General features: G+C 65.2%; 50 protein-coding genes and 2 riboswitches (1 of these 52 running past the window's edge). Of the genes, 15 read left to right on the top strand and 35 right to left on the bottom strand.

Features of this window, described 5'->3' with window-relative positions; genetic code table 11:
- The 5 genes in view from RS027_RS06975 to RS027_RS06955 are tightly spaced (at most 11 nt apart) and all read left to right on the top strand, a layout consistent with a single transcriptional unit that may run on beyond the window.
- Window positions 1-23: the end of a formate dehydrogenase subunit gamma gene (locus RS027_RS06975; RefSeq protein ID WP_311955407.1), read on the top strand. 469 nt of this gene lie to the left of the window's left edge; 23 of the gene's 492 nt are visible here — the last part of the coding sequence; its start codon lies off the left edge, out of view; its stop codon occupies window positions 21-23.
- Entirely contained in the window at window positions 23-1,579 is a 1,557-nt protein-coding gene (locus RS027_RS06970; RefSeq protein ID WP_311955404.1) for a formate dehydrogenase beta subunit, read from the top strand. Before RS027_RS06975 ends, RS027_RS06970 begins: the two co-directional genes overlap by 1 nt.
- Complete coding sequence (gene fdhF / locus RS027_RS06965; protein ID WP_311955402.1) at window positions 1,576-4,455, top strand: formate dehydrogenase subunit alpha; 2,880 nt, start codon at window positions 1,576-1,578, stop codon at window positions 4,453-4,455. Before RS027_RS06970 ends, fdhF begins: the two co-directional genes overlap by 4 nt.
- Window positions 4,452-5,291, top strand: a complete 840-nt coding sequence (fdhD, locus tag RS027_RS06960; protein ID WP_376717587.1) for a formate dehydrogenase accessory sulfurtransferase FdhD — start codon at window positions 4,452-4,454, stop codon at window positions 5,289-5,291. Before fdhF ends, fdhD begins: the two co-directional genes overlap by 4 nt.
- A gap of 11 nt (window positions 5,292-5,302) precedes the next feature.
- The gene (locus RS027_RS06955) at window positions 5,303-5,536 is read left to right on the top strand and encodes a formate dehydrogenase subunit delta (protein ID WP_311955400.1); all 234 of its coding nucleotides are present in this window, start codon (window positions 5,303-5,305) and stop codon (window positions 5,534-5,536) included.
- A 20-nt stretch (window positions 5,537-5,556) separates the two neighbouring features.
- On the opposite strand, the gene RS027_RS06950 is transcribed toward RS027_RS06955, so the two are convergent.
- The 9 genes from RS027_RS06950 to fabV all read right to left on the bottom strand — a co-directional run bounded on the left by RS027_RS06950 (window position 5,557) and on the right by fabV (window position 15,208).
- The gene (locus RS027_RS06950) at window positions 5,557-6,264 is read right to left on the bottom strand and encodes a trimeric intracellular cation channel family protein (protein WP_311955398.1); all 708 of its coding nucleotides are present in this window, start codon (window positions 6,262-6,264) and stop codon (window positions 5,557-5,559) included.
- Window positions 6,261-7,622 (bottom strand): N-succinylarginine dihydrolase, encoded by a 1,362-nt coding sequence (gene astB, locus RS027_RS06945; RefSeq protein ID WP_311955396.1) that lies wholly within the window; start codon window positions 7,620-7,622, stop codon window positions 6,261-6,263. The genes RS027_RS06950 and astB overlap by 4 nt, the downstream gene beginning before the upstream one ends.
- Window positions 7,619-9,091 (bottom strand): succinylglutamate-semialdehyde dehydrogenase, encoded by a 1,473-nt coding sequence (astD, locus tag RS027_RS06940; protein WP_311955395.1) that lies wholly within the window; start codon window positions 9,089-9,091, stop codon window positions 7,619-7,621. The genes astB and astD overlap by 4 nt, the downstream gene beginning before the upstream one ends.
- A gap of 52 nt (window positions 9,092-9,143) precedes the next feature.
- Window positions 9,144-10,172 (bottom strand): arginine N-succinyltransferase, encoded by a 1,029-nt coding sequence (gene astA, locus RS027_RS06935; protein ID WP_311955392.1) that lies wholly within the window; start codon window positions 10,170-10,172, stop codon window positions 9,144-9,146.
- Entirely contained in the window at window positions 10,172-11,251 is a 1,080-nt protein-coding gene (gene astA / locus RS027_RS06930; protein ID WP_311955391.1) for an arginine N-succinyltransferase, read from the bottom strand. Before astA (RS027_RS06930) ends, astA (RS027_RS06935) begins: the two co-directional genes overlap by 1 nt.
- Before the next feature lie 36 nt (window positions 11,252-11,287).
- Window positions 11,288-12,502: an aspartate aminotransferase family protein gene (locus RS027_RS06925; RefSeq protein ID WP_311955389.1), complete on the bottom strand. Its 1,215-nt coding sequence runs from the start codon at window positions 12,500-12,502 to the stop codon at window positions 11,288-11,290.
- Window positions 12,503-12,617: 115 nt separating this feature from the next.
- Window positions 12,618-13,595 (bottom strand): GlxA family transcriptional regulator, encoded by a 978-nt coding sequence (locus tag RS027_RS06920; protein ID WP_311955388.1) that lies wholly within the window; start codon window positions 13,593-13,595, stop codon window positions 12,618-12,620.
- A 124-nt stretch (window positions 13,596-13,719) separates the two neighbouring features.
- Window positions 13,720-13,926, bottom strand: a complete 207-nt coding sequence (locus RS027_RS06915; RefSeq protein WP_311955387.1) for a hypothetical protein — start codon at window positions 13,924-13,926, stop codon at window positions 13,720-13,722.
- Window positions 13,927-14,008: 82 nt separating this feature from the next.
- Window positions 14,009-15,208, bottom strand: a complete 1,200-nt coding sequence (fabV, locus tag RS027_RS06910; RefSeq protein ID WP_311955385.1) for an enoyl-ACP reductase FabV — start codon at window positions 15,206-15,208, stop codon at window positions 14,009-14,011.
- 243 nt (window positions 15,209-15,451) lie between these two features.
- On the opposite strand from fabV, the gene RS027_RS06905 reads away from it, so the two are divergent.
- Window positions 15,452-15,838, top strand: a complete 387-nt coding sequence (locus RS027_RS06905) for a DUF7079 family protein (protein ID WP_311955383.1) — start codon at window positions 15,452-15,454, stop codon at window positions 15,836-15,838.
- Between the two features lie 8 nt (window positions 15,839-15,846).
- Here the strand turns inward: RS027_RS06905 and RS027_RS06900 are convergent, their stop codons facing one another.
- The 3 genes from RS027_RS06900 to RS027_RS06890 form a co-directional block, all read right to left on the bottom strand.
- The gene (locus RS027_RS06900) at window positions 15,847-16,464 is read right to left on the bottom strand and encodes a LysE family translocator (RefSeq protein ID WP_311955380.1); all 618 of its coding nucleotides are present in this window, start codon (window positions 16,462-16,464) and stop codon (window positions 15,847-15,849) included.
- A 24-nt stretch (window positions 16,465-16,488) separates the two neighbouring features.
- The gene (locus RS027_RS06895; protein ID WP_311955378.1) at window positions 16,489-17,553 is read right to left on the bottom strand and encodes a tellurite resistance/C4-dicarboxylate transporter family protein; all 1,065 of its coding nucleotides are present in this window, start codon (window positions 17,551-17,553) and stop codon (window positions 16,489-16,491) included.
- 167 nt (window positions 17,554-17,720) lie between these two features.
- The gene (locus RS027_RS06890; RefSeq protein WP_311955376.1) at window positions 17,721-19,181 is read right to left on the bottom strand and encodes a catalase; all 1,461 of its coding nucleotides are present in this window, start codon (window positions 19,179-19,181) and stop codon (window positions 17,721-17,723) included.
- A gap of 185 nt (window positions 19,182-19,366) precedes the next feature.
- Window positions 19,367-19,477: riboswitch (TPP riboswitch) on the top strand.
- A 73-nt stretch (window positions 19,478-19,550) separates the two neighbouring features.
- Here RS027_RS06890 and RS027_RS06885 point away from each other — a divergent pair.
- The gene (locus tag RS027_RS06885) at window positions 19,551-21,002 is read left to right on the top strand and encodes a sodium:solute symporter family protein (protein WP_311955375.1); all 1,452 of its coding nucleotides are present in this window, start codon (window positions 19,551-19,553) and stop codon (window positions 21,000-21,002) included.
- Between the two features lie 161 nt (window positions 21,003-21,163).
- On the opposite strand, the gene RS027_RS06880 is transcribed toward RS027_RS06885, so the two are convergent.
- Both RS027_RS06880 and RS027_RS06875 read right to left on the bottom strand, forming a co-directional pair.
- Window positions 21,164-22,444: an LLM class flavin-dependent oxidoreductase gene (locus RS027_RS06880; protein WP_311955373.1), complete on the bottom strand. Its 1,281-nt coding sequence runs from the start codon at window positions 22,442-22,444 to the stop codon at window positions 21,164-21,166.
- 5 nt (window positions 22,445-22,449) lie between these two features.
- Window positions 22,450-23,256 (bottom strand): 3-oxoacyl-ACP reductase, encoded by an 807-nt coding sequence (locus RS027_RS06875; RefSeq protein WP_311955372.1) that lies wholly within the window; start codon window positions 23,254-23,256, stop codon window positions 22,450-22,452.
- A gap of 54 nt (window positions 23,257-23,310) precedes the next feature.
- Window positions 23,311-23,409, bottom strand: a riboswitch (TPP riboswitch).
- A gap of 144 nt (window positions 23,410-23,553) precedes the next feature.
- On the opposite strand from RS027_RS06875, the gene RS027_RS06870 reads away from it, so the two are divergent.
- Window positions 23,554-24,285 carry a YebC/PmpR family DNA-binding transcriptional regulator gene (locus tag RS027_RS06870; protein ID WP_311955370.1) on the top strand — a complete coding sequence of 244 codons (732 nt, stop codon included), beginning with the start codon at window positions 23,554-23,556 and terminating at the stop codon, window positions 24,283-24,285.
- Here the strand turns inward: RS027_RS06870 and RS027_RS06865 are convergent.
- From RS027_RS06865 to ybaK, 5 genes are all read right to left on the bottom strand, one after another.
- The gene (locus RS027_RS06865; RefSeq protein WP_311955368.1) at window positions 24,282-26,168 is read right to left on the bottom strand and encodes an ABC transporter ATP-binding protein; all 1,887 of its coding nucleotides are present in this window, start codon (window positions 26,166-26,168) and stop codon (window positions 24,282-24,284) included. The two genes, RS027_RS06870 and RS027_RS06865, sit on opposite strands and share 4 nt — an antisense overlap.
- 39 nt (window positions 26,169-26,207) lie before the next feature.
- A complete protein-coding gene (locus RS027_RS06860) occupies window positions 26,208-26,735 on the bottom strand; it encodes a YgjV family protein (protein ID WP_311955366.1) in 528 nt (175 codons plus the stop codon).
- Window positions 26,736-26,759: 24 nt separating this feature from the next.
- Window positions 26,760-27,623 carry a PA4780 family RIO1-like protein kinase gene (locus tag RS027_RS06855; RefSeq protein WP_311955365.1) on the bottom strand — a complete coding sequence of 288 codons (864 nt, stop codon included), beginning with the start codon at window positions 27,621-27,623 and terminating at the stop codon, window positions 26,760-26,762.
- Window positions 27,624-27,648: 25 nt separating this feature from the next.
- Window positions 27,649-29,064, bottom strand: a complete 1,416-nt coding sequence (gene dbpA / locus RS027_RS06850) for an ATP-dependent RNA helicase DbpA (RefSeq protein ID WP_311955362.1) — start codon at window positions 29,062-29,064, stop codon at window positions 27,649-27,651.
- Window positions 29,065-29,153: 89 nt separating this feature from the next.
- Window positions 29,154-29,621 carry a Cys-tRNA(Pro) deacylase gene (gene ybaK, locus RS027_RS06845; RefSeq protein WP_311955360.1) on the bottom strand — a complete coding sequence of 156 codons (468 nt, stop codon included), beginning with the start codon at window positions 29,619-29,621 and terminating at the stop codon, window positions 29,154-29,156.
- A gap of 217 nt (window positions 29,622-29,838) precedes the next feature.
- On the opposite strand from ybaK, the gene RS027_RS06840 reads away from it, so the two are divergent.
- The gene (locus RS027_RS06840) at window positions 29,839-31,257 is read left to right on the top strand and encodes a PhoH family protein (protein ID WP_311955357.1); all 1,419 of its coding nucleotides are present in this window, start codon (window positions 29,839-29,841) and stop codon (window positions 31,255-31,257) included.
- A 60-nt stretch (window positions 31,258-31,317) separates the two neighbouring features.
- Here RS027_RS06840 and RS027_RS06835 read toward each other — a convergent pair whose 3' ends face one another.
- From RS027_RS06835 to RS027_RS06825, 3 genes are all read right to left on the bottom strand, one after another.
- Complete coding sequence (locus RS027_RS06835) at window positions 31,318-32,283, bottom strand: YihY/virulence factor BrkB family protein (protein ID WP_311955351.1); 966 nt, start codon at window positions 32,281-32,283, stop codon at window positions 31,318-31,320.
- A 3-nt stretch (window positions 32,284-32,286) separates the two neighbouring features.
- Window positions 32,287-32,949, bottom strand: coding sequence for an alpha/beta hydrolase (locus RS027_RS06830; protein WP_311955349.1), 663 nt, complete (start codon window positions 32,947-32,949; stop codon window positions 32,287-32,289).
- Window positions 32,950-33,097: 148 nt separating this feature from the next.
- Window positions 33,098-33,304, bottom strand: coding sequence for a cold-shock protein (locus RS027_RS06825; RefSeq protein WP_311950363.1), 207 nt, complete (start codon window positions 33,302-33,304; stop codon window positions 33,098-33,100).
- A gap of 293 nt (window positions 33,305-33,597) precedes the next feature.
- On the opposite strand from RS027_RS06825, the gene msrA reads away from it, so the two are divergent.
- The gene (gene msrA, locus RS027_RS06820) at window positions 33,598-34,239 is read left to right on the top strand and encodes a peptide-methionine (S)-S-oxide reductase MsrA (protein WP_376717586.1); all 642 of its coding nucleotides are present in this window, start codon (window positions 33,598-33,600) and stop codon (window positions 34,237-34,239) included.
- A 9-nt stretch (window positions 34,240-34,248) separates the two neighbouring features.
- Here the strand turns inward: msrA and RS027_RS06815 are convergent, their stop codons facing one another.
- From RS027_RS06815 to RS027_RS06800, 4 genes are all read right to left on the bottom strand, one after another.
- Complete coding sequence (locus RS027_RS06815) at window positions 34,249-34,737, bottom strand: phosphatidylglycerophosphatase A family protein (RefSeq protein ID WP_311955348.1); 489 nt, start codon at window positions 34,735-34,737, stop codon at window positions 34,249-34,251.
- Window positions 34,738-35,475, bottom strand: a complete 738-nt coding sequence (locus tag RS027_RS06810; protein ID WP_311955346.1) for a tellurite resistance TerB family protein — start codon at window positions 35,473-35,475, stop codon at window positions 34,738-34,740.
- Window positions 35,476-35,584: 109 nt separating this feature from the next.
- Window positions 35,585-38,644, bottom strand: a complete 3,060-nt coding sequence (locus tag RS027_RS06805) for an AAA family ATPase (protein ID WP_311955344.1) — start codon at window positions 38,642-38,644, stop codon at window positions 35,585-35,587.
- Window positions 38,641-39,798 (bottom strand): exonuclease SbcCD subunit D, encoded by a 1,158-nt coding sequence (locus RS027_RS06800; protein WP_311955341.1) that lies wholly within the window; start codon window positions 39,796-39,798, stop codon window positions 38,641-38,643. Before RS027_RS06800 ends, RS027_RS06805 begins: the two co-directional genes overlap by 4 nt.
- A gap of 77 nt (window positions 39,799-39,875) precedes the next feature.
- Here RS027_RS06800 and RS027_RS06795 point away from each other — a divergent pair, with 77 nt between their 5' ends.
- Window positions 39,876-40,484: a CDP-alcohol phosphatidyltransferase family protein gene (locus tag RS027_RS06795; RefSeq protein WP_311955339.1), complete on the top strand. Its 609-nt coding sequence runs from the start codon at window positions 39,876-39,878 to the stop codon at window positions 40,482-40,484.
- Here the strand turns inward: RS027_RS06795 and RS027_RS06790 are convergent.
- Window positions 40,473-41,387 (bottom strand): LysR substrate-binding domain-containing protein, encoded by a 915-nt coding sequence (locus RS027_RS06790; protein WP_311955338.1) that lies wholly within the window; start codon window positions 41,385-41,387, stop codon window positions 40,473-40,475. The two genes, RS027_RS06795 and RS027_RS06790, sit on opposite strands and share 12 nt — an antisense overlap.
- A gap of 169 nt (window positions 41,388-41,556) precedes the next feature.
- On the opposite strand from RS027_RS06790, the gene RS027_RS06785 reads away from it, so the two are divergent.
- Window positions 41,557-42,558 carry a YeiH family protein gene (locus RS027_RS06785; RefSeq protein ID WP_311955337.1) on the top strand — a complete coding sequence of 334 codons (1,002 nt, stop codon included), beginning with the start codon at window positions 41,557-41,559 and terminating at the stop codon, window positions 42,556-42,558.
- 152 nt (window positions 42,559-42,710) lie between these two features.
- Window positions 42,711-44,294, top strand: a complete 1,584-nt coding sequence (locus tag RS027_RS06780) for an FMN-binding glutamate synthase family protein (protein WP_311955335.1) — start codon at window positions 42,711-42,713, stop codon at window positions 44,292-44,294.
- 55 nt (window positions 44,295-44,349) lie between these two features.
- Here RS027_RS06780 and RS027_RS06775 read toward each other — a convergent pair whose 3' ends face one another.
- The 4 genes from RS027_RS06775 to RS027_RS06760 form a co-directional block, all read right to left on the bottom strand.
- On the bottom strand, window positions 44,350-45,357 hold the full coding sequence (locus RS027_RS06775; RefSeq protein ID WP_311955333.1) for an ArsA family ATPase: 1,008 nt from the start codon (window positions 45,355-45,357) through the stop codon (window positions 44,350-44,352).
- Between the two features lie 27 nt (window positions 45,358-45,384).
- Entirely contained in the window at window positions 45,385-45,678 is a 294-nt protein-coding gene (locus RS027_RS06770) for a cory-CC-star protein (protein ID WP_311955331.1), read from the bottom strand.
- A 97-nt stretch (window positions 45,679-45,775) separates the two neighbouring features.
- Window positions 45,776-47,452, bottom strand: a complete 1,677-nt coding sequence (locus RS027_RS06765; protein ID WP_311955329.1) for a carbon starvation CstA family protein — start codon at window positions 47,450-47,452, stop codon at window positions 45,776-45,778.
- Between the two features lie 90 nt (window positions 47,453-47,542).
- Complete coding sequence (locus tag RS027_RS06760; protein WP_311955327.1) at window positions 47,543-48,100, bottom strand: YfaZ family outer membrane protein; 558 nt, start codon at window positions 48,098-48,100, stop codon at window positions 47,543-47,545.
- A gap of 344 nt (window positions 48,101-48,444) precedes the next feature.
- On the opposite strand from RS027_RS06760, the gene RS027_RS06755 reads away from it, so the two are divergent.
- A complete protein-coding gene (locus RS027_RS06755) occupies window positions 48,445-49,500 on the top strand; it encodes a cytochrome-c peroxidase (protein ID WP_311955326.1) in 1,056 nt (351 codons plus the stop codon).
- Between the two features lie 170 nt (window positions 49,501-49,670).
- Window positions 49,671-50,366, top strand: a complete 696-nt coding sequence (locus RS027_RS06750) for an MgtC/SapB family protein (RefSeq protein WP_311955324.1) — start codon at window positions 49,671-49,673, stop codon at window positions 50,364-50,366.
- A gap of 47 nt (window positions 50,367-50,413) precedes the next feature.
- Here the strand turns inward: RS027_RS06750 and RS027_RS06745 are convergent, their stop codons facing one another.
- From RS027_RS06745 to RS027_RS06730, 4 genes are all read right to left on the bottom strand, one after another.
- The gene (locus tag RS027_RS06745; protein WP_311955322.1) at window positions 50,414-51,772 is read right to left on the bottom strand and encodes a uracil-xanthine permease family protein; all 1,359 of its coding nucleotides are present in this window, start codon (window positions 51,770-51,772) and stop codon (window positions 50,414-50,416) included.
- A gap of 97 nt (window positions 51,773-51,869) precedes the next feature.
- The gene (locus RS027_RS06740; protein ID WP_311955320.1) at window positions 51,870-53,219 is read right to left on the bottom strand and encodes an 8-oxoguanine deaminase; all 1,350 of its coding nucleotides are present in this window, start codon (window positions 53,217-53,219) and stop codon (window positions 51,870-51,872) included.
- Window positions 53,220-53,477: 258 nt separating this feature from the next.
- A complete protein-coding gene (locus RS027_RS06735; protein ID WP_311955318.1) occupies window positions 53,478-54,668 on the bottom strand; it encodes an RtcB family protein in 1,191 nt (396 codons plus the stop codon).
- Window positions 54,669-54,774: 106 nt separating this feature from the next.
- Window positions 54,775-56,487: an acyl-CoA dehydrogenase family protein gene (locus tag RS027_RS06730; protein WP_311955315.1), complete on the bottom strand. Its 1,713-nt coding sequence runs from the start codon at window positions 56,485-56,487 to the stop codon at window positions 54,775-54,777.
- Between the last annotated feature and the right edge of the window lie 254 nt (window positions 56,488-56,741).

The raw sequence follows: 56,741 nt of genomic DNA, 5'->3' as shown, positions 1-56,741 counted from the left end.
CCCAGCCGCTGGAGGTAATGTAATGAGCGCGCGCATTTTTATTCCCCGCGACACCACGGCGCTATCGCTGGGCGCCGATAGCGTGGCGCAACGGCTCGAGCACGAAGCGGCCAAGCGCGGACTGGAGATCACGCTGACACGCAACGGCTCCCGCGGCATGGCCTGGCTGGAGCCGCTGGTGGAAATAGAAACGTCCCGGGGCCGCATGGCCTACGGCCCGGTTATTCCGGCGGACATCCCATCGCTTCTCGACGCCGGCCTGCTGGAAGGCCGAACAGAACACCCTCTGTCTCAGGGGCTCACCGAGGCCATTCCCTGGCTTGCCCGCCAGCAGCGGCTGACGTTCGCCCGTATCGGCGTGACCGACCCGCTCTCCCTTGATGACTACCGGGCCCACGACGGCTTCCGGGGCCTGGAAAAAGCTCTGGCAGAGACACCGCAGCGCCTGGTCGACGAGGTCAAGGATTCCGGCCTGCGCGGCCGCGGCGGCGCCGCCTTTCCCACCGGCATCAAGTGGCAAACGGTGCTCGACGCGCCGGCCGAGCAGAAGTATATCGTCTGCAACGCCGACGAAGGCGACTCGGGCACCTTTGCCGATCGCCTGGTGATGGAATGCGACCCCTACCTGCTGCTTGAAGGCATGGCTATCGCCGGCCTCGCCGTTGGCGCTACCCAGGGCTATATCTACCTGCGCTCCGAGTACCCCCTCGCCCACCGGATCCTCGAGGCGGCCATCGCCCGCGCCGAGGCAGCCGGCTATCTGGGCGACAATATCGCTGACAGCGGGCACGCCTTTCATCTTGAAGTACGACTCGGCGCCGGCGCCTATATCTGCGGCGAAGAAACCTCACTGCTGGAAAGCCTCGAGGGCAAGCGCGGGCAGGTGCGCTTCAAGCCGCCCCTGCCCGCCATCGAAGGCTTTTTCGGCCAGCCCACCGTGGTCAACAACGTGCTGTCGCTGGCCGCTGTGCCTTACATACTCGCGGCGGGGGCCGAGGCTTACGCCCACTACGGCATGGGCCGCTCTCGGGGCACCCTGGCGCTGCAGCTGGCGGGCAACGTCAAATACGGCGGCCTGGTAGAGCTGGCGTTTGGCACCACCCTGCGCGAGCTGATGGAGAGCTATGGCGGCGGTACCCTAAGCGGCCGGCCGCTACGCGCCGTCCAGGTAGGCGGCCCCCTCGGCGCCTACCTGCCCGAAAGCCAGTGGGATCTGCCGCTGGACTACGAAACCTTTGCCGCTGACGACGCCGTGGTTGGCCACGGGGGCGTGGTGATGTTCGATGACAGCGTCGACATGGCCGAGCAGGCACGCTTCTCGATGGAGTTCTGCCGGGTAGAATCCTGCGGCAAGTGTACGCCCTGCCGTATCGGCTCGGCCCGCGGCGTCGAAGTCATTGACCGCATCCGCCGCAATGACAACCGCGACGGCAATCTGGTGCTGCTTGGCGAGCTCTGCGAAACCATGGAAGACGGCTCGCTGTGTGCCATGGGCGGCATGACGCCCTATCCGGTACAAAGTGCGCTCGCCCACTTCCCCGATGACTTCCTGCGCCAGGCGGAAGGAGAACAGACATGATTCAGCAGTTTGATCCTCAGCAGACTAAGGACTTGGGCACGCCGGCTCAATACGGCCCGCCCGTGGATCTCGAGATCGATGGCGTCGCGATTACGGTACCCGAGGGGACATCGGTGCTGCGCGCCGCAGCGCTGGCCGACATCAACATTCCCAAGCTTTGCGCCAGCGATAGCCTGGAACCTTTCGGCTCTTGCCGGCTGTGCGCCGTTCAGGTCGAGGGCAAGCGCGGCACGCCGGCGGCGTGTACGACCACAGTAGCGGCCGGAATGCGGATTACCACCCAGAACGAGCGGCTCGCCCGGCTGCGCCGCAACGTCATGGAACTCTACATCTCTGATCACCCGCTGGACTGCCTGACCTGCCCGGCCAACGGCGACTGCGAGCTCCAGGACATGGCCGGCGCGGTGGGCCTGCGCGAAGTGCGTTACGGCTTCAACGGCGAAAACCACATCTCCGCCGAGCAGGACCACTCCAATCCCTATTTCAGCTTTGATCCCAGCCGCTGCATTCTCTGCTCGCGCTGCGTGCGCGCCTGCGACGAGGTTCAAGGCACGTTCGCGCTGACCATTGACGGCAGGGGCTTTGATTCGCGCATCACGGCCGGCCAGGACGATGCCTTCATGGACTCCGACTGCGTCTCCTGCGGCGCTTGCGTTCAGGCCTGCCCCACCTCGACGCTGATGGAAAAAAGTGTGATCGAGCAGGGCCAACCCGAACACAGCGTTATCACCACCTGCGCCTACTGCGGCGTGGGCTGCTCCTTCGAAGCGCAGATGAAAGGCGACAAAGTAGTGCGGATGGTGCCCTACAAGGGGGGCGACGCCAACCATGGCCATTCCTGCGTCAAGGGGCGCTTTGCGTTTGGCTACGCGACCCACCCGGACCGCATCACCACGCCGATGATCCGCGATGCTATTGACCAACCCTGGCGCGAAGTCAGCTGGGAGGAAGCCATCGGCTTTGCCGCCGAGCGGCTCAAGGCCACCCAGGCCCAATATGGTCGCGAGAGCATCGGCGGTATTACCTCTTCGCGCTGTACCAACGAGGAAACCTACCTAGTACAGAAGCTGGTGCGCGCTACCTTCGGCAACAATAACACTGACACCTGTGCCCGGGTCTGCCACTCCCCCACCGGTTACGGTCTCAAGACCACCCTGGGCGAATCCGCCGGCACTCAGACCTTTGACTCCGTGATGAAAGCCGACGCCATCATCGTCATCGGCGCCAACCCTACCGATGCGCACCCGGTCTTCGGCTCGCTGATGCGCCGCCGGCTGCGTCAGGGGGCCAGGCTGATCGTCGCCGATCCCCGGCGCATCGATCTGCTCAATACCCCGCATTTGAAAGACGGCCAGCACCTGCCGCTGCGCCCCGGCACCAACGTGGCACTGGTTAACGCCCTGGGTCACGTGGTGGTCGATGAAGGCCTGGAGGATCACGACTTCATCGCCGCACGCTGCGATACCCAGGCCTACCAAGCCTGGCGTCAGTTTATCGCCGACGTCCGCCACTCGCCGGAGCAGACAGAAGCCGTTACCGGCGTGCCGGCCGCCGACGTACGCCATGCCGCGCGCACCTACGCCAACGCTGGCAACGGCGCGATCTACTACGGCCTGGGCGTCACCGAGCACAGCCAGGGATCGACCATGGTGATGGGCATCGCCAACCTAGCCATGGCCACCGGCAACCTCGGTCGTGAAGGCGTGGGCGTCAACCCGCTGCGCGGACAAAACAACGTCCAAGGCTCCTGCGACATGGGCTCTTTCCCCCACGAACTGCCCGGCTACCAGCACGTGGCCGACAAGACAGCGCGCGAACGCTTTGAAGCCGAGTGGGGCACGCCGATCGATGACGAGCCCGGGCTGCGTATTCCCAACATGTTCGATGCCGCCATCGACGGCAGTTTCAAGGCACTCTACGTCCAGGGCGAGGACATTGCCCAATCGGACCCCAACACCCAGCACGTAGAGGCGGCGCTTTCCTCGCTGGACTGCCTGATCGTTCAGGATATTTTCCTCAACGAAACCGCCAAATACGCCCACGTCCTACTGCCCGGCTCCAGCTTTTTGGAAAAGGATGGCACCTTCACCAACGCGGAGCGGCGCATCAACCGGGTGCGCAAAGTCATGGAACCGCTTGGTGGCAAGGCCGACTGGGAGGTCACCCTTGAGCTGTCCCGAGCCATGGGCTATCCCATGGACTACGCCCATCCCTCCGAGATCATGGATGAAGTTGCCCGCCTCACTCCGAGCTTCGCCGGCGTCAGCTACGCCAAGCTGGATGAGCAAGGCAGCCTGCAGTGGCCCTGTAACGCCGAGTACCCGCTGGGCATGCCGACCATGCACGAGATCGATTTTCCCATCGGCCGGGGCCGCTTCGCCATCACCGAGTATATGGCAACCGAAGAGCGCGCCAGCCGTCGCTTCCCTCTGCTGCTGACCACCGGCCGCATTCTTAGTCAATACAACGTCGGCGCCCAGACACGGAGGACGAGCAACCAGATATGGCACGATGAGGACATCCTAGACCTGCACCCTTCCGACGCCGAAGTGCGCGGCGTCAAGGACGGCGACTGGCTGGGCATCACCAGCCGCGCCGGCCATACGGTACTGCGCGCCAGGCTCAGCGAGCGCATGCAGCCAGGCGTGGTCTACACCACCTTCCACCACCCGGACAGCGGGGCTAACGTGATCACCACCGACAGCTCTGACTGGGCAACCAACTGCCCCGAATACAAGGTCACCGCGGTGCAGGTGGAAAAGGTCAGCCGCCCCTCGGCCTGGCAGGAGCGCTTCAAAGACTTCGATCACCAACAGCAAAAGCACCTGGCCACGGCCAAGACGGACCGACCGGCGGCTGGGACGGCCGCACCTTGAAACGCAGGGAGACCGGTTCACCGACCCGGCATCACGGCGTCGATGTCCGCCTCGGCGCATCGGGCTGGAGCGGCACTCGGGTCGCGGATACGCTGGCAACGGAGGTCCCGGTAGCGCTGATCTATAACGGCATCTCCCACGCGGTAATGATGGCAAGCCCGGCTGACCTGGCAGACTTTGCGCTGGGATTCAGTCTTTCGGAAGGGATCCTGGCGCACCCCCACGAATGTTATGACCTGACGGTTCACGAGGAGTCGCTGGGACTTGCCGTGCATCTGGAGATTGCCACCCAGCGGCTGGTTGAACTCAAGCAGCGCCGCCGAAGCCTCGCCGGCCGCACGGGCTGCGGCCTATGCGGCACCGAGTCGCTGGAGCAGGCCATTCAGCCCATTGCCCGGGTGCAGGCGCCGCCGCTAAGCGATAGCGCTATCCAGCGTGCACTGACGAGCCTTGCCGACCACCAGCCCTTGCAGGCGGCCACCGGTGCCAGCCACGGCGCCGCCTGGTGTGATACCAGCGGCCATATCCACCTAGTGCGCGAAGACGTCGGACGCCACAACGCCCTGGACAAACTGATTGGCGCCCTATCCTCGGATAGCCGTAGCGAAGGCGGCTTCGTACTGGTATCAAGCCGGGCCAGCTATGAAATGGTTCACAAAAGTGCCAGCGCCGGCATCGGCGCTCTGGTCGCCGTCTCGGCGGCTACCACGCTGGCCGTCGAGCTTGCTCAAGAGGCTGGCCTAATGCTGGTGGGGTTTGCCCGCCCGGGACGACACGTCATTTATCACCACCCCACCCCCGACGACGAGGGGGCAACGGCCATTGTCACCGGCTAAGGAGTTTCTGGATGGCAAACGAACAGCGTAGCAGCCTGACTTACATGGCGAATCAAATCGCCGATAATCTGCGCCACGGCGCCACCAGCGAAGAGGCCGCCGTCGAGCAGATTCACAACCATATGGAAAAATTCTGGGCACGTCCCATGAAGCGCCGTATCGTCGCCGATCTCGATACGACTGCCGCCGAACTTGACCCTCTTGCCCGGCGCGCCGTGGAGCGTCTGGCAACCAAGCACGCCTGAGCCATCGCCCCGGCGCCCGTTCAACGACGCTTGCGCTGGCGGCGGATCATCCGTACCCGTTTCCGGGCCTTTTGCACCGCGGCTTCGCCGTCCTCCACCGGTTTGGGCGGTATGCTGACCCAGGCAAATACCGGCAGCGCCAGCCCCCAGTGAATCGCCGGCAGCCGCAGGCCGAGCGTGGCCGCCACCGAAGCGCCGATGGTCAGCGCCGTTGGCGCACCCAGGCTATAAAGCGCGACGTACGCCACGCCGCCGGCAAAGGCCGCGGTGGCGTAGATTTCCTCGCGCAGCACCATAGGCATGCGCTGGGCGAGCACGTCGCGGATCATGCCGCCGGCCACCCCGGTCATCATGCCCATCAGCGTGGCGACTTCGCCGGCGTAGCCCAGCTCCAACGCCTTGTGGCTGCCAAGCGCGGTAAAAATCGCCAGGCCGAAGGCGTCGGCCACCGGCATAAACCCGCGCGACAGGCGATGGATATAGTGAAATCCCAGCAGCGCCAGGCCCACCGTTATCACAATCACCCACAGGTAGGTCGGGTCGCTCACCCAGAACACCGGGCGCACGCCCATCACCAGGTCGCGCAGGGTGCCGCCGCCGATGCCGGTCACCGCCGCCAGCACCAGCATGCCCACCGGGTCCATGCGCTTGCGACACGCCAGCACCACGCCGGACAGCGCAAAGACAATCACCCCGGCCATATCCAGCCAGTACACCAGTTGGCTCACGCGTTGGTTTCTCCTTGAGCTTTACGCTGAAACGGGTAAATCGCCCCCAGCTGCAGTATCCCGGTCAGCTCGTCAAGCGCGGCAAGCGACTCCTCCATCAGCTGCGGGTCGGCCAAATCCGCCGGGGCCAGGCGATCGCGGTAGTGGCGCCTGACCCAGTCGGCAAGCGCCGTATGGAGGGCGTCATCCATCAGCACCCGGCCGGAAAGCGCCGCGCGCTGGGCGTCATCCAGCACCACTCGCAGGCGCAGGCAGGCCGGGCCGCCGCCGTTCTGCATGCTCTGCTTGACGTCCTTGACCCGCATCTCGCCGATCGGATTGTGGCCGGCGAGCACCAGGTCCTGCAGCGTGCGCCATACGGCTTCGTGGTGCTCGCATTCGCCGGGCACCACCAGGGTCATGCTGCCGTCGGCGTTGGACAGCAGCTGGGAGTTGAACAGGTAGGTCGCCACGGCGTCGTCGAGGCTCACCGCCTCAGTCGGCACCCGCACGGGAATCAACGGCTCGGACATTTTCTCGCGAAGCGCCTCGAGCGTGCCCGCCTCGTCGGCAAAGGCTCTCTCGTGGTACAGCAGCACCGGGCCGTTGCCCACCGCGATCACGTCGTTGTGAAACACCCCGGCGTCGACGGCGTCCGGATGCTGACGGGCGAATACCGTCTGCGCCGCACTCAGGCCGTGCTGGCGGGCCACCGCTTCGCTCGCCTCTCGGGTTTGTCGCGCAGTAAAGCGCGCGGGCGCGGGCTCAAAACCGAAGGCATCGCGTCCGTAAACGAACAGATGCACGCCGGGCTCGCCGTAGGCAGCGCCGAGGCGGGTATGGTTGGCCGCGCCCTCGTCGGCAAACGCCGGCGTGGCCGGCAGCGGCGGATGATGGGCGAAATGCGCCGGATCGGCAAATATCGCCTGCAGAATGCGCCCGGTGGTCGCCGGCTCCAGGCAGCGATGCAGGCCGGACTGCAGGTTGGCCGGGGTAAACTGCACCCGGCCGTCCGGGGCGTCGGCGCCCGGGGTGACCGTGGCGGCGTTGGCCGTCCACATGCTGGAGGCCGAGCACGCCGCCCGCAGCATGGCCGGCGCCTGCTTTTCCGCCGCGGCCAGCACCTCGGCGTCGCTGCCGGCAAAGCCCAGCCGGCGTAGAAAGTCGAGGTCCGGGCGCTGCTGGGGCGGCAGTACGCCCTGAGGGTAGCCGGCGCGGCTCAGCGCGTGCATCTTCTCCAGTCCCTGAAGCGCCGCCTCCCGGGGATTGGATACCAGCCCGGCGTGGCGCCTGGAGGCGACGTTGCCCGCCGCCAGCCCGGCATAGTTGTGGGTCGGGCCCACCAGGCCGTCGAAGTTGACCTCCACCGCGCTGGTCATAGCGCCACCCCGGGCGGCAGCTGCTCGGGCAGCGCCAGGGTGTCGGTTTCCATGGAGGCCACGGGGTAGGCGCAGTAGTCCGCGGCGTAGTAGGCGCTGGGGCGATGGTTGCCGCTGTCGCCCACGCCGCCGAAGGGCGCATCGCCCGAGGCGCCGGTGGTCTGACGGTTCCAGTTGACGATGCCCGCGCGGATGCGCAGCAGGAAGTCTTCCCAGTCGGCCTGCTCGCCGCCGATGAGCCCGGCGGAAAGCCCGTAGCGGGTATCGTTGGCCAGGCGAATGGCCTCGTCCCAGTCGGCGTAGCGGTGCACGGTCAGCAGCGGGCCAAAGTGCTCTTCGTCGGGCACGTCCAGCCCGGTGACGTCGAGAAGGCCGGGGCTTACCAGGCTGGTGCCGTCGGCCAGGCTATGCATACGCTTGAGCACCGTGGCGCCCTGGGCTTCCAGCGCCTGCTGGGCCTCGAGCAGGCCGTCGGCGGCGGCAGCGCTGACCAGTCCCGCGTAAAACGGCGGATGCTGCTCGTTGAACGGCTCGGCTACCCGCAGCTTGCCGGCGGCGTCCACCAGCGCCTCGATCAGCCGGTCGCCCACCTCGCCCTCGGGCACCAGCAGGCGCCGGGCGCAGGTGCAGCGCTGGCCGCCGGAAGCGAACGCCGACTGCAGAATCGTCAGCACCGCGGCGCGCTGGTCGGGGACGTTTTTCACCACCAGCGGATTGTTGCCGCCAAGCTCCAGCGCCAGAATTTTGCCCGGCTGGCCGGCAAACTGGCGGTGCAGCATGCCGCCTACCCGGGCGCTGCCGGTAAACAGCAGGCCGTCGATGGACGAATCGCTCGCCAGCGCCTGGCCCACCGGCACGCCGCCCTGGACGAGGTTGATCACCCCGGCGGGCAGGCCGGCCTTTTCCCAGCACTGCAGGGTCAGATCGGCGGTGAGCGGCGTCTGTTCGCTGGGCTTGAACACCACGGCGTTGCCCGCCAGCAGCGCCGGCACGATGTGGCCGTTGGGCAGGTGGCCGGGAAAGTTGTAGGGGCCGAAGACGGCCATGACGCCGTGGGGTCGATGGCGCAGCACCGCCCGGGCCTCGCCCACGGATTTTTCGCGCTCGCCGGTGCGCTCGGCGTAGGCCTGTAGCGAAAGCCCGACCTTGCCGATCATCGCGCCGACTTCGGTGCGCGCCTCCCACAGCGGCTTGCCGGTTTCCCCGGCGATAGCCACGGCCAGCGGCTCCCGGCGCTCTTTGAGCACCTCGGCAAAGCGCTCCACCAGCGCCCGGCGCTCGGCAAAGGGCGTTTTCGCCCAGCCGATAAAAGCGTCCCGGGCGGCGCTTACCGCCGCCGCCACCTGGGCCTCGTCGGCGGCGGCGCCCTGCCACAGCAGCGCGCCGGACACGCCGTCGTGCTTGACAATCGCCGGCGCGCGGCCGCCTACCCATTCCCCGTTGATCAGCTGCTGCTGCGTGGCGTGCATATCCGTCTCCCTTGACCGTGGTTGGCCTATACAGGCATCCGAGGTGTAAGCGTCAGGTTTCCAGCAGGCGCAGGGTGCCCCCTGCGCTGACGTTCAGCCGCCGGGCTTCGGCGGGGGTCAGAACGATGCGATCGTCCTTCGGCGCGCGGCCGACCCAGGCGGCGGTAAAGTCCTGCATGGAGGTGGTGCCGGCCAGCCAGCGGCTGACGCTTTCCTCAGCGGCGTTGGCATCCACCTCGACCCGGCAGCGCCGCGACTGCTGCACCGCGCGCACGTCGTCGATGTAGGCTTCCACCGTGGGGCCGCCGTCGAAGATATCGATGTAGCCTTCCCAGCGCAGCCCTTCCTTCTTGAGCATGGCGAGCGCCGGGCGGGTATCCCGGTGGACCTGGCCGATGCAGGCGCGCGCCGCTTCGGGCATGAAGGTGGTATAAATGGGAAAGCGCGGCATCAGCTCGCCGATGAAGCTTTTCTGGCCAAGGCCGGTGAGGCGGTCGGCCTCGTCAAAGTCCATGGGAAAGAAGTGCCGGCCCAGGCTTTCCCAGAACGGGCTTTTATTGTCATCGTCGAAGAGCCCGCGCATCTCCGCCAGCACCTTGTCGGGGAAGCGGTCGCGAAACTCGGCGATGAACAGCCAGCGCGCTTTCGACAGCAGCGCGCCGTTGCGCAGATGGCGGTTGGCCTCGCCGCGGTATTCCGGGCGCACGAACAGCGAGCAGACCTCGGCGTTGCCGGTGTGGTCCGAGCTTAAAAACAGCGTGTCCAGGGTGCGGTGCAGATCCAGCTGCACCGACGAATGCGCCAGCGTGCCCAGCCGGTAGTGGTAAAACGGCACTTCGTGGCCGACCTGGCCGACGACGGCGCAGCAGCCGGCCAGCTCGCCGTTGGTTTCGTCTTCGAGAACGAAAAAGTAAAGCCGGCTGTCCCGGGCCGTGCGCTCTTCAAAGGCGCTCACCGCCGACTCGATCTTGCCGGCGAGAAACTCGCGGTTGTCCGGCAGCGAGGTAAAGCCGACGCCGGCCTGCTGCGCAAGCGCCTGCAGCCCGTCCAGATCGTTGCGGGCAATGGGTCGAATGCGCATCACATTTCTCCTTCATCGAGCCGGTCTTCGGCGGCGGGCAGAGCCAGCGGCGCGGCGAGCACCGCACGGCCCTTTTCCACGCCCAGCTGCTCGGCCTGGCCGGCGGTGAGCATTAGCTGGCCGGTGGGCGAGAGCGCGTAGCGCGCCACCACGCAGCGAAAGCCGGTTCGCCGCTGGTTGGCGACCAGCGCCGGCTCGGCGTCGGGCAGCGCGTGCTCGGGGCGAATGCGCACCGGGTGCCAGGCCGCCCGGCGCACGGTGGCAAGCCCGCTGCGGTCGGCCTTGACCACCGGGCCGGCGTCGAAAATATCCACGTGGCGCGAGCGCGCAAAGCCCTCGGCGAGCATTTCCCCAAGCGCGGGCTCGTGGGCCGGGTGCTCGCGGCCGATGGCCGCCCGGGCCGCCGGCGTCAAAAGCGGCAGATACAGCGGAAACTGCGGCATGACCTCGGCGATAAAGCTTTTCGAGCGCACTCCGGCAATATGGTTGATTTCCTGATAGCTGCGGTCAAAGAAATGCCGCCCGACGCTTTCCCAGAACGGCGACGCCTCATCGGCGTCCAGATGCCCGGGAAAAGCCACCGCCAGCACGTCGGCAAAGCGCTCGGGATACTGGGCAATGAACATCAGCCGTGCCCGGCGCAGCAGGCTTTCCGCGCTGGTGCCCTTATACTGCGGGAGGATCGACATGGCGCACAGCAAGGTGGCGTCAGACACCTCGTGAGAGAGCGCCAGCGTCTGCACTTCCCGGCGCACGTTAAGCTGCTGGGAGGCGTGAATCAGGGTTTCCTGGCGGTAGGTATAGTAGGCCTCCCGGGCGCCGGCCCGGGCCCGTACGGTGGCGGTACCCAGCACTTCCCGCGCCTTCTCATCCTCGGGCGCGGTATTCACCAGCACGAAGGTGTAGTGCTCGTCGCCGGGGTGGTCCACCTCCTCGCCGAACGCGGCCAGCGAACGGGCAATGCGCTGCTCCAGGCGCTCGCGGTTCGCCGGCAGGTTGGTCAACGGCGGCACGGCCTTTTGCGCCAGCGCTTCCAGCGCGGGCAGATCCGCTGGCTCTACGGGTCGAATCATCAGCATCGCCGACTCCTTTTGCGGTATCGCGGGGGGTCGCCTTCAGCCCTGGGCTACCAGACGCTCGACGGCGCGCTCGAGCCGTGCCATGCCTTCGTCGATGTCGGCCTCGGGTATCACCAGCGACGGCGCCAGGCGCAGCACGTTGGGCCCGGCGATCAGCGCCATGGCGCCCTCTTCAATGGCCAGCGGCAGGATTTCCTTGGCCCGCCCGGCCCAGGCGTCGGACATCTGCGCGCCCATCAGCAGGCCCAGTCCGCGAATGTCGCCGAACACGCCGTGTTTTTGGTTGATCCGCTCCAGGTGCTCGCGCAAGAGCGCGTGGCGCTTCTGCACGCCCTCGAGCACCTCGGGGGTGTCGATAAACTCAAGTGCTGCCAGCGCTACCGCCGAGGCCAAGGGGTTGCCGCCGTAGGTCGAGCCGTGGGTGCCCAGCACCAGCGACTTTGCGACCTCGTCGGTAGCGAGCATGGCGCCCACGGGAAAGCCGCCGCCCAGCGCCTTGGCGCTGGTGAGGATGTCCGGCGTCACGCCGTAGTGCTGGTAGGCGTATAGCTTGCCGGTACGGCCCACTCCGGTCTGCACTTCGTCAAACACCAACAGCGCGCCGTGCTCGTCGCAGAGGTCACGCAGCCCCTGGAGGAAGTCGGGATCGGCCGGGATCAGCCCGCCTTCGCCCTGCATGGGCTCGACCACGATGGCGCAGGTGTCGTCGCCCATCAGCCGGCGCACGCTGTCCAGGTCGTTGTAGTCGGCGTGAAGAATCCCCCCCGGCACCGGGCCGAAACCCTGGGAGTACTTGGGCTGGCCGCCGACGCTGACGGTAAAGAAGGTGCGGCCGTGAAACGACTGGTAAAACGAGATGATCTTGTCCTTGTGCTCGCCGTGGTGGTCCACCGCGTAGCGGCGCGCGAGCTTGAGCGCGGCCTCGTTGGCCTCGCCGCCCGAGGAGCACAGAAACACCTTGTCGGCGAAGGTACGCTCGACCAGGCTTTTAGCCAGCTTGAGTGCCGGCTCGTTGGTAAAGACGTTGGACAGATGCCAGAGCGTTTCCCCCTGGGACTCGAGCGCATTCACCAGCGCCGGGTGGCAGTGGCCCAGCGCGTTGACCGCGATGCCCCCGGCAAAGTCAATGTACTCGCGGCCCTCCTGGTCCCACAGGCGGCTGCCTTCACCGCGCACGGGAATCACCGGCTGGGGCGCGTAGTTGGGCACCATGTACTGGTCGAAGTCCTGCCGGGTCGGGGTAGTGCTCATGGATCTCTCCGTTTTTTGTCCGGGTTGAATAAAGTCAGTATACGGGGCGAGGCTGGCGCCATGCTTTCACGAATGTGACGCCAAGTTGTGAAAAGCGCCCTGACGTCCGTACACGTTAGAGCAGCCGCTCCTCCCGCGGAGCCAGGCCAAAACGCTGGCGGTAGGCGGTAGAGAAGTGCGCCCCGGACGAAAACCCCGTGACCAGGGCAATATCGCCCACCGGGCGCTCGCTTTGGCGCAGCAGCCGGCGCGCCTGCTGCAGACGCAGATCCAGGTAGTAGCGGCTGGGCACCGTCTGCAGGTGCTTTTTGAACAGTCGCTCCAGCTGGCGGCGGGAAATCCCCAGGTGCTCGGAAAGCTCCAGGGCGGTAAGCGGCTCCTCGACGTTGGCTTCCATTAGCGCCACGGCGTCGCGCAGGCTCTCCGGCGCGTGGCTGAAGCCGTTTTGCAGCGGTACGTGCTGGTGCTCGCCGGCCGGGCGGATGCGCTCGCAGGCCAGATGTTCGGCGACCTCGCCGGCAAGGCCAGCGCCGTGCGTCAGGGCGATCAGCATCAGCATCATGTCAAGCGCGGCGGTGCCCGCGCCGCAGGTCAGCCGGCGGCGGTCAAGCTCGTACAGCTGGCGCGACAGCGCCACCTCGGGGTACGCCTGGGCAAAGGCGTCAAAGCGCGGCCAGGGGAGCGTGGCGCGATAGCCTTCCAGCAGCCCGCAGCGCGCCAGCACTTCGGTGCCACCGGCAATGCCGCCCAGCAGCACCCGGCGGCCGTCCAGGCGCCGCAGCCAGTCGTTCAGCCGCGCCGGCAGCGGGTAGGAAAGCGGCGTCGGCGCGCACACCAGCAGCAGGTCGATAGCGTCCGGCGGCGCCTCCAGCCCTTCGGGGATGGTGAGCTCCAGCTGGCCCGCGCTGCGTACCGCAGCTGCCTCAAGCCCTACCGTACGCGTCAGATACAGCATGCGCCCGCTGAGCTGGTTGGCCATGTGCAGCGGCTCAAGCGCGCAGGCGTGGGCCAGCAGCGAAAATCCGGGCAGCAGCAAAAACGCAACCCGGCAGCGGGCATTGGCCGGCAGGGCAACGGCGTGACGGTCAGGCATGGCGCATCATTTAAGCTCGGCAAAGCTTCATCTTACGCCATTCGGCGACTGATCGCAGGCGCACGAAGCGGCCGGAAGGAACGCCCCGGGCCGGGCCCGGGGCAAGAGGAAGGTGAACGGCGGGCTAGCGAGTGCCGCCAAACAGCCAGAACGCGAGGATCAACACCACGGCCACCGCGACCGCTATGGGTATCAGCCGGTGCATGCCGCGAGACGAGCGCTTGGCTTCCGGCTGCTCTTCGGGATGCGAATCGACGCCGTGCTCGGGTTCGCGCTGCCCTTTGACCAGCTCTTCCTGCTCTTCGCGGGTCTTGCTTTCTCGAGTATCCATGACGCCTCCTTCAGAGGGCCGGCGCGGAGCCGGCCGCACAGGAATCACGCCGTACCGGGAAAAGTCCGAGGCGCTACTTCTACTATAGACTCACCACGTCGAACTCCGCCACCGGACTGACGTCGGCGTCGTAGTCGACGTCGTCGCGCTCGAAGCCGAACAGCTTGAGGAACTCGTGCTTGTAGCCGGCGTAGTCGGTGATCTCGAACAGGTTGTCGGTATTAACCTCCGGCCACAGCGCCTTGCACGACTGCTGAATATCGTCGCGCAGCTCCCGGTCGTCCATGCGCAGGCGGCCCTGGTCGTCGGTCTCCACGGGGCCCTCGGCGTAAAGGCGCTCGGCGAACAGGCGGTTGAGCTGGTCGATGGTGCCTTCGTGGAGCTCTTCTTCCTTCATGATGCGATAAACCATGGCGATATAGAGCGGCATCACCGGAATCGCCGCGCTTGCCTGGGTAACCACCGACTTCAGCACCGCGACGTTGGCACCGCCGCCGCTTTGCCTCAGGCGCTTGTCGATCTCGCCGGCGGCGCGATCCAGGTCTTCCTTCGCGCGGCCCAGCGCCCCGTGCCAGTAGATCGGCCAGGTGATCTCGGTGCCGATGTAGCTGAAGGCCACGCTTTTGGCGCCCTTGGCCAGCACCCCGGCCTCGTCCAGCGCCTGGATCCACAGCTCCCAGTCTTCGCCGCCCATGACTTCGATGGTGTCGTCGATTTCCTGCTGGGTAGCGGGCTCGACTTCGGTTTCGATGATCGCATCCTTGTTGGTGTCGATCGCCGTGGCGCGGTAGACGTCGCCGATGGGCTTGAGCGCCGAGCGCTTGACCTCGCCGCTGTCGGGCAGCTTGCGCACCGGTGACGCCAGCGAGTAGACCACCAGATCCACCTCGCCCAGATCCTGCTTGATCAGCTCGATGGCCTTTTCCCGGGCCTCGTGGGAGAAAGCGTCGCCGTTGATCGCCTTGCTGTAGAGCCCTTCTTCCTTGGCGAACTTGTCAAACGCCGCCGAGTTGTACCAGCCGGCGGTGCCGGGGCGCTTCTCGGTACCGGGCTTTTCAAAGAATACGCCCAGGGTATCGGCGCCGTAGCCAAAGGCCGCGGTCACCCGCGCCGCCAGGCCGTAGCCGCTGGATGCGCCGACCACCAGCACCTTTTTCGGCCCCTGGCTTTTATCCAGACCGCGCGCCCGGGTCGCTTCGATTTGCTCGCGCACGTTCTGCTCGCAGCCTTTGGGATGCGTCGTGGTGCAGATGAAGCCGCGTACCTTGGGTGTGATAATCACGTAAAACCTCGCTGTTAAGCCCTGGTGAAAAAACCATGATGAGGGATATCCCGCTAGCGGGTATCATGACAATAGGCACGATTGAAGCATGCCATGCGGCGCCGGCGCTACTCCGGCGGCCCTTGCGACTGCCCCGGGGCCGGCACGACAATACGCTGCATCCTGCAACAGGCTGCCTTGAGCGAACGCCTTGGGGCCTTTCACTTTGCCACGCCTTGGCGACAAGGCACTGAAGAGGTGCGCATGAACGCACAGCAACTGGTCGACGAACGCGGCGATCTATGGCTTGCCCTGGCGCCGCTGTGGCTGGACCGCGAGCCCGGCGAGCGCGACTACGCAATCATGGTCAACACCATCGAGCATCACGGGCTCAGCCTGCACGAGCTTGAGTGGATTTTCCGCCTGGAGCTGGCCCCGGTGATGTCGCGCCATCAGCTGTCGATTACCAGCGAGTGGCGCCAGTTCGACGACTACCGACTGATGAAGCAGCTGGTGGGGCACAACCTGCGGCTGAAAGGCTGGCGGCGCAAGGGCTGGGCTCTGTTCTCGGGGCTTACCACCATGATGGTGCGCCACCGCTGGCACGAGCTGATGACCCGGCTCATGGTCGCCCGGGGCGAAGCGGCCTGACGCCGCGCTCAGGCCCAAAGCCCCCAGACCACGCGCAGCGCAAGCCCGATCAGTATCACGCCGGTGGCGCGGTTGATCCAGTGCGAGCGCAGCCGCAGCCACTCGAGCACCCGAGACTGCGACAGCGCCACCGCCACCAGTACGTACCAGGCCCCGTCGATGATCATGGCCGTGGCGACGATAATCGCCCGGGCGGCGGCGCTCATTTCCGGATGCACGAACTGGCTCAGCAGCGCGATAAAAAACAGGATCAGCTTGGGATTGGCCAGGGCCACCAGCACGCCTTCCCGGGCCGCCTGGCGCCGGGTGGTGGCCGCCGTTTGCGGATCAAACGCCGCTGCCCTGCCCGCGCGCAGCGCCTTGACCCCAAGCCAGGCAAGATACCCGGCACCCGCCACGGTAACGCCCTCGAACAGCAGCGGAAAGCGCGCCATCAGCGCCCCCAGCCCCAGCACCGTGAGCAGCGCATAAAATCCCACGCCCAGGGCGTGAAACAGACCTGCCACGACTCCCGGCGCTCGGCCACCGCCCAGGGTATGGCGCAGCACCAGCGCCAGGCTCGGCCCCGGCGACATCGCCCCGGCAGCGCAGATCGCGGCCAGCGACAGCCACAGTGAAATCGGCATCCTGTCTCCTTGAAAAACTTTCGGTTATGGCTGCCCAACCGGTAGCAGCGTGCGCGTCAGCCGCCGACACAGGCCGAAAAACGTCACCGCCCAGGCGGTGAGCGCCACGTATAAAAACACGGTCGCCAGCGTATCCAGAAACGGCATGGCAAGGGCACGCTGCATGTTGTGGGTGCTCGCGGCGTACATGCCCAGCGGAAACACCGCGCCCCAGTAAAGCGGGTTGTAACGCAGCGGAAAACGCTTGTACACATAGCGCCACACCGCAAGGATCAGCAGCATGGGGATCCACCAGGTACCGGTGGCCCAGTAAAACACGGTAAAGCCCTTGAGAAACGGGCGCAGCGAGAGCAGAAACGGCGCGTCCGGGGCGTTGAGGATCAGCTGGGAACCGGCCAGGGTGGAAATCGCCATGGCGCCCATGTTGATCCAGTACGGGGGCGCTAGATCCCCCGGCGAGAAATGGAAGAAGCTGTAGCGGTAAAAGATCAGCGACATCATCCAGATATAGAGCATCCCGCCCCACAGCCACATGGACAGCGCGAGGAAATTGACCTCTAGCCGATACGGCGAAGGCATGTTGGCAGCCAGCAAAGCCCCCAGCAGAGCAATCGACTGGGTGGCCACCACGGCCAACAGCCAGCCGCCGCTGATGCTTTCCTCAAACGCCGGCTTGTGCTCCTTGATAGTAAAGGCGGTGAAGATGGTATAAGTCAGCGCCAGCCACAGCACCAGCGCCACTCCCCAAAGCGCAAGCGCCAGCGCGTACCAGCCGGTCAGCAGCAGGCACTGGCTGCCCAGCACGCAGGACGCCGCCACCAGGGTGAAAAAGCCCGAGGCGCTCTGGTGACTGGTCAGGTCGCTGACCACCCGGCAGGGAAAGCGCCACAGGCGCAAGGCATAAAGCCCCCACAGCAGCGGGTAGGCCGCCAGGTTAAGGACAAAGAGCGCGCCGGCGATCACCGGCCGTCCCATGAAGTGGGCCGCCAGCGATACAATCCCCGTTGCCATGATCAGGCCAAAATACGCCGGCGACAGCGCTTCCAGTGCCTGAAGCCAGTGCCGGCTTCCGGCTTGATAATGTCCCACGCTGCTCTCCCTGAATGATGATTCGGCGCCTGTCGCCATTATTATGCGCCGCTACCCGGCGCTGACCAAACCCCGTCCGCAATTGCCGCGCCAGCCACAAAAAAACCCGCCGGCAGTCGCCGGCGGGCCGCTCAGTATGCGTTAGCGCTTGTGTAGCGCTCGGAGGCTTACCCCTGCTTCTCGCGCACGTTCCGGGCGATGCGCTCGCCGATGTCGGCGTCGACGTTGCGCCAGTAGTCGAAGGCGCGCTCGAGCACCGGCTCGGTGACGCCGTCCAGCAAATGCCCCGTGACGTTGTTCACCAAGCGTTCCCGAGCGGCCTCGTCCATCACCTGGTTGACCAGGGCATTGGCCTGGCCAAAGTCGTCATCGTCCCGGCGCAGCGTGTAGGCCGTGCGCACCATGTCGCCGTCGGTCTCCCAGGTGGTGTCGTCGGGGTAGCGCTCGCCGTCGGCCTGGGGGCCGCCCTTGGAGTTGGGCGCGTACACCGGATCGGACACCGTGCGCATCTGCATGGCGCCGTCCTTAGTGTAGCTATTTACCGGCACCTTGGGCGCGTTGACCGGAATCTGCTTATAGTTGGTGCCGAGCCGGGCACGGTGCGCGTCGGCGTAGGAAAAGCCCCGGGCCAGCAGCATTCTGTCCGGAGATAGCCCGATGCCCGGCACCAGGTTATTGGGCTCGAACGCCGCCTGCTCGATCTGGGCGTGGTTATCCACGGGATTGGTATCCAGCTTAAGCTTGCCCACCTTGATCAGCGGGTAGTCCTCATGGGGCCAGATCTTGGTCAGATCGAACGGGTTGAAGCGGTAGGTCTCGGCGTCCTTGAACGGCATGACCTGCATGTACAGCGTCCAGCTGGGATAATCGCCCCGGTCAATCGCGGTATAGAGATCGCGCATGTGATAGTCGCTGTCTTCCCCGGCCAGGCGATCGGCCTCTTCCTGGGTCAGGCACTCGATGCCCTGATCGGTCTTGAAGTGGTACTTGACCCAAAACTTCTCACCCTCGGCGTTTACCCACATATAGGTGTGGCTTGAGTAGCCGTTCATGTGGCGCCAGGTTTTGGGAATGCCGCGGTCGCCCATCAGCCAGGTCACCTGATGGGCCGACTCCGGCGACAGCGACCAGAAATCCCACTGCATGTCGTGGTCGCGCAGGTTGTTGTCTGCCCGGCGCTTCTGCGAACGGATGAAGTGCTGAAACTTCATCGGGTCGCGCATGAAAAATACCGGGGTGTTGTTCCCCACCATGTCGTAGTTGCCTTCACTGGTGTAGAACTTGATGGAAAAACCCCGGGGATCGCGCCAGGTATCCGGGCTGCCGCGCTCGCCGGCCACGGTGGAAAAGCGCATCAGCACCTCGGTTTGGGTGCCCGGCTGAAACACTGCCGCCCGGGTGTAACGGCTGACGTCTTCCGTCACCTCAAAGCGGCCGAAGGCACCGCTGCCCTTGGCGTGGGGCTGGCGCTCGGGAATGCGCTCGCGGTTGAACTGGGCCATCTGCTCGATCAGGTAGTGATCGTGAAGCACGATGGGACCGTTCGGCCCCACGGTCAGCGAATGTTCGTCGCTGGCCACGGGAATGCCGGCATCGGTAGTGGTCGGCTTGCGATTGTCGTCGGACACGTTAGCGCCTCCTTGTGGGTCATTGTCGCCAGGCAGCCGGTTGCCGCTGCCATACCCACAGACTACCCTTTTTCCGCCAAAAAGTGCGCTATCCTTTCGATAGCCGATAGCTAAAAACTTGCAGCCACCTTCTGCTGATAGCCCAAAAGGCAGTTTGACAACGTCGCCGCGCCTGCCTAGGCTCTAGCTTCTCCTGGGGGAGCCCTAACGGGCTGAGAATCCGCCGCTTTCCGCGCCGGTAACCCTTCGAACCTGATCCGGGTCATACCGGCGAAGGGAAGGAAAGCACACGCCACCTCGCCTCTTCCCTGTCGTCTGCCAGACGCCCGCCCAAGACCCGGCCGCCACAAGGATAGAGGACGTTTCACCATGCTGCTTGATCCCGTCTGGACGGCCCTTTGGCTTTCGTTCTGCGCCGCTGCCTTTGCCGTTCCCGGCCTGCTTTATGCCCGACGCCAGCGCGACGACCTGGATACCTACATCGCCGCGCGCAATACCCAAAGCACCCGCGCCACGGTGAGCACCCTGCTGGCCACCACGCTTGGCACCTGGGTACTTTTCGGCCCCGCCCAGGCCGCCACCTGGGGCGGCATCAGCGCGCTGCTGGGCTATGCCCTGGGCTCCTGCGTGCCCCGGCTGATCATGATTCCGCTCGGCCGGCGCATGCGCGAGCTGATCCCCGAAGGCCACGGCCTGACCGAATTTGTGATCCACCGCTACGGTCGCGTCATGTACGCCTTTACGCTCTCGATCATGCTGTTTTATCTGTTCATTTCCCTGGCCGCGAGCCTCACCGCCGTGGCCCGGATGGTCACACTGCTGGCCCCCATCCCGCTGTGGCTCACCGCCGGCGTGGTGATGCTGGCCACGGTGCTCTACACCTTTTACGGCGGCCTGCGCGCATCGATCTTCACCGACAAGGTGCAGATGGTGGTGATTCTACCGCTGCTCGCCTGCCTGCTGTTCTTCGGCTGGCAGGCCGCCGGCGGCGCAGCTCCGACCCTTGACGGGCTTACCCAACACGCGCCACAGCTGCTAGACATGACCGACGCCGGCGGCGTTCGCGCGGGGCTGACGTTCTTTATCGCCGTGGTACTTACCGGGCTTTTCTATCAGGGCACCTGGCAGCGCATCTACGCGGCGAAAAACGTCCGGGTGCTGCGCAGAAGCTTCTGGATCAGCGGGCTTTTGAATCTGCCAATCATCGTCATGATGGGGCTTTTCGGGCTGGCCTTTGTGGGGCTGGGTCTGGAAGGCGACGGTTCGGTGGCGCTGTTCAGCGTGCTGCTGGACAGCGTGCCGCTGTGGTTTGCGCTGGCGCTGATTCCGCTGGGGCTGGCGCTGGTGATGAGCAGCGCCGACTCCACCATCAACGCCACCTCAAGCATTATCGCCGTGGACATGCACCGGCTTTTGCCGAAGGCAAGCGAAGTCACGCTGATGCGTCTGGCCCGCTGGCTGATCGTCGCCGCCGCGGTGCCGATCACCTGGGTCGCCGCCCAGGGTTTCAGCGTGCTCTACCTGTTTCTGCTCGCCGACCTTTTGTGTTCGGCGGCGGCGTTTCCGGTATTTTTCGGCCTGTTCAGCCGCCGCTACAGCGGCCTTCAGGCCGTGATCAGCACCGCCTGCGGGCTGGTCGCGGGGCTTGCCGTCTTCCCTTCCCCGGGCACCGGCACCGAGACGCTTCTGGAAAGCTTTCTGCTCGCCGCGCTCGTCCCGGTGGCCGTCTCTCTCGTGCTGATGCGCGCGATGCCCGCCCGCGAGCACTACAACTTCGCCCGCCTGGCGACGCTGGTGCGCCGCTTTGGGCGGCAGTCGTAGCCATGATTCATGCCGCGCTTTCGCTACGTGTCACCGCGAGCGACAGCGCGGCGGTCTCCTTACGGTGCCGCTGGCAAGAACCCCGAGATTGCTTCGCTACGCTCGCAATGACACAGATGCAAACAGCGTTCGCGACGGCACAGACACAAGAATGCAACGCCTCACGCCCCCGGGCGTTCAAGCCCCAAATGCCCGCGCAGGGTTGTCTCCGTATATTCCCGGCGGAAGAGCCCGCGCTTTTGCAGCACCGGCACCACCTGGTCGACGAAGTCGTCGATGCTCGAGGGTAGCGACGGCGGCATCAGATTGAAGCCGTCGGCGCCGCCGTTTTCCACCCAGCGCTGCATTTCGTCGGCGATGCTCTCCGGCGTGCCGATCATGGTGCAGTGCCCGCCACCGGCGGCAAGGCGGCCAAGCAGCTGGCGAAGCGTGGGCTGTTCGCACTCGATAATGCGCAGAATCGTCGCGTATCGCCCCTTGGGCCCGGTGAAGTCTTCAAGCAGCGGAAGCTCGGGCATCGGCGCGTCCAGCTCCCAGTCGCTGCAGTCCTGGCCGATGAAGGTGCCCAGCTGATGGAGCGAATCCGCGGTGGGCAGCAGCTTATCGAGCTCGCGCTGGCGGGCCCGGGCCTCGTCCATGGTGGAACCCACGTAGGTGACAAGCCCCGGCATGATCGGCACCGGCGGCCGCCCGGCGGCGGCTACCCGCGCCTGAATATCGCGGTAGTAATCCTGCGCCGATGCCAGGTCGTAGGCCACGGCGTAGATCGCCTCGGCGTAGCGCGCGGCCAGGTCGCGGCCCTGATCGGAGGCGCCGGCCTGAAACAGCACCGGTCGGCCCTGGGGCGAGCGCGGCACGGTGAGCGGGCCGTCCACCAAAAAATGCTCGCCGCGGTGGTTGATCGGGCACACCCTGTTCGGGTCGGCGAAGTTGCCGGCGCGGTCAAGCGTCAGGGCGTCGTCGCCCCAGCTGTCCCACAGCGCCAGCATCGTATCGGCAAACTCCTCGGCCCGGGCGTAGCGCTCCGCATGGGGCGGCATGGCCTTGTAGCTATGGTTGCGCGCCTCGGTGTCGAACATCGAGGTGACCAGGTTCCAGCCCATGCGCCCGTCGGAAATATGATCCAGCGACGCGAGCAGCCTGGCGGCGTGAAAAGGCGTATAGAAGGTGCTCGACACGGTGGAGATCAGGCCGATGTGCTCGGTGGCCCGGGCCATGGCGGAAAGCGCGGTCAAAGGCTCCAGAAACCACAGCGGCCCGCCGGCGACGTTGCCCGCGGCATGGCCATCGGCGAAGAAGACGGCGTCGAACTTGCCCCGCTCGGCGGTGCGCGCCAGCGCCTCGAAGTGGCGAATATCACCCATTTTCTCGGCGGCGGAATCCGCGTGGCGCCAGGCGGCCCGGTGGTGGCCGCAGCCCATGATGAAAAGATTCAGGTGCATGGACATCAGTTTTTCACCAGTCCGCCGTCGACCACCAGATTCTGCCCGGTGACCGCCCGGCTCCAGGGCGAGGCAAACAGCAGCGCGGCGTCGGCGAACTCATCCGGGGTGACCACCCGGCGCAGCGGCGTGTTGGCGGCAATCAGGTCAAAGACTTCGTCCGGCGTCGCGGCCGAAGCATCCGTGGTGCGCAGAAGCCCGCCGGAAATCATGTTGACGGTGATGTTGTCCGGCCCCAGATCGTGGGCGAAGGTGCGCGTCAGCGACAGCAGCGCGGCCTTGCCCGCGGTGTAGTCGTGATACGGCACAATGGGGTTCTGGAAGAGGTTGGTGCCGACGTTGACCACGCGGCCAAAGCCCTGCTCGCGCATGCCGGCAAGGGCCGCCTGAATGACGTTGAGCGCGCCCTGGTTTACCCCTCTGAACTGCTGCTCCAGATGCTCCCAGGTGAGCGAATCGGCGTCCGGGCGGTCGTCGCCGTTGAACGAAAAGTCCGGCAGCGCGTTGTTGATCACCGTGGTCACCGACGCGCCGAAATGCCTGGCGGCGGCGTCAAACATGGCGTTAACGGCCGCGGCGTCGCAGACGTCGGCCTGGACCGCCAGCGCCCGATCGGGCGCGCCAGCAGCCACGGCTTCGGCGCCGGCGGCGCTGTGGCGATAGTTGATCACCACCCGGGCGCCGGCGCTCAGAAACGCCCGCGCCAGGCTTGCGCCCAGGCCGCGGCCGGCACCAGTGACCAGCACGACCTGCTGGTCGAGCGGCAGCGCAGTAGAGGAAGAAACAGCGTGGGAAGCGGTAGCAGCACTCATGATGTGGCCCTTAGCGTAACGGTAGCAACGAAGGGCGCACGCCGGGTGCTCGGCTGAGCACTGCGCTGACATCCCTTCGCCGGTATGAACTGGATCAGGTTCGGCGGGTGTTCTCTCAGCCCCGCCGTTGGCGGGGCACCCCGTGTCATGCTGGGCTGACCATAGCGCATTGGCCGACGGCCAACAAGGCACCGGCGGGGCCCGGCATGGCCTCGCCGACGGTTGTGGCGTAAAATCAAGGGTTCTCCATGCCGTGCCGATCCCGGCCGCCGCGTTGAACCAACCAAGGACTGCAACATGGGTAGGGCTTTTCAGAACCGCAAGGAATCCATGGCCAAAACGGCCGATGCCAAGACCAAGGTCTACAGCAAGTACGGGCGCGAGATTTACGTCTGCGCCAAGTCCGGCGGCCCCGACCCTCACAGCAACCTGGCGCTGCGCGGCCTGCTCGACCGCGCCAAGAAGGATCAGGTGCCCGCCCACGTCATCGACAAGGCGCTGGACAAGGCCGCCGGCGCCGGCGGCGAGGATTTCTCCCCGGCGCGCTACGAAGGCTTCGGCCCGGGCAACGTGATGCTCATCATCGAGTGCCTGACCGACAACGCCAACCGCACCATCGGCGACGTTCGCGGCTGCTTTACCAAGGCCAAGAGCAAGATCGGCACCCCGGGCAGCGTCAGCCACCTGTTCGACCACTGCGCGATTTTCGCCTTCGCCGGCGAGGACGAAGAAGCCGTGCTGGAAGCGCTGATGGCAGCCGACGTCGACGTTACCGACATCGAGTGCGAAGACGGGCAGATTACCGTTTTCGCCCCGCACACCGAATACGCCAAGGCGCGCACCGCACTGGTTGACGCCTTCGGCGAGCTGGACTTCGAGGCCGACGATATCCAATTCCTCCCCCAGACCACCACGCCGGTGGAGGGCGACGACGTGGCGGCGCTGGAAAAGCTGCTGGCGATGCTCCACGACCTCGACGACGTGCAGAACATCTACCACAGCGCCGAGCTGCCCGAAGACAACGCCTAGGCGTCGTCTTCCTCGTTCTCATCAAGGCCGATGAATCCGCCCGACTGGTGCTTCCACAGGCGGGCGTAGATACCGCCTCTGGCCAGCAGCTCACTGTGAGAGCCGGCCTCGACAATGCGCCCCTCATCCACCACCAGCAGCCGGTCGAGCATGGCGATGGTAGAAAGCCGATGGGCGATGGCGATCACCGTCTTGCCCTGCATCAGGTGCTCGAGCTGCTCCTGGATCGCCGCCTCGACCTCGGAGTCCAGCGCCGAGGTGGCTTCGTCCAGCACCAGCAGGGGGGCGTTTTTGAGCAGCACCCGAGCAATGGCGATGCGCTGACGCTGGCCGCCGGAAAGCTTTACCCCGCGCTCGCCCACGTGGGCATCCAGCCCGCGCCGCCCCTGGGGGTCTACCAGATCATCAATGAACTCGTCAGCGTGTGCCTGGCGCACCGCGGCCCAGATGGCCTCGTCGCTGGCCTCGGGGCTGCCGTAGCGGATGTTGTCGCGCAGCGAACGGTGCAGAAGCGACGTATCCTGGGTAACCATGCCGATCTGGTGGCGCAGCGAGGACTGGGTAACCTCGGCGATGTTCTGCCCGTCGATGCGAATCGCCCCGCCCTGAAGATCAAAAAAGCGCAGCAATAGGTTGGCAAGGGTCGACTTGCCCGCGCCGGAGCGGCCAATAAGTCCGACCTTCTCTCCCGAGGCGATGGTCAGATCCAGCCCGTCGAACACCGCCTTGTAGTCGCCGTCCGCCTCGACGTAGCCAAAGTGCAGGTCCTCAAAGCGGATTTCACCCCGGGGTACGGCAAGCTCGCCGGCATCGGGCGCATCCTGCACCTTGGGCGTGTTGGCAATGGTGTTCATGCCGTCCTGGACGGTGCCGATGTTTTCAAACAGCCGGGCGACTTCGTCCAGAATCCAGTCGGACATGAAGCGCACGCGCATCACCAGAGCAATGGCAATGGCCAGCACCCCAAGCGAGATGACCTGGGTATACCAGGCCACCAGTACCGTCGCCGCCATGCCCACCAGCAACAGCGTGTTGAGCAGCGTCAAACACACGCTCAACAGCGTCACCAGGCGCATCTGGCCGTGCACCGTGGACATGAAGCCGCGCATGGCTTCCCGGGCGTAGTTCTGCTCGTGGCGGGTGTCGGCAAAGAGCTTGATGGTCTGGATGTTGCTGTAGCTGTCGACCACCCGGCCGGTCATCTGTGCCCGGGCGTTGGCCTGGGCCATGGACACCCGGCGCAGGCGAGGGACGAAAAAGCGCATGATGGCCAAATAGCCGACCAGCCACACAAGCAGCGGCACCGCCAGCCAGATATCCGCCTGCATCAGCAAAAACGCCGCGCCGGTAAAGTAGACGATGGCGTAGACCAGCAGATCCATCACCTTGGTGACGGTCTCGCGCATGGCAAGCGCGGTCTGCATCACCTTCTGGGAGACGCGGCCGGCAAACTCGTCCTGATAAAACGCGAGGCTCTGGCTGAGCATGTGGCGGTGGGAAATCCAGCGGCCGATCATCGGATAGTTGCCGAAAATGCTCTGGTTGGTCACCAGCGACTGCAAAAGTACCAGCAGCGGCAGCCCGATCAGCACCAAAAGCCCCAGCCCGATAAGCTTCAGGCCGTGGGCCTGCCAGAAGCCGTCGCGCTCGACGCTTGAAAGCCAGTCCACCAGCTCGCCCATGTAGTGGAAAAACACCACCTCGGAAGCCGACACCAAAGCGGTTGCCAGCGACATCCACAACAGCATGGGTAACAGAGGCCGCGAAAAGTGCCAGAGGAAAGGCAAAAGCCCTCGGGGCGGTGTGCTCACGCTGCCTTCGGGATACGGATAGATGCGCGTTTCAAAATAATCAAACAGCGGCTTCAGCACACGCCTGAACATGGACTCTCCTGTGGAAAACAAACCAATCCGCCTCAGCGGCTAATCGATCACGCCCGGGTAGCGCCGCCTGACCCGATAAAGGCGATACACGGTAACGGCGTTGGTCACAATGATCATCATTTCAGCCAGCGCGCCGCCAACCGACCCCACGATGAGGTGACTAAGGGTCCAGGCCACCGCCCCTAGCCCCAAAAAAACGCGCATGGGGATACCGCGAAGCAGAAACATACTCACCGTCCCCAGCACCATGGCCGCGACGGCGGGCAGGTCGGCAAGGCTTTGCCAGGTAAGCACGGCGGCCACGATGCTTGCCGTCAACACAGCGGCCATGGCCGCCTTGCTGCGCGGGTAGCGGCGGGCAAGCTCAATGCGCGCAAGCACCAGCAGCGACAGCGCCGCGGCCGTCCAGCTCTGAAACATGGCGAACTGTAAAGCGAAGGCCACGTTGGCCGAGAGCATCAGTACCATCAGCCGATCGTCCTGCCGGCTGGAAAAAGCCAGAACGCTGAGTATCAGCGCTACCAGGCCAAAAAACTGACCGGCGACCGTGCTCAGGGTGTCGTACATGGGACCGCGTGCTCCTTATAACAGCTACCAGGATCTGTCGTCTTCGGCGTCGCGCAGGCGCTCCAGGCGCTCGGCCTCTTCCTCTTTGGCGTCGTCGATCACGTCCAGCACTTCCTCGACGTCGGCCAGGTGGGTGGCAAAGGTAAACTCGCCGGTGAGCGGTGAATCCGGATGCAGCTCGCCGGCTTCATAAAGTGCCCAAATTTCCTCGGCGTAGTAGGTCTCGCCAAGCTCCGGGGCAAAGCGGGCAAAGTAGCCGCGCATGTTGTTGACGTCGCGCTTGAACATCGCCTCGGCGCTGTTGTTGCCAGCGGCGTCTACGGCCTGGGGCAGATCGATGATCACCGGGCCCTGGGCGTCTTCGAGCACGTTGAACTCGGACAGGTCGCCGTGGATCAGCCCGGCGCAGAGCATCTTCACCACGTCGCCCAAAAGGCTCTGGTAGTAGTCCCGGGCGGTGTCGGCGTCAAGCGCCACGTCGTCAAGCCTGGGGGCCACGTCGCCGTCGGCGTCAACGATCATGTCCATCAGCAGCACGCCGTCGACAAAGCCGTGGGGACGCGGCACGCGCACGTCGGCAGCGGCCAGCCGGTAGAGGGCATCGACCTCGGCGGTGAGCCAGGCCTGCTCCTGCTGCTGCTGGCCGTAGCGGGTCTTTTTCGCCATGGCCCGGGCCCGGCGACTGTTGCGCTCCCGGCGGCCTTCCTGATACTGCACCGCCTGCTTGAAGCTGCGCTTTTTGGCTTCTTTAAACACCTTGGCGCAGCGGCGCTCATCACCGCAGCGCACCACGTACACCTGGGCTTCCTTGCCGCTCATCAGCTGCTGCTCGACCGCGTTGATCAGGCCGTCGTCGATCAGCGGCTGTAGTCGTTTGGGGATTTTCATAAATGCTTGCGTTGGCTCCTTCAGCCTAGCCGTTAACGCGGCGTGCGCGCACGTTACGGCCTTTCAGTTTATCGCGCTCAAGCTTGGCCAGCGCCTGTCTGGCCACGCTGCGCTCGACCGCCACGTAGGCGCTGCGGGCGAGCACCTTGATCTTGCCTACCTGACTGCCGGCGATGCCGCCTTCGCCTGTCAGCGCGCCGAGAATATCGCCCGGGCGCAGCTTGTCCTTTTTGCCCGCGCCCAGCTGCAGCGTGGCCATGGGCGCGGCAAGCGGCCGGGGGTCGGCCACCTCGGGCAGCGGCTCGGGCTCGTATTCCGCGCCCTGCTGTTCGCTCAGCTGCAGCAGGCGATAGCGCTCTTGATCGCTTACCAGCGTACAGGCCACGCCGCGCTCGCCGGCCCGGCCGGTGCGCCCGATGCGGTGGGTGTGGACGTCAAGTTCGTGGGCAATGCCGACGTTGAACACGGCGTCCACGCCGTCGATGTCCAGCCCCCGGGCAGCGACGTCGGTGGCCACCAGCAGCGTCACGCTCTGGTTGGCAAACATCACCAGAATACGTTCGCGGTCCTTCTGCTCCAGGTCGCCGTTGAGCGCCAGCGCGCTCATTCCCGCGGCGTTCAGGTCGTCCGCCACCTGCCGCGTCTCGCGTTTGGTGTTGCAAAACACCACGCCGCTTTCCGGCCGGTAGTGCAGCAGCAGCTGGCGCAGCGCGGCCAGACGTGCGGCCTCGTCATCCATTGTTCGCCCTTTATCCACGCGATAAAAGTGCTGCTCGATGGTGGCGTCGTCGTGGGTGTCTTCCACCCGGACGATATGCGGCTCGCGCAGAAGCCCCCGGGTAAAGCCTGAGAGCCCGCCCTCGGTCGTGTCGGCCGGATAGGTCGCGCTGAATAAAAGCGTCTGCCGGCGGGCGGGCGTTTGCGCCACGATATCGTCAATGGCGGCCTGAAAGCCCATGTCCAGCATGCGGTCGGCTTCGTCGAGCACCAGCGTCGTCAGGCCATTCAGCCTGAGCGTGCCCTTGCGCAGGTGGTCCTCCACCCGCCCCGGCGTGCCCACGACGATATGCGCACCGTGCTCCAGGGAGGCCAGCTGGGGGCCAAAGGGCGCCCCGCCGCAAAGGGTGAGCACCTTGACATTGGGTAGCTTGCGGGCAAGCGTGCGCAGCGCCCCGGCTACCTGATCGGCGAGCTCCCGGGTGGGGCACAGCACCAGCGATTGGACGCGGGATGCGGCTAAATCCAAACGAGCCAGCAGCGAAAGGCCAAAGGCGGCGGTTTTGCCCGAGCCGGTTTGCGCCTGGGCCAGCACGTCCCGCCCCTCAAGGGCGGCGGGCAGCGCTTGCGCCTGCACCGGCGTCATGGCGCGGTAGCCAAGCGAATCGAGATTCGTCAGCAGAGCGCCTGGCAGAGCCAGACGCGAAAAGGAAGTGATCGACACGAAAAATACCTGAAGATAGGAAGCAAGCCCGGAGTTGCCGGGGCAGTGCCGGGGCAGGATGCCCCGCAGCTTACCAGAAAAGCCGCCGGCTAAACGGCAAGCGGGACAAATTCCGCCTGGGTCAGCGCGGCGAGATCGGCCGGCGCCAGGGCGATTTCCAGCCCGCGCCGGCCGGCGCTGACGTGGAGGTGCGAAAACGCCTCGGCGGAGGTATCGATGAACGTGGGCAGGCGCTTTTTCTGCCCCAGCGGGCTGACCCCGCCCAGCACGTAGCCGGTAGCGCGCTCAACCTCCTCGGGCGACGCCATGGTGGCTTTTTTGGCCCCCGCCGCCCGGGCAATCAGCTTGAAACCGAGCTTGCCGGTCACCGGTACAAGCCCCACCGCCAGACGCTTGCCGTCGAGCTTGACCACCAGCGTCTTGAAAATGCTTTCTGGCGCTACGCCAAGCTTTTCGGCCGCCTCGACCCCGTAGGACGCCGCACTTTCGTCGTGGGCGTAGGCGTGGGTGGTAAAGCGGATCTGCGCCTTTTTGGCGGCGTCGACAGCCGGTGTCATATTCCTGTCCTCCGTGGTGGTGCATCCTGCCGGGTCGGGGCTTTGCCAACGGTGCATAGCACCGTCGCCCCACCCCGGGTATGGAAAAAAATCGCGTATTATCTGACACTAAGGGCCCACTCACCCCGCTACCCGGTAAAGCGTACCGCCGTATATCGCCAGGAAATGACACCGCCGTTTATCGGCCGTTACTCACCGTGCAGGAGTGCTTCCATCCATGGATCAACCCGACAAGAAAGCCAGCCGGCTTTACGTGCTCGACACCAACGTACTGATCCACGACCCCACGGCGCTTTACCACTTCGACGAACACGACGTGGTGATTCCCATGACGGTGCTTGAAGAGCTGGACAAGCACAAGAACGGAAACCGCGATATTGCCCGCAGCGCACGCCAGGTCAGCCGCACGCTGTCGGACCTGACCCAGGACACCCGCTTTATCGACATCGACCGCGGCATTCCGCTGCCCCGCGCCGCGGGCGAGTCCGGCCGGCTGCGCTTTTTATACTACGACAATCTGGCAGTGCAGGATCCGCTATACGCCAGCGCCGACAATCGCCTGCTGGCCGAAATCTCCCGTCTGCGCGACGAGCGCCCCGACGCCTCGGTGATCCTGGTCACAAAAGATATCAACCTGCGCGTCAAGGCCGCCGCTCGGAACATCCCCGTGGAGGACTACCTGGGCGACCGCGCCTTCGACGACAGCGATGCCATGAGCGAGGGCGCCGCCGTTTATCCCTGCGACTATCCCCGCAACGGACACGCCGCCCCGCTGTGGGATCACCTTAACGTTGAGGTCAGCGTCGAGCGCGCTGACGGGCGCACCTTCTACCGGTTGAAGGGGGATATTCCCGAGACCTGGCATACGGGGATGCTGGTGGCCGACGACGAAAACAGCGCCGGCTTCGAGGCCGTGGTGCGTAAGCTCAGCCCGGGCTCGGCCACCCTCGAGCCGCTGGACGACTACCGCCGGCGCAGCGATATCTGGGGCATTCACGCCCACGACAGCCGGCAGAATTTCACCCTCAACCTGCTCATGGACCCGGACATTGACCTGGTCACCATCGCCGGCAATGCGGGCACCGGCAAAACCTTCATGACCCTGGCGGCGGCGTTTCAGCAGACGCTGGACCAGCGCCGTTTCGAGCGCATCATGTTTACCCGCGCGCCCGTCGCCATGGGCGAAGACATCGGCTACCTGCCCGGCACCGAAGAAGAGAAGATGGCTCCCTGGATGGGCGCCTTTCACGACAACATGGACAACCTGCTGCGCGATGAAAGCGGCGACTCCAGCTGGGAAGACGCGGCCACCCGCGAGCTGATCGGCGCCCGGGTGCAGATTCTCGCGCCGAGCTTCATGCGCGGACGCACCCTGAACGACACCCTGCTGATCATCGACGAGGCGCAGAACTTCACGCCCAAGCAGCTCAAGGCGCTGATCAGCCGGGCCGGGCATAACACCAAGATCGTCTGCCTGGGCAACGTCGGCCAGATCGACACGCCCTATCTTACCGCCAGCACCTGCGGCCTGGCCGCCGTGGTCGAGCGCTTTCGCGACTGGCCCCACGCCGGCCACATCACGCTGAAAAGCGTGGAGCGTTCGCGCCTGGCGCTGGCCGCCGAAGCGCTGCTGTAAGCGTCTTCCCCGCTTTCGCCATACTCACTTTCACCACACTCAGCTCGCCTCGCGGCGCGGTCAGGGACCGTGCCAGGGATGCTTGGAGCCCAGCGTATCCGCCGCGTAGGCATGCCGGCTGCCCATGGGCCGCTCGCGGCCCACGGTAGTATCCCGGCGGGTTTGACGCTCCAGCTGAGCGTTGACCTCGGCGCCCAGCAGCACCACGAACGACGACAGCCAGAACCACAGCATCAGCACCACCACCGCCCCGAGCGAGCCGTAGAGCTCGCTGAAGCGGGAAAAATACCGCGCGTAAAGCGAAAGCCCGCCCGAGCCCAGCAGCCACAGCAGCGTCGCCAGCAGCGTGCCCACGCTCAGCCATTGCCAGCGCGGCGCCCGCCGGTACGGCGCAAAGCGGTAGAGCAGCGCAATGCCCAGGCTCATCACCACCAGCAAAACCGGCCAGCGCAGCCAGTAAAGCAGCCGCTCCATGAGCGACGAGAGCGGCATGTATGCCATGCCAAACGGCACCAGCGCGATAAACCCAAGGGTCAAAAGCGTCATCACGATCATCCCCAGGGTTATCGCCATCACCATCGCGCTGCGCTTGATGCGGCTGCGCTTGTCGCCTTCGCCGTATACCACGTTAAGCCCCGCGATCAGCCCGCGTACGCCTTTCGACGCCACAAACAGGGCCACCACCCCGCTGATCAGCGCCGCCACGCCGCTGCGTTCCTCCGCGCTCTGGGCCACTTTTTGCGCCTGGCGGGCAATCAGCCCGGCGGCGTCCGGCGGCATGAAGCGAGTGAGATCGCGCAGCTGCTGCCCCGCCTCATAGGGGTCGAACAACAGCCCGCCGACGGAGACCACCACGGCAATGGCGGGAAACAGCGCCAGCAGCGCGTAGAACGCCACGCCCGCCGCCAGCAGGGTAATGCGGTCCTGCCCGGCCTCGTGGTAGACGCGCCAGGCGACGTCGCGCCAGCCGCGGCGCGGGATCTGCTCGGGGTGACGGGCATTGCGCCCTCGCGATGCATCGCTCATCGCCTACGCGAGCCGCGCGCCCAAAAAGCGGTTGATATCGCCGATCTGCTCGGGGCACAGCGCATGGGCCATGTCATAGGTGCGATACTCCACCGCGTAGCCCAGCGCGCGCAGCATCTCAACGCTCTGGCGGCCGAGGCTTTCGGGCACCACCGGGTCGGCGGTGCCGTGGTGCGCCTCAATAGGCAGCGCCGCGCCGTCGCCCGGGCCCGGCACGTCGGGGTCGGCCAGATAGGTGGACATCGCCAGCAGCCCGGCAAGCGGCTGATCAAAGGTCAGCGCCGCCTGATAGGCCACCGCCCCGCCCTGGGAAAATCCGGCGACGACGATGCGCCGGCTATCAATGCCCGCTTCGATCTGATCCCGCATCAGCCGCTGGATGCGCTCGGCCGAGCTTGCCAGCTGGCCGGTATCCAGCTCGCGACCCAGATCCACGGACAGAATGTCGTACCAGGCCGGCATGGTCATGCCGTTATTGACGCTCACGGCCAGCCGCGGCGCATGGGGCATGATGAAGCGCACCTCGGCGCCGGCGGGCAGGTCAAGCTGGGGCACCAGCGGTTCAAAGTCGTAGCCGTCGGCGCCCAGCCCGTGCAGGATAAACACGCAGGCGTTGGCCGGCCGCCCCGACAACGGCTCAATAATCAGCTCACTTTGTTGCGTCATGGCTCTGTTTCTCTCCCCTCTTGACTCGCATTATCCAGGCTACCCTAGCGCAATGCCGCACCGGCCAAAAGCCGGACAGCAAAAAACCCCGCCGTAGCGGGGTTTTCTCATCTTGCCGGCCTGAGGCCGGCCGTCAGCGGCGTAGCGCTTAGTCGTCGGCTACGACGTTGGACGCCTGAAGGCCTTTCTTGCCCTGGGTGACGTCGAAGGAAACCTTCTGGCCGTCCTGCAGGGATTTGAAGCCTTCAGCCTGAATTTCGGAGAAGTGTACGAACAGATCGTCGCCGTTGTCGTCCGGAGAGATGAAGCCGAAGCCTTTAGTGTCGTTGAACCACTTAACGGTACCAGTTGCCATGATCGAAATCCTCGATGTAGCGAAATATAGAGCCGGGAAATACCCGAATTGCAGTGGGTAGAACAAGAAACTTTCACCAGACTCAACGCTTGAGGCGCTTCGATGCTGCTGACAACGTTCCACTTGCTAACCAACTGAGCGCATCATGGCCTTTCCCCGGACGCGCGTCAACATCAACCATAAAATATTATTGTCAGGCCCATTCATATACAAATATGATACAGGAAAAGAACCCCGTACACTTGCAGAGTGTCAAACACCCCACGCCGGCGCCCCGCGCCACAGGAGCCCCCATGCCGTTATTTCTTCGTTCCCTGCCGCTTGCCGGCCTGCTTGCCGCCGGCCTGGCGGCCCCCATGGCCTACGCCGCCAATGACTCAGGCACCGCGGCCGACGGCCTCAGCACGGCGATTTTTGCCGGCGGCTGCTTCTGGTGCATGGAGCCGCCCTACGATCGCCAGCCCGGCGTTACCTCAACAACCTCGGGCTACATCGGCGGCGAGCTGGAAAACCCCGGCTATGACGACGTCTCGCGCGGCGGCACCGGCCACGCCGAGGCGGTTAAAATCACCTACGACCCCGACGCGATCGACTACGCCGAGCTGCTGGACATTTTCTGGCGCAACGTCGACCCCTTCGCCGAAGACCGTCAGTTCTGCGACAGCGGCCCCCAGTACCGTTCGGCTATTTTCTATCAGGACGAGCGCCAGCGGGAGCTCGCCGAAGCGTCGCTAGCCGAGATGCAGGAACGCTTCGACCAGCCGATTGCCACGGAGCTCTCGTCCGCCGGCGCCTTCTGGGACGCCGAGGACTACCACCAGAACTATTACGAGAAAAACCCGCTGCGCTACAAGTTCTACCGCTTCCGCTGCGGCCGCGATGACCGCCTGGAAGAGGTCTGGGGCGACGAGGCCGGCGGCCCCACCTTTGACTAGCCTGCCCTGTCAGGCGCGGCGATAGCGCCGCCAGGCGCGTATCAGCAGCGCCATGCACAGCCAGGCAAGCCCGGCGGCGACAAGGTCATCGGCGACGATACCGACCCCGCCGGGAAGCACCTCCGCCCAGCTGACCGGCGGCGGTTTGAGCGCATCAAAGACGCGAAACAGCCCGAAGGCCAGCGCCAGCCAGGGCAGCTGCCGCGCGGCGGGCCTCCCCGAAAGCGTAAGCCCCAAAAGCGCCAGCGGAAACGCCACGATCTCGTCGAGCACGATGCTTCCGGCATCGCCGCCGGCAAAGTACTGCGCCGAGGCCCAGTGGCATACCGGCACCGCCAGCAGCGCCATGATCGCGATAAGGGTCGCCTGGCGCCCGGGCGCTTTCGCGCCCAGCCACCACGCCAGCGGCAGCCCCCACAGCGAGCCGAACGTTCCCGGGGCGACCGGCATGAAGCCGACGCCAAGCCCCGTTGCCAGCCATAGCGTCAAGGTGTCCAATCAGTTGGCCTGCTGCGCCTGGCGCTCGAGTTCGGCGGTGACGTCATCGCCAAGCCCGAGGGCGCTGCCGAGCTGGTCGAGCCAGGCGCGCTCCATGGGGTTCTGCTCGTCCACCACGGCTACGCTGACCAGATACATTTCCCGGGCGGCCTGGGGCGAATCGGCTTCGCTGGCCAGGGCCTCGGCGTCCAGCGGCGCCTCGAGGGTTTGCTCGACCCAGCGGTTGAGCTCCTCGTCGGCGCCCATGTCTTCGATCTGCCCGGAAATCAGCGCCTGCTCCTGCTCGTCGATGTGGCCGTCGGCCCGGGCGGCCATGATCATGGCCTTGAGCAGCTCCAGACTGCGGCGCTCCTGAACGTCGCCGTCGAGCACCTCGACACGGTCATTGCCGTCTTCCTGGCCACCCTCGTCGCCCGAAGAAGACTGCTGCGAGCTTTTCCAGGCCTTCCAGGCAAGCGCCCCGACCCCGGCAATGGCGCCGTACTTGAGCGCCTTGCCACCCATCCTGCGCCCGCCTTTGGAGCCTACCAGCGCGCCCAGGGCGCCGCCGCCCAGCAGGCTTTTCATGTCGACCCCGCTGCCGGAACCGCCGCCGCCCAGCTGCCGGGAGAGGCCGTCCACCACGTCCTTGACGCCCGAGCCGCTGCTGCTCTGGCTATCACCCTGGCTATCCCCCTGGCTACCGCTCTGGCCGCCGGCCTGCTTCATGATCTGCTGAAAAATTCTGCTTGCGTTCATAGACGTCTCCTCAAGGATCAACCTGGCCAAAAGCCCGTTACCGTGAAGGGTCAGCCCCGCGAAAGCCAGCCGTTTTACCAGCGCTGATTAAACGCAAGCGCCCGTCGGGTCAGCTGCCGTGCACGGCCACCGTGCTGCCCCGGCGGCCGGCGCTGACCTCAATACGCAGCGGCATCTGCTCTTTCAGCTCGCTGATGTGGGAAATGATGCCGATCATGCGCCCGCCCCGCTGCAGCTCCACCAGGGTGGCGATGGCCTGATCCAGCGCGTCCTGATCCAGGCTGCCGAAGCCCTCGTCGATGAACAGGGTCTCCAGCTGAATGCCACCGGCCCAGGCCTGAACTACGTCGGAAAGCCCCAGCGCCAGCGCCAGCGCCGCCATGAACGACTCGCCGCCGGAAAGCGTGGCCGCCGGGCGGTTCTTGCCGGTATAGGTGTCGGTGACGTCAAGCTCCAGCCCCGAAGCGCGGTTGCCTTTACTCGGCTCCTCCCGACGCACCAGCTGATAGCGCCCGCGGCTCATGCGCACCAGCCGCGCCGAGGCCTGCCGCAGCACGTCGTCGAGCAGCACCCCAAGCACAAACCGCTGCAGGCTCACGCGCTGGCCGGTGCGCCCGTTGGCCACTTCGCTCAGCGTGCCCCACACGCGGTACTCGTCTTCCAGCACCCGCTGCTGCTCCCGGGCCTGGTCCAGCTGCTGCCGAGCCTTTTGGAACTGATCAAGCCGCGCGTTCAGCCGGCGCCATTCGGCATCGAGCCGGGCTTCGTCGGCGCAGGCTCCTTCAGCCCTCTTCTTCAGCGCGTCAAGATCCGGCTGCACTACCCCCTCAAGGCGCGCGCGGCCCGCCTCCAGCAGGCTTTCCAGCCGGGTCAGCCGGTCGCGGTAGTGCTCGACCTCGGCGGCCAGCCGCTCGCCGGTGGCGTCGTCCAGCCGCGCCTGCAAAAAGGCGTCCTCATCGTCAAAGACACTCCGGGCAAGAGCCTGCTGCCAGTCCGCCTCTGCCTGCCGCCGCGCCTCGGCGGCGGTATTCATCCGCTTCTGCGCGGCGTCCCGGGCGGCCTCCCCCCGGGCCAGGGCAGTAGCCGCCCGCTGCGCGCTTTCCCCTGCCTGCTGCCAGGCGTTTTCTCGCCGAGTTATCTCGTCGCGAACGTCGTCGCGCTGCTTCGCCAGCGCCTCGGGCGCGGTCTCGCCGTCAGCCAGCGCCTGGCGCAGCTGTTCGCACTTCCCTTCCCACTGCTGATAGTCGCTCTTGGCCGCCTCCAGCGCCGGGGCGAGCTTTTTAAGCGCCTCGTCCTGGTCGCGCCAGTCCCGGCGCAGCCCGGCCAGCGCCTGCTGCTGTTGCGCCACGTACGCGGCAAGCTCGGTATAGCGCGCGCTTTCCCGGCGCTTGTCCTCGCACTCGCGGCCCAGCGCCTCGAGCGTTATCTCTGCGCGGCCGCCAAGCTCGGCGGCGCATTCGTGGCGCCGGGTATCGTGGTGCTCAAGGCGCTGCTGGAGCATCTTCGCCCGGTGGGCGGCCTGATGCTCGGCATCGAGCGCCGCTTCGTAATCCCGGCGCGCCTCCTTGACGGCGTCTTCGGCCACCGTCTCGCCGTCCTGCTTGGCCGGCGCGGGGTGTTCCAGGCTGCCGCACACCGGGCACGGCGACGCCGGCACCAGCCTGGCGGCGAGCAAGGCCGCCTGACTCTGATGCCAGCGCAGCGCCTGGCGGTCAGCGTTCGCGCTGAGGCGGGCCGTCTCTGCGGCGTGCTTTTCCCCTTCGGCCGTGGCCTCTTTCAGCGTGGCGGCCAGCGCCGGGCGCCGGCCGTCGTGCTCGTCCAGCTGCTGGCGCTTTCGATACTGCGCCTGGAGGTGGTTCAGCGCTTCCCCGCTGCCGGCAAGCGTCTGCTGCTCGTCTCCCGCCTGGCGGATCGCCTCCCCCTGCGTTTCGCCCTGCTGCCTGGTGGCCTCGCGCTGCGTTTCGAGCGCCTCGTACCGCTGAGCCTGCCGGCGCCATTCGCTTTGGGCGGCGTCGCGCTGCTTTTCGTTCTCCGCCAGGTCCCGGCGCTGCTCGAGCGCCCGGATCAGCATCTGCTCTTGCTTTCGCAGCTCGGCGAGGCCGTCGTACTTCTTTTGCGCGCTGGCAAGCGCCTCCTGCGCGGCGGCGGCGTCCTTTTCCTGGGCGGATACGGCCGCGATTTCCTGCTCGAGCGTGCGCTCGGCGTCGGCGGCTTCCTCCTGCGCCCTATGGCGAGCGCTGAACGGCGCGGCAAGGGTCCGGGTCTGCTCGTGGGCCTTGAGCCGCTCCCGCGCATCTTCCACCCGCGCCTCATTCTTCAGGTGATCGGCACGGGCGGCTTCGTGCTCCCGCTGCTGGTCGAACAGCGCCTGGTACTCCTGACCGGTCTGCTCATCGCGCTCGGCGCGCTGGCGCGCCGTCCTTGCCTGGGTCAGCGCCTCCCCGGCGGCCTTTTCCTCGGGGGCGAGCGCCGCCAGGGCGTCGTCAAGCGCGGCTTCGCTTTCCACTTCGCGGGCGTCGAGGATACCCTGCATGCGCTGGCGGTGGTCGTTCACCTCTCGGGTAATGCCCCGGGCCCGCTCGCCGAGCTGATCCTCAATGCGGGAAAACAGGTGGGTCTGAAACAGCCGGGCAAAAATCTGCTCGCGGTCGGCGGAGCTTGCCAGCAGCAGCTCGCGAAACTGGCCCTGGGGCAGCACCATGACCTGGCGGAACTGCTTGGCATCCAGCCCCAACAGCGCCTGCACTTCGGCGGTGGCGTCGTTCACCTTGCGCGCGACCAGGCACTCGTCCACCTCGCCGTCGGCATCGAGCCGCCACAGCTGGGCTTCGGGCTGATGCGTGGTAGTGCCTTCGCCCCGCGCCTTGGGGCGCTCCTGCTGGGGCACCCGGCGGATCCGGTAGTTCGTCCCGCGCAGGCGAAAGTCGAGGGTGACCTCGGTCAGCAGGCCGTCGGCGGCCTGGTCGCAGCGCATCTGGGCGGGCTCGCGCTCGTTGCCCGTGGTCTGGCCGTACAGGGCAAAGCACAGGGCGTCGAGAATCGAGCTCTTGCCCGCACCGGTGGGGCCGTTGATCAAAAACAGCGGGCTTTGCCCCAGCGCGGCAAAGTCCAGCGTCTGGGTGGCGGCAAAAGGGCCGAAAGCCTGAAGGGTAAGCGCCAGGGGCGTCATGTCACGCCCTCCTCGTCGCGCTCTTCGCGCTCCAGGCGCCCGATCAGGCCCTCGACGGCGGCTTTCTGATCGTCATCCAGCGCCTCGCCGCTGACCTGCTGGAAAAAATCGCCGAACAGCGCCAGGGCGTCCAGCCCGCCGTGCCGCCGCGCCCTGGGCGCTTCGCCGGCTGGGGCCAGCATGCCGGGCTTTTCCAGATGCAGCACGTTGGGGTAGACCGCGCGCAGCTTGCCCATGGGGTCGAGGATGGCGTAGCGGTCGGTGAGGCGTACCAGCAGGTAGTCGTCCGGAGCGGGGTCAAGGGCTGCGCCGGCGATGACGTCGTCCAGCTCGCCTTCCAGCACGCGCACGTCGCGAACCGGCGCCAGCGCCACGGGCTTGATGTCCACCGCGCCGGTGGCGTCCACATCCACCAGGGTAACGCCCTTGGTATGGGGGGCTTCGGAGAAGCTGTACTTCAGCAGCGAGCCGCTGTAGCGGATGTGCGCCTCGCCGCGATACTGGGGGCCGTGCAGGTGGCCAAGAGCAACGTAGTCGAACCCGCGCATGGGCTCCCAGGCGACGCTTTCCGCGCCGCCCAGGCTCAAGGGCCGTTCGGAATCCGAGGCGCTGCCGCCGGCGACGAAACAGTGGCTCATGAGCACCGCCCGGCGGTCGGGGTCGCGCTGCGCGTCGATGCGCTCCAGCAGGTAGCGGTGGGCGGCGTCGAAGTCGCGCACGTCAACGCCGAAATGGCTGCGCACCTGCTCGGGGTCGGCGTAGGGGATGCCGTAGATATCAACCTCAACGCCGCCGGCCGCAAGCGTCACCGGGTCAGCGATAGCGTCCAGCGTAGAGAGAATATGCAGCCCGGACTGGCGCAGCTGGCGCGAGCCAAAGCCCAGCCGGCGGGCGCCGTCGTGGTTGCCGGAAATCATCACCACCGCTACGCCGCGCGTTTCGCACAGCGCGTGCAGCACCGCGTCCAGCAGCGCCACCGCCGCGGCCGGCGGCACCGAGCGGTCATAGACGTCGCCGGCGATGAGCACGGCGTCGATCCGTTCGCGGTCGACCACCTCCAGCAGCTGATCAAGAACGGCGCGCTGGTCTTCCAGCAGCGAAAGATTATGCAGCAACCGGCCCAGATGCCAGTCGGCAGTGTGCAATAGGCGCATCCCGGCCCCCGTGAGTGGTGTATCGTGTGGCGCCAGTCTAGCGCCCTTCAAGCCCGCAGAATACAAGGAACGCCGCCATGCTCGACCGCTTCATCATGCCGCTGACCCACCGCCCGCTTGAGCGGATCGCCCGCCGGTTCTACGGCCGGGTGACGCCGGACCAGGTAACGCTCGGTGCCTTTGTCATCGGCATGCTCGCCCTGCCGCTGCTGGCGCTTGAATACTACGGCTGGGCGCTTGTGGCAATTGCGCTCAACCGCCTGGGCGACGGCCTGGACGGGGCGCTTGCCCGGCTTGCCGGCGAAACCAGCGATGCCGGCGGTTTTCTCGACATCGGGCTGGATTTCGTCTTCTACGCCGCGGTGGTGTTCGGCTTTGCCCTGGCCGACCCGGCGGCCAATGCGCTCGCCGCGGCGTTTTTGCTGCTGGCCTTTATCGGCACCGGGACGTCGTTTCTGGCCTTTGCCATTGCTGCCAATCGGCGCGGCATAAAGCGCCCGCGCTTTCCGCAAAAGGCCTTCTATTACATGGAAGGACTCACCGAAGGCACCGAAACCGTGGTCGCGCTTACGCTGTTCTGCCTGTTTCCCGAGCACTTTGCCTGGCTGGCCACGCTGTTTGCCCTGGCCTGCCTGGTCACCACCGCCACCCGGCTGTGGGGCGGCTACCGCGCCCTACGCCGCTAGCGCCGTGTCGCGCTGCTCGACCAGATACACCTTGAACGCCTGCCACAGCGGGCTTCTGTAGCGCTCCGGGTGCCACACCAGCGAAAACGTCCGCGATAGCGCAAGCTCGCTTTCAAGCGCCACCAGCTCGCCCCGGGCCAGCTCGCCGGCGACGCTCAGCCGGGACAGGCAGCCAAGCCCAAACCCGGCCTTGACCGCCTGCTTGATGGCCTCGTGCTGGCTCAGCTCCATGCGCACGTTGAGCTGCTTGACGTGGCCAAGCGCGGCCGCTTCAAAGATCTCCCGGGTGCCCGAGCCGTTCTCGCGAAGGATCCACTGGGCCCTGGCAAGCTCGGCATCGCTGACCCCGGGCGCCGGCTTTTGCGCCAGCGGATGGTCGGGCGCGACAATAATCACCAGGCGGTCTTCGCACCAGGCCTCGCTTTGCAGCCGGGGCTCGTGGCAGAGCCCTTCGATCAGCCCCAGGTCGGCGTCGAAGCGCAGCAGGTCGTTGACGACCTCGCCGGTGTTGCGCAGTTTAAGGCGCAAATCGGCCCCCGGATGGGTATCGCTGAAGCGCCCGGCCAGGGGCGGCAGCAGATAGGTGCCCACGGTGGCGCTTGCCGAGACGTTGAGCGTGCCCTGCAGGGTGCCGTCGGGCTCTTCGGCGGCGGCGACGAAGTCCGCCATGCCGTCGAGCAGGCGCTCGGCCCGGGGGAGCAGCGCCCGGCCCATGTCGTTCAGGCGCAGCCGGCGCCCCAGCCGCTCGAAAAGCGCCACGCCCAGGTGGCGCTCCAGGTCGCCCAGCGCCTGGCTGGTGGCCGACTGGGACAGGCGCAGCGCCCGGGCGGCGGCCACCACCGTGCCTTCCCGGGTGACGGCAACAAAGACTTCCAGCTGGCGAAAAGTAACGGCGTGGCGCATGGCGGCGCGCTCTCCGGTGCGGTGAATGACGTAGCTAATCGGAAAAAAGCAACGATGGGCTGTCGATCTTATCGGTTTTACCGAACAGTCATATAGTTATTTTACGATAATCATATAACCGTTCAGCGCATAGACTGAGCCACAGATTTCATTTTTCAGGAGTAACGTCATGTGGCAAGGCCTGTTTCTGTGCGCCGCCCTAACCCTTGCGGGCTTTGGTATCTCGCTGCTGCCCGGCATTGCCGAGAGCGGCGTCAGCCCGCTGGTATTTTCCCTGCTGCTGGGGCTGGTGCTGGGTAACCTGCCCATCGCCCGCGGACTTGCCTCCTCCGCCCAGCCGGGGCTCAAATTTGCCACCCGCTGGCTTTTACGCGGCGGTATCGTGCTATTCGGCTTTTCGCTCACCGTGCAGCAGGTTTTCCACCTGGGGCCGAAAATCATCCTGCTGGATATCATCGTCATCAGCTGCGTGGTGACCGCGGGCTATTTCATCGGCACGCGCCTTCTGGGCATGGACCGTGAAACCACCCTGCTGACCAGCGCCGGCAGCGCGATCTGCGGCGCAGCGGCGGTGCTGGCAACGGAAACCACCATCCGCTCGCGGCCGGCGGCGGCGTCCATGGCGGTCGCCACGGTGGTCCTGTTCGGCACCCTGGCGATGCTCGTTCACCCGCTGCTCTACTCGGTCCTGCACATGACCGAAGGCCTCTACGGCGTGTACATCGGCGCCACCGTCCACGAAGTGGCACAGGTGGTCGCCGCCGGCGACGCGGTTGGCCCCGAAGCGTTGACCAACGCCATTGTGGTCAAGCTGGTCCGGGTGATGCTGCTGATCCCCTTCCTGCTCATCGTCGGCCAGTGGTGGCTGCGCAAGAATGCCGCCCAGGCCACAGAGGGCGGCGAGGCGGCCAAGCTGCCGATTCCCTGGTTTGCCTTCGGCTTCATGGCCATGGTCGGCGTCAACAGCGTGCTGCCCCTGCCCGCCGTACTGCACGACACTCTGGTGCTGGGCGGCCAGCTCGGCCTGGCCATGGCCATGGCCGCACTGGGCTTTGAAACCCGCATCGAAAAGCTCCGTGCGCTGGGTATCCGCCCGTTCATTCTCGGCCTTATTCTGTTCGCCCTGCTGATCGGCGGCGGCGGCGCGGCAAGCCTTTTGCTGATGGGCTAACGCCGGCCCCAGTCGGACACCCCTACCTGAAGCGGCCCCAGCGGCCGCTTTTTTTATCGCCATCGGCCAATGAATTGAAGGTTCCAGCGCAGACGCGCACTATACGCAGGTACTTTGAGTAGCACGTTAAACACCGGTGTTTGAGGGGTCTCATGTTTGGCAAGCCAAAAGTAATTTACTACGCGTTCCTGATTCTTTCGGCCCTTCTGGGTGTTCTTCTTGCCTTCCAGGCGCCCCAGTGGCTGTGGCTGTGGTGCGTACTGCCGGCGCTTGGGGCGCTGGGGGCGTGGGATCTCAACTCGCACAGCAACGTGCTGCGCAACTACCCCATCGTCGGCCATTTGCGCTATCTGTTCGAGTTCATCCGCCCGGAAATGCGCCAGTATTTCTTCGAATCCGACCTCAGCGGCCGGCCGTTCAACCGCTCCCAGCGAGAGATCGTCAACTCCCGGGCCAAAGGTCAGGGAGCCACCTCGCCGTTCGGCACCCGGCGTGACATGGAGGACACCGGCTTTCACTTCGTCCAGCATTCCATGGCGCCCAAAACCGTGCATATTCGCCATGCCCGGCTGACCATCGGCAACGCCCAGTGCACTCGGCCGTATGACTCCTCGCGGCTGAACATTTCCGCCATGAGCTTCGGCTCGCTTTCCGCCAACGCCGTGGCAGCGATGAACAAAGGCGCCAAGCTCGGCGACTTTGCCCAGGACACCGGCGAAGGCGCCATCAGCCCCTACCACGAGGCCCACGGCGGCGACCTGATCTGGGAAATCGCCAGCGCCTACTTTGGCTGTCGCAACGACGACGGCTCGTTCAACGCCGAAAGCTTTGCGCAAAAGGCCACCCTTGATCAGGTCAAGATGATCGAACTCAAGCTCTCCCAGGGGGCCAAGCCCGGCCACGGCGGGCTCTTGCCCGGCACCAAGGTCAACCGCGAAATTGCCAGCACCCGGCATATACCCGTGGGCAAGGACTGCGCCTCACCGGCGAGCCATCCGGAGTTCGACTCCCCGGCGGGCATGCTCCAGTTTCTCCAGCGCCTGCGCGAGCTGAGCGGCGGCAAGCCGGTGGGCTTCAAGCTGTGCCTGGGCCGCCACCACGAGTTCATGGCGGTGTGCAAGGCCATGCTGGAAACCGGCATCGTCCCCGACTTCATCACCGTGGACGGCGCCGAGGGCGGCACCGGCGCCGCCCCCACGGAGTTTTCTGACTTCATCGGCACCTACATCAACGAGGCGCTGCCCTTTGTGCATAACTGCCTTCGGGGCATCGGCAAGCGCGAAGAGATTACCGTGATCGCCAGCGGCAAGGTGGCCATGGGCTTTGACATGGTGGAAAAGCTCGCTCTGGGCGCCGACATGTGCAACGCCGCCCGGGCGTTCATGTTTTCGGTGGGCTGCATTCAGGCGCTGCGCTGCCACGCCAACACCTGCCCCACCGGCGTTGCCACCCAGGATCCGGCGCGCACCCGCTCGCTGGACGTGGAAGCCAAGTCAAAACAGGTGCACAACTACCACAAGGCCACCGTGGCCTCGTTCATGGACATCGTCGGCACTCTGGGGCTCGACAGTCCCGACGAGCTGGGGCCCCAGCACGTGTATCGCCGTTCGCAAAAAGGCCCGTCGCGCTCCTGCGTTTACCTCCACCCCCGGGTGGAGTCCGGCGCCTTCCTCAGAGGCGACGTGCCGGTCGAATACGCCGAGGCCTGGGAGATGGCCCGGGCCGAGCATTTCTAAGCTCGATCCGACCACTCGTCTCAAACCCTCAACTCACACCCCGGCGCTCAAGCGCTTAAAACCCGGCGGCTTCCAGGTGGCCGGCCAGCTCCTCGAGCGCCTCAAGCCCCTGGATATCGGTTGCCAGCAGGGGCAGCTGGGGGCACGGGTAGCCGGCAAGTTCGCGGTCAATGCGCTCAAGGTACTGCGCCTCCTGCTCCCGGCGGCGGCGTAAAAACTCGCCGTCGGCGCTTGCCGGAAGCACCCGGTTAACCAGGGTGGCGGCCACCGGAATCCCCGCCTCCTTCAGCGCCTCAACCGAGCGCACGGTTTCCAGAATCGGCAGCCGCTCGGGCGTCAGCACGAACACAAAATTGCTCACGCTTTTGTCCTCCACCGCCCGGCGCGCCTGCATAAACAGCCGCCGGCGGCGCTTGAGCGTCTCGGCGATGGAGCGGGCGCGGTCGTCGAGATCGCTTTCGTTTTCGTTGGCCGGGTCGGCAAAGGGCGAGGCCACGTCCTGTCCGCCCTTGGGCGTTAAGTGCTTGAGCACTTTGCCCAGCTCCTCGGACTTGCGACTGTGGGATAAAAGCCCGTCGGTCCAGGCCGCCATGGCCTCGGGCAGGCTCAACAGGCGCAGGGTGTGGCCGGTAGGCGCGGTGTCAAACACGATCAGATCGTAATCTTCGCCTTCGTCCACCACCAGCCGGGCGATGCGCTCCAGCAGCGCCGCCTCCTGGGTACCCGGCGACTGTCGCGACAGGCGCATCTGGCGCTCCATCTCGTCCATCATCCGCGGCACGGTAAAGCGGCGCATCTGACCGGTGACGCGCTTCAGATGCGCTTCAACCTCGGCGCCGGGGTCGATCTCCATGGCATCAAGCCCCGGCGCCAGCCGGCGCGGCGCATCGCCCAGGTCGTGGTCAAACACGTCGCCCAGGCTGTGCGCCGGGTCGGTGGATACCACCAGCACGTTGCGCCCGCGGCCGGCCGCCAGCAGCGCAAGCGACGCCGCGACGCTGGTTTTCCCCACGCCGCCCTTGCCGCCTACCCAAAGCAGGCGGCGGTCGAGAAGTTCTTTCATGATTGGCCTTCTGCGTTATCAGGCGTTTCAGCAGCAGCGCATCTCATCCAGGGGCGAATGCTCCATGCCCATGCGCAAATGCCAGTCGTGGAAGCGCTCGAGCATCAGCGGCTGCAGCTCCAGGGTGTAATACCCCACGGGGTTGGGCACGCCCATCAGCTCGGAAAACACCATCAGCATGAACAGGTCGTCTTCGTCGCGCTTGGCGCGTGCGATAGCGCCCCGGTAGGGGGCGCTGTAGTATTCTTCGGCCAGGTAGCGGGCCCGGCCCAGCCAGGCCCTGAGCTTTTCCCGCCGGGTCAGGTCGGCGTCGTCAGGCATGCGTCCTCCCGCATAAAAGCGTTTTACCCCTTGCATGGTAACGCAAAAAAGGCGGCCCGCAGGCCGCCTTGCATAACATACCGCAGCCGATGCTGCGCTATTCGGCAGCCTGTTCGGCTTTTTCCTGACGCAGGCGCTTGAGCGTGGCGGCACACTCCAGGGCGACCAGAATCGAGGCGATCAGCACCACGATATCCAGCCCCAGCAGGAAGTAGTTGTCCGCCTCATAGAAGCTTTTCAGCTGGATGAACAGCGCCAGCACCGTCATCACCAGCAAAAAGATCAGCGGTGCTACGGTGTACCACACCGGCCGCCCCAGGCGCATAAGCATCACCGAGACCACCAGCAGCGTGAGCCCCGCCAGCAGCTGGTTGGTGGTGCCAAACAGCGGCCAGATGAGCAGCCCGCCGGAGCCGTCGGCCCCCGCGCCGAAGGCCAGCACCAGGCAGGTTACCACCGCCAGGAGCGTAGCCACGGCCGGCTTTTTCATCCACTGCTGGTTATAGATCTCGCCCCACTCCTGGAAGATGTAGCGCTGCAGGCGCAGGCCGGTATCCATGGTGGTGCCGGCAAAGAGGGCCGCCATCACGGTGAGAAGCGTCGCCGCGGTGGTTTCGGGCAGACCGAGGCCGCTGTTGATGATGTAGGCGCCGCCGTCGACGAAGGCGTTGACGCCACCCTTGCCGAAGGCGTCGTACATCGCGCTCCAGTCGCCGTAGGTGGCAAAGCCCGCGGTGGCCGCAAGGATCGCGCCCAGCGCCAGCATGCCCTCGCCCACGGCGCCGAAGTAGCCGACAAAGCGCGCGTCGGTTTCCTTGTTCAGCTGCTTGGAGGTGGTACCGCCGGCGACCAGCCCGTGGAAGCCGGAAATTGCCCCGCAGGCAATGGTGACAAACAGCAGCGGCAGCATGGGCGGTGCGCCTTCGGGCACGTCGGCGTTGACCATGGGCGCAACCAGGGTGGGGTTGAACACCACCAGCGCGCCGTAAAGGATGATCAGGCCGATGAACAGCTGCAGGCCGTTAATGTAGTCCCGGGGCTGCAAAAGCATCCACACCGGTAAAAGCGAAGCAATCGCCGCGTAGCCAAACAGGATCAAAATCCACACCGCGTTGCCCGACATCGCGCCTACCTGCTCGGGCATCTGCACCGGCACCGAGGGGCCAATGCCGATCAGCGCGTACAGCGCCACCACGCCGATGACCGAGACCACGGCCAGGCTAAGAATCCGCCGGTAGATCAGCTGGCCGATCACCAGCGCCACCGCAATCGCACCCCACACCGGCACCACCGCGCTTGGGTATTTCATCATCAGCCCGGCGATGACCACGGCAAACACCGCGTTGACCATCAGCAGGAGCAAAAAGATGACGATCATGAACACGCTGCGCGCGCGCTTGCCGACCACGTCGCCGGTGAGCGCCCCCACCGAGCGCGCCTTGTTGCGCACGCTGGCCCAGACCGCGCCGGTATCGTGCACGCCGGCGAACAGCACCGTGCCGAACACCACCCACAGAAAAGCCGGCAGCCAGCCCCAGATCACCGCAATGGCGGGTCCCACAATGGGCGCGGCACCGGCCACCGAGGTAAAGTGGTGACCCCAGAGCACGTAGCGATTGGTGGGCACGAAGTCCACGCCGTCTTCGAACTCGTGGGCCGGGGTTTGAAAGTCCGGATCCAGCCGGAATATCTTCTCGGCGATAAACTTCGAGTACACCAGGTACCCAAGCGCCATCGCGGCAAGGCCCAGCGCCAATATAATAACTGCACTCATGAACGGTTCCCTTCACGGATTGCGGTTTTGTTGTGAACCCTCATATGTCGCAGACGCCCACCCCGGCGTCAACCACCCGCCGGCGCCGGCTTAAAAGCCTACGCTAATGCCAAAGACCGTTCCGCGGTCCAGGGTTCGGGTGCTCTGGTGGTCAAACTGCGTGCGGTAGTAGCGGTAGCCGCCGAACGCGTAGGTCTGCGACGTCAGCTTGATACGCGCCTCGGCGCCGTAGTCGTAGCTCTCCTTGAGATTGCCGTGGGTCAAGCCTTCCGGGGTATAAAAGCCGTAGCCGCCAACTCTGAGCAGCGGCACCGGCGTGGGCACAAACACCGAGCCGCCGATCCCCACGCCGCCGCCGTCACCGTAGTAGGTGTCCTGGTACTGGTAACGGGCGCCGACTTCGACGTCGGCTATCGGCAAGGGCGGTGAAAACATCAGCGAGCCGGAATAAATATCCGCATGGTGGCCGCTGTCATCCGAGGTGAAGTACCCCGCGCCGGCGCGCACGGTGGGCAATATACTCTGGCTTGCCTGGACGCCGTAGCCGTCCTGGTGGGCATTGGCCGAGACGCTCAGCGCCATGGCGCTCTGGCTGAAGGCAAACAGCGCCGTTGTCGACGCCAGCAGCACAGCGGATTGTTTCAACATGACTTGGATTTCCTGAAAAACAAGCGAAAGACAGCCGGCGCCTGAGCACCGGGCACGAAGCCCAACTATCATACACGCACGCATGTTTATTGCGGGTAAAGTGCGGGCAAAAAGACGTTTTCTGACTTACCGTTGGCCATCACTTCCCCATGCTCGCCGGCAAGGCTTATTGATATACGTCAAGGAAACTACGGATTTCTGACGCCAACGGCTTTAAAACTACCCCTTTTGGGTTATCTTCAAGGTTAAGAACGCATTAAAAAAAGCACGGCACGCGATGCCCGTCGCGGTCGCGTAACGCCGTGCGCGCAGCACCGTGAAGCATAAAATCAAGGGAGCACTCCATGGCACACCGCACACTGGGGACGCTGGCCGCTGCTGGCCTACTGGTATTGGCCGCCGGCGCCGGCGCCGACGAGCTGCAAGAGCGCGCCGCTAAGCAGTTCAGCCCCATCCCTAAGTACCCGCCGGTGATCGACGGCAACGAAATGACCGACGACAAGATCACCCTGGGCAAAATGCTGTTTTTCGAGCCGCGCCTGTCGGCCAGCCACCTGATCAGCTGCAACACCTGCCACAACGTGGGCATGGGCGGCCATGACTACCTGCCGGTTGCCATCGGCCACGGCTGGCAGAAGGGCCCGCGCAACTCGCCCACGGTGTATAACGCCGTGTTCAACGCCGCCCAGTTCTGGGACGGCCGCGCCGCCGACCTGGCCGAACAGGCCAAGGGCCCGGTACAGGCCGGCGTGGAAATGAGCAGCACCCCAAAGCGCGTTGAAGACACGCTTAACAGCATGCCCGAGTACGTCGAGCGCTTCCGCCGAGCCTTCCCCGGCGAAGAAAATCCGGTTTCCTTCGACCGCATGGCCACCGCCATCGAAGCCTTTGAGGCCACGCTGATCACCCCCGACGCGCCCTTCGACCGCTACCTGCGCGGCGACACCAACGCCCTCGATACCCAGGAGCAGCGCGGGCTTTCGCTGTTCATGGACAAGGGCTGCGTCTCCTGCCATAGCGGCATCAACCTGGGCGGCCAGAACTACTATCCGTTTGGCCTTGTTGCCCGCCCGGACGGCAAGATTCTCCCCAGCGGCGACAAGGGCCGCTTTGCGGTGACCGAAACCGAGTCGGACGAATACGTGTTCCGCGCCGCGCCGCTGCGCAACATCGCGCTGACCGCGCCCTACTTCCACTCCGGCGCCGTCTGGGACCTGGAAGAGGCCGTGGCCGTGATGGGCACCGCCCAGCTCGGGGCCGAGCTTGGCGAGGAGGAAGTCACCGACATCACCGCCTTCCTGCACACGCTGACCGGCGACGTGCCGAGCATCACCTACCCCGAGCTGCCGCCGAGCACCGACGCCACGCCGCGCCCGGACCCCAGTGCGCCGACGCCGTAACGCCGGTCCTCCGACCGTTTCTCCCGTACGGGCAGCCCTGGCTGCCCGTTTTGTTTGGCGGCACTGGCAGCTGGCGTAGCGCCGCATTATGCTACGTTTTGATAACTGAGTGACTTGATGACCCAACGCTGCTCAAGCGGCGTTTCTTCCGCGCGCTTCAGGAGCCTGCCATGTCCGACGACACCACGACCCTGCTGCTCTACCTTGGCGCTGCCTGGCTGGCGGGCAGCCTGATCGGCCTTGAACGCAGCTTTCACGGCCGCCCGGCGGGGTTTCGCACCCACGCGCTGGTGTGCGCCGCCTCGGCGCTGCTGATGCTGCTTTCCACCCACCAGGCCCAGTGGCTCGACCCCAGCCTGCCGATGTCGTCGATCCGCGCCGACCCCACCCGCATGTCCCAGGGCATCATGACCGGCATCGGCTTTCTCGGCGCCGGGGTCATCTTCAAGGAAGGGCTCACGGTACACGGGCTGACCACCGCCGCCTCGATCTGGATGACCTCGGTGCTGGGTATCCTTTACGGCGTGGGCTTTCTTTTGCCCGCGGTGGTCGCCACGGTGGCGACGCTGTTGACGCTTTCGCTGTTCCGCCGGGTGGAGTCGCTCATTCCCACCGAGCTCTTTGCCGACCACGAAATCTGCTATCCCATCGACGCCGTGGAAGACGAAGACCAGGTGCGCGCCCTGATCGCTCGCCACGGCTGCAAAGTCAAGACCATGAGCTACCGGCTGAGCAAAAACGGCCAGCTGTTCCACTATTCCATGGTGCTGCAAACCCACGGCCACAAGAACCTGGCCCGGCTGGCGGCGACCCTGCGCCAGTCGCAGACCATTGTGGAATACCGCCTGACGCCGTCCGGCGGCTAAAGCCAAAAGCGCCCGTCATAAAGGCGGGCGCTTCTCTTTCGGCGGCGCTAGGCGCTTTCGCCGACGCTCTCCCTGTCGTGCGGCAGCACCAGATTGAGCACGATGGCGATCAGCGCGCCGGGGATCAGGCCCGACTCGATGATCGCGCGCACGTTTTCCGAGTAGGTGGCGAACAGCTCTTCCTGGGCCGGCAGGCCAATCGCCGCCGACAGCGACAGCCCGATAATCACCATGTTGCGCTTGTTGAAATCGATGCCGCTGAGCATCTTGATGCCGGCGCTCGCGATCATGCCGAACATGATCAGCACGGCCCCGCCGAGTACCGCATCGGGAATGCTCGACACCACGCCGCCCAGCTTGGGGAAGAGCCCGGCAAGCATCAGGAAGGTGCCGCCGATGGCCACCACGTAGCGGCTGACTACCCCGGTCAGCGCCACCACGCCCACGTTCTGGCTGAAGCTGATCTGCGGGTAGGCGTTGAAGATGGCGGCAAAGACGCTGCACAGCCCGTCGGCCATGACGCCGCCGGAAAGCTCCCGCTGCGTGGGCTCGCGGTTAAGCCCGCCCGCCGTGGTACCGACGATATCGCCGATGGACTCAGCACAGGTCACCAGCGACAGCAGCACAATGGGCAGGATCGCCGCCAGTTTGAACTCGATACCGATAGCCAGCGGCACGGGCAGCGAAAACCACTCCGCCTCGCCGACGCTTGCAAAATCCACCGCGCCCATCAGCAGCGCGACCACGTAGCCCAGCAAAAGCCCGGCAAGCGGGGCGATTTCCGACCAGATCCCACGGCCGAACTGGTGCATGCCCAGGGTCACCACCAGCACCACCGCCGCCATGAGAAGGTGGCGCGGCGCGCCGAAGTCGCTCACGCCGAAGCCGCCGCCCACGTGGGAGAAAGCCACCGGCATGAGCAGCACCCCGATCATGATCACGAAGGTGCCCGTGACCACCGGCGGAAAAAGAAAGCGGAACCAGGGCAGCAGCAGCCCCACCACCGCCATGGCAATGCCGCCGCAGAGTGCGGCCCCCAGCGCGGCGGGCACGCCCATGCCCACGGCAATGGGAATGAGGATGGGCACAAAGCCGAAGCTCGTCCCCATGACAATGGGCAGCCGCGCGCCGATGCGGCCAATGCCCAGCGACTGAATAAGCGTTGCCACCCCGGCGACGAACATCGCCGCCTGGATCATCAGCGTGGTTTTGGCCTCGGACAGATCCGCGGCGTTGGCGATGATAATGGGCACCGCGACGTTGCTCACAAACATCGCCAGCACGTGCTGAATGCCCAGCGGTATGGCGCGCCCCAAAGGCGGCATGGCGTTGACGTCATGGGTGCTGCGCACGGGTTTAGGTTCGGCTGCCGTGGCATCCTCGGGTGCTGCGTTCGCATCAGACATGGCAATATCTCCTGCCGGTTGGCGTTGTTGTTGTCTTGCTGTTGTCGACGTGCTGTAGCGGTAAGAAATCAGCGGTTAGGCATCGTCGCGACGGGGCTCAGCTTCGCAGCCGGCGGGCCGCCGCGTCGTGGCGGTGCAGCAGCGCGTCAAGGTCCACGCCGCAGGGTTCGCCGTTCATCACCTTCCAACGGCCGGCCACCATCACCCGGTCGGCCCGGTGGGCACCGCACAGCAAAAGCGCGGCCAGCGGGTTTTCCGCGCCGGAGAAGCGCGCCTCGTCCAGGGTGAAAAGCGCCAGGTCCGCCTGCTGGCCGGGCTCGAGCCCGCCGATGTCGCTGCGCCCCAGGCAGGCCGCGCTGCCCTGGGTGGCCCAGCGCAGCACCGTCTCGTGAGATAGCTGATCGGCGCCGTAATGCAGCCGCCCGAGCAGCAGGGCCTGGCGCATTTCTTCGGCGAGGTTGGAGTGGTCGTTGGAAGCCGAGCCGTCCACGGCGATACCCACCGGCGCGCCGGCGCGCTCAAGCTCAAGGGTGCGGCACATTCCCGAGCCCAGCACCATGTTGGACGACGGGCAGTGGGCAATGCCGGTGCCCGCCCGGCCCAGGCGGCGGATCTCGTCGTCGTTGAAATGGATGCCGTGAGCAAGCCAGGTGCGATCGGACAGCCAGCCGCAGTCTTCGACGTAGTCCAGCGGGCGCATGCCGAAGAGCTTTTCGCAGTAGGCGGTTTCGTCGGCGGTTTCCGCCAGGTGGGTATGCAGGCGCACGTCCTTTTCCCGGGCCAGCTGGGCGCTTTCGCGCATCAGCTCGCGGCTCACGGAAAACGGCGAGCACGGCGCCAGCGCCACGGTGATCATGGCGCCGTCGCCGCGCTGGTGATAGCGCTCGATCAGCCGCTCGCTGTCGGCAAGGATCGTCGCCTCATCCTGCACCACGGACTGCGGCGGCAGCCCGCCGTCTTCCTGGCCTACGCTCATCGAGCCCCGGGTCAGCGAAGCGCGCACGCCAAGCGTCTCGGCGGTCTCGACCTGGCGGTCAATGGCGCCGGTGAGCTTGCCGGAAAACACGTAGTGGTGGTCGGCCACGGTGGTACAGCCGGAGAGCAGAAGCTCCACCATGGCAAGCTCGCTTGCCAGGCCCAGCTGGTCTTCGTCGAGCTCGGCCCAGACGTCGTAAAGCGTGGTTAGCCAGGGAAACAGCGCCTTGTTCAGCGCCGGCGAATAGGCCCGGGTCAGGGTCTGGTAAAAATGGTGGTGGGTATTCACCAGTCCCGGCAGCAGCACGTGCCGGGAGGCATCGAACACCTCGTCTACCGGCGATGCCGGCTGCGCCCCGGCGGCGACTTTCTCGACGATGCGCGAATCGCGTATCACCACGCCGCCGCGCGCGTCGTCATCCAGGCAGGCCAGCGGGTTACGCACCCAGAGGGTGCGGGAGCTATCAGTCATGACACTTTCCTCGGCTCGGGAAAGACCGCCCTTTTACCGCGACGAAGGGTTACCCACGGCTCGGTGGTTCAGGTGCCTTGCACAATGCCGGTGGCAGTCGTTTTGTCTAGAGGTCTTGTCGTCAGGCGTTGTATACCGTCTTTGCGGCTTGTTGTGCACTCACGACAGGTCGAGTGTCATGCAAAGCTGACCAAAAGGTCAACTACCGGCTTAGCCGTTCGCCTATCGACTTTAGCCGCACTCTGGCTCCCCTCGATATCACCCCTTGACCACGGCCAGCGGCGCAAGCTCGACCTGGACGTCGACGAGGTCGGTCTGGTTGCGCATGACCGTGTCGATATCCTTGTACGAGCCCGGGGCCTCATCCAGATCCTTGCGCCCGCGCAGGGCGTGAAGCACCCCCTGCTCCTTGAGCCGCTTCACCTCCGCCTTGAAATCCAGCGTCTTGCGCGCTCGGGCCCGGCTCATCACCCGCCCCGCGCCGTGGGAGCAGGAGTGGAAGGAATAGGCCTCGCCCTTGCCCGTGACCAGAAAGGAGCGCGTGCCCTGGGACCCGGGGATCATGCCCCACTCGCCGGCCCGGGCCCGGGTCGCCCCCTTGCGGTGAACCATCACCCGCTCGCCGAAATGCTCCTCCTCGGCGGCGAAGTTGTGGGGCTTGTTGATAAAGTGCGAGAAGTCGACATCGCCCAGCACATCGACAAAGGCCTGCTTGACCCGCTCCATCATCAGCTGCCGGTTGGCCAGGGCAAACTCGAGGCAGTAGTTCATTTCATCCCGATACAGAGCGAAGAATTCGGACGTATTTGGCAGGTGCGACAGGTCCGGCGGCAGCGGATCTCCGTCGGCTTCGTTCAGGCTTTTTGCCACCTCGTGATAGTGGCTGGCCACGGTGAAGCCCAGGTTGCGCGAGCCGGAGTGGACCATGATCCAGATATAGCCGTCCGAGCCTTTCTGCACTTCGATGAAGTGGTTGCCGCCGCCCAGGGTGCCCAGCTGATAAAGCGCTCTTTCGTACTGCTGATTGACCACGGGCAGCTCGCCTTGACGCTCGGGCATCCAGGCATCGTCCTGGGGCGTTTTGTGGTGCGCCGACCCCACGGGGACGGTCTTTCGGACCTGTTTCATGATCGCTTTCAGCTCCGCCGTGCCGATATCGTCAAGGTCCGTTCGCAGCGAACCCATGCCGCAGCCGATATCCACGCCCGCGGCGTTGGGGACGATAGCGTCCCGGGTGGCGAGCACCCCGCCAATGGGCATACCGTAGCCCTGGTGGCTATCGGGCATGATGGCGATATGACGAAAGGCATAGGGCAGATTGGCCAGATCCCGGGCCTGATCCAGCGCCCCCTGCCCCAGCGCCTTCTCATCGAGCCACAGCTTGATCGGCAGCGTCTCGGTATCGATCACTGCCTTTCCCGAAAACGGCCTGATGCTTTTCTGTGTCATCCAAACCTCCTTTCCAACTTTCTTTAAAATCTCCTTTAAAACTTTCTTTAAAATCTCCTCTACCGTGCCGCACGGCGGGGCCGACGACCGCGCCTTGGCGTATCGATTACGCCTTCCAGGCTAACATTTCTTCTATTACCTCCCTTGACGGCACCGATTCAGGGGTTAGCGTTTCGCCTTCGGCGTGACGGCGTAAATACTGAAGCGTCGGCTCGATCCATGGCGCATTGGCACCGTCGCGCGCCTCGATCATGACGCTCATCTGAAACAGGCGCGTAAGTCGGTTAAAAAAGGCGGGGGCGTTATACTGCATGGCTTCGCTATCCATCGCGAAAAGTTCCTTCGAGTACGCCGTCAGCGTCTCGCTTTCCTGTTTTATCCAGTCGCCGTGCGCCGGGTCGGAGGCGGCGCGTTCGATTTTTTCCAGCATCACGGCGAGCCCTTTCGACTTCCCCGAAGCGCGAAGCATATCGAGCAGCATGATGTTGCCGGCCCCTTCCCAGATGGGCAGCACCATGACGTCGCGCATCAGCTTGGGCATAACCTGATCTTCGATATAGCCGATACCGCCCATTAGCTCCATGGCTTCGCGCGTCAGGTAAACGCCAACTTCTGCCGACCACTTCTTGACCATGGGCGTCAGCAGCCGAAGCAGGCTGGCCTCGTCTTCATCCTGGCTATCCAGCGCTTCGACGGCGCGCCACACCAGATAAAAGCAGGCGGTATTCAGGGCGGCCAGCTCCGCCAGCTTTTTGCGGACAAGCGGATGTTCCAGGGCGTTCTTGCCAAAGGTGTCGCGCCCCGTTAAAAACTGATAGGCCTCGATCAGAGCGCGCTTGGACGCCGAGTGGGCGGCCATCGAGTTATACACCCGGGAAAGATTGATCATGGCCGTCATGATCTTAAACCCCTGGCCTTCCTCGCCGACCAGTGTCCCCCGCGTTTCCTGCAGCATAATCTCGGCGCTGGCCATGGAGCGCACGCCCAGCTTGTCTTTCAGCCGGATGATCTCCATCGGATTCTTTGTGCCATCGGGCAGCGCTTTTTCCACCAGGAAAATGGAAAGACCGGACGTACCTTTTTGATCCGGGCGGGTTTTATCAGGACGGGGTTTATTGGAGTTAGTCCGCGCCAGAACAAAGGCAATATCCCCGTTGGCGTTGCTGCAAAACCATTTTTCCCCGGTCAGCGCGTACGTTTTGCCTTCCAGGTGCTCGGCCACCGCAAGCGTCGCGCCGACGTCAGACCCGCCCGCCTTTTCCGTCAGGTACATGGCCCCGGTTTTCATCTCGGCAAAAGTGGAGGTGTAAATCGCAGGCAGCAGGCGCGCCTTATCCTCTTCGTCGCAAAACTGATCGATGAGCACGGCCGCCCCGTCGGTCATGCACAGCGGACAATACGCTCCGGTTTCTGCCAGGGCGTAGAGTGAGCTAATGCCAAAGCTCATCAGGTGGCGCTCCCGGGGAAATCGCTTTCTCCACTCCGGGCTCCACTTGACCGTCAGCATTCCGCTTTCCACCGCAATATCCATCAGGCGATGGTAGGCGGGATGAAACTCGACCTGATCGAGTGCCACCCCCCAGGCGTCGCGCTTATTGAGCCTGGGACCCTGGCGATCGGCTTTCAGGGATAAAGCATCCATTTCCAGGGCCGCCGTCTTCCCCGTTTGCTTAAGCCTCCCTTTAATTGCTTCGTAGGCTTCCGCAGAGAGCTTTCGCCTTAAAAAATCCTGCAGCATTACATCGCTGGTATAAAAGTTAGCGCTGCTTCTGTAGCTGCTATTGAGCACGCGGTTTTTATCCGCCGGATAGTTCGCCATCGTGATCACCCTGTTGTTATCGGTGCCTTGAATAAATCGGGGCCGTTTTCCCGATTCTCTTAATCATCTTTAGACTCTCAGGCTAGCAAAGGGCCCGGCGGCGGTTTGCCAGCCTCCCCCTCTTTTATTACCCTAGGGGGCGTTAACAATTAGGCCAGCCATATGGCGGCTGACACGAGGCAGAGGAGTGACTGGTAGTTTCTTGCCAGTCGCTCATAGCGTGTAGATAACCGCCGGAACTTCTTGATTTTCTG

Origin of the sequence: Halomonas garicola, assembly GCF_031935715.1 — a bacterium.
GTDB lineage: Bacteria > Pseudomonadota > Gammaproteobacteria > Pseudomonadales > Halomonadaceae > Vreelandella > Vreelandella garicola.
The sequence above is the reverse complement of the archived record's forward strand: the minus strand, read 5'-3'. Positions and strand labels throughout refer to the sequence as shown.

Bases quoted from the DNA above. Each gene is read 5' to 3' on its own strand.
- RS027_RS06970 (WP_311955404.1), top strand. From the start codon at position 23: ATGAGCGCGCGCATTTTTATTCCCCGCGACACCACGGCGCTATCGCTG.
- fdhF (WP_311955402.1), top strand. From the start codon at position 1,576: ATGATTCAGCAGTTTGATCCTCAGCAGACTAAGGACTTGGGCACGCCG.
- RS027_RS06955 (WP_311955400.1), top strand. From the start codon at position 5,303: ATGGCAAACGAACAGCGTAGCAGCCTGACTTACATGGCGAATCAAATC.
- astB (WP_311955396.1), bottom strand. From the start codon at position 7,622: ATGACCAGCGCGGTGGAGGTCAACTTCGACGGCCTGGTGGGCCCGACC.
- astD (WP_311955395.1), bottom strand. From the start codon at position 9,091: ATGCACGCCACGCAGCAGCAGCTGATCAACGGGGAATGGGTAGGCGGC.
- astA (WP_311955392.1), bottom strand. From the start codon at position 10,172: ATGCGCATTCGACCCATTGCCCGCAACGATCTGGACGGGCTGCAGGCG.
- astA (WP_311955391.1), bottom strand. From the start codon at position 11,251: ATGCTGATGATTCGACCCGTAGAGCCAGCGGATCTGCCCGCGCTGGAA.
- RS027_RS06925 (WP_311955389.1), bottom strand. From the start codon at position 12,502: ATGAGCACTACCCCGACCCGGCAGGACTTCGACCAGTACATGGTGCCC.
- RS027_RS06920 (WP_311955388.1), bottom strand. From the start codon at position 13,595: ATGCCTGACCGTCACGCCGTTGCCCTGCCGGCCAATGCCCGCTGCCGG.
- RS027_RS06915 (WP_311955387.1), bottom strand. From the start codon at position 13,926: ATGGATACTCGAGAAAGCAAGACCCGCGAAGAGCAGGAAGAGCTGGTC.
- RS027_RS06905 (WP_311955383.1), top strand. From the start codon at position 15,452: ATGAACGCACAGCAACTGGTCGACGAACGCGGCGATCTATGGCTTGCC.
- RS027_RS06900 (WP_311955380.1), bottom strand. From the start codon at position 16,464: ATGCCGATTTCACTGTGGCTGTCGCTGGCCGCGATCTGCGCTGCCGGG.
- RS027_RS06885 (WP_311955375.1), top strand. From the start codon at position 19,551: ATGCTGCTTGATCCCGTCTGGACGGCCCTTTGGCTTTCGTTCTGCGCC.
- RS027_RS06880 (WP_311955373.1), bottom strand. From the start codon at position 22,444: ATGCACCTGAATCTTTTCATCATGGGCTGCGGCCACCACCGGGCCGCC.
- RS027_RS06875 (WP_311955372.1), bottom strand. From the start codon at position 23,256: ATGAGTGCTGCTACCGCTTCCCACGCTGTTTCTTCCTCTACTGCGCTG.
- RS027_RS06870 (WP_311955370.1), top strand. From the start codon at position 23,554: ATGGGTAGGGCTTTTCAGAACCGCAAGGAATCCATGGCCAAAACGGCC.
- RS027_RS06865 (WP_311955368.1), bottom strand. From the start codon at position 26,168: ATGTTCAGGCGTGTGCTGAAGCCGCTGTTTGATTATTTTGAAACGCGC.
- RS027_RS06860 (WP_311955366.1), bottom strand. From the start codon at position 26,735: ATGTACGACACCCTGAGCACGGTCGCCGGTCAGTTTTTTGGCCTGGTA.
- RS027_RS06855 (WP_311955365.1), bottom strand. From the start codon at position 27,623: ATGAAAATCCCCAAACGACTACAGCCGCTGATCGACGACGGCCTGATC.
- ybaK (WP_311955360.1), bottom strand. From the start codon at position 29,621: ATGACACCGGCTGTCGACGCCGCCAAAAAGGCGCAGATCCGCTTTACC.
- RS027_RS06840 (WP_311955357.1), top strand. From the start codon at position 29,839: ATGGATCAACCCGACAAGAAAGCCAGCCGGCTTTACGTGCTCGACACC.
- RS027_RS06835 (WP_311955351.1), bottom strand. From the start codon at position 32,283: ATGAGCGATGCATCGCGAGGGCGCAATGCCCGTCACCCCGAGCAGATC.
- RS027_RS06830 (WP_311955349.1), bottom strand. From the start codon at position 32,949: ATGACGCAACAAAGTGAGCTGATTATTGAGCCGTTGTCGGGGCGGCCG.
- RS027_RS06825 (WP_311950363.1), bottom strand. From the start codon at position 33,304: ATGGCAACTGGTACCGTTAAGTGGTTCAACGACACTAAAGGCTTCGGC.
- msrA (WP_376717586.1), top strand. From the start codon at position 33,598: ATGCCGTTATTTCTTCGTTCCCTGCCGCTTGCCGGCCTGCTTGCCGCC.
- RS027_RS06810 (WP_311955346.1), bottom strand. From the start codon at position 35,475: ATGAACGCAAGCAGAATTTTTCAGCAGATCATGAAGCAGGCCGGCGGC.
- RS027_RS06805 (WP_311955344.1), bottom strand. From the start codon at position 38,644: ATGACGCCCCTGGCGCTTACCCTTCAGGCTTTCGGCCCTTTTGCCGCC.
- RS027_RS06800 (WP_311955341.1), bottom strand. From the start codon at position 39,798: ATGCGCCTATTGCACACTGCCGACTGGCATCTGGGCCGGTTGCTGCAT.
- RS027_RS06795 (WP_311955339.1), top strand. From the start codon at position 39,876: ATGCTCGACCGCTTCATCATGCCGCTGACCCACCGCCCGCTTGAGCGG.
- RS027_RS06790 (WP_311955338.1), bottom strand. From the start codon at position 41,387: ATGCGCCACGCCGTTACTTTTCGCCAGCTGGAAGTCTTTGTTGCCGTC.
- RS027_RS06785 (WP_311955337.1), top strand. From the start codon at position 41,557: ATGTGGCAAGGCCTGTTTCTGTGCGCCGCCCTAACCCTTGCGGGCTTT.
- RS027_RS06780 (WP_311955335.1), top strand. From the start codon at position 42,711: ATGTTTGGCAAGCCAAAAGTAATTTACTACGCGTTCCTGATTCTTTCG.
- RS027_RS06775 (WP_311955333.1), bottom strand. From the start codon at position 45,357: ATGAAAGAACTTCTCGACCGCCGCCTGCTTTGGGTAGGCGGCAAGGGC.
- RS027_RS06770 (WP_311955331.1), bottom strand. From the start codon at position 45,678: ATGCCTGACGACGCCGACCTGACCCGGCGGGAAAAGCTCAGGGCCTGG.
- RS027_RS06765 (WP_311955329.1), bottom strand. From the start codon at position 47,452: ATGAGTGCAGTTATTATATTGGCGCTGGGCCTTGCCGCGATGGCGCTT.
- RS027_RS06760 (WP_311955327.1), bottom strand. From the start codon at position 48,100: ATGTTGAAACAATCCGCTGTGCTGCTGGCGTCGACAACGGCGCTGTTT.
- RS027_RS06755 (WP_311955326.1), top strand. From the start codon at position 48,445: ATGGCACACCGCACACTGGGGACGCTGGCCGCTGCTGGCCTACTGGTA.
- RS027_RS06750 (WP_311955324.1), top strand. From the start codon at position 49,671: ATGTCCGACGACACCACGACCCTGCTGCTCTACCTTGGCGCTGCCTGG.
- RS027_RS06745 (WP_311955322.1), bottom strand. From the start codon at position 51,772: ATGTCTGATGCGAACGCAGCACCCGAGGATGCCACGGCAGCCGAACCT.
- RS027_RS06740 (WP_311955320.1), bottom strand. From the start codon at position 53,219: ATGACTGATAGCTCCCGCACCCTCTGGGTGCGTAACCCGCTGGCCTGC.
- RS027_RS06735 (WP_311955318.1), bottom strand. From the start codon at position 54,668: ATGACACAGAAAAGCATCAGGCCGTTTTCGGGAAAGGCAGTGATCGAT.
- RS027_RS06730 (WP_311955315.1), bottom strand. From the start codon at position 56,487: ATGGCGAACTATCCGGCGGATAAAAACCGCGTGCTCAATAGCAGCTAC.